We start from the raw sequence: 57,671 nt of genomic DNA, 5'->3' as shown, positions 1-57,671 counted from the left end.
CGCTATCAACATGATATTTAATGAAAGCGCCTCATTTAATAAGTTGAAAAAGTATGTAAGTAAACAACAGGAAGAAGGCCGAAATTTTGGGTTGCAAACCATGAGGCTAGAAAACGATAAAAAAGAAGAAATGCGTATATTTATGCCAAAGCCTAAAGACTGTAATCCAAAACCTCTGGCAATCGATGTATCGGAATACGTGATCCCCCGAAACTTACTACTTAATCAACGGCCAAGGTATCATTAGGAGGTCGGATTGGTGACCCTGATGCTTTTCTTTATGGTGTCGATATCCAATTGATGTTGAGTGCTGCATCGCGGAATCCCGCAGGATTTATCGCGCGTGTTTCACCACCCACCATTTATTTTTTTCGGCAAAGCTTAGTGCATTTCCTTTGTTCAACTCCCCGACGCGGCATTCGATGATGAAAACCGCCCGTCGGGTAATTGATAACAAAGGAATTCACTATCATGAAGCAACGTTTTCACTTGCAGGCATTAAGTTTCGCCCTGCTGACCGGGATCTTTAGCGCGCAGGCAGCGGACACGCCGGTTAAGGGCGGTACGCTGATTTATCTCGAACAACAACCGCATACTAACCTCTATCCCCCCGCTGGTGGATTCTACCCGAACGGCGGCATCCTGAATCAAATCACCGACAAACTTACCTGGCAAAACCCGGAAACCTTGCAGGTGGAGCCGTGGATTGCCGAAAGCTGGAGCAGTAACGCCGACAAAACCGAATACACCTTTAAAATTCGTCCGGGCGTCACCTTCTCCGATGGCACGCCGCTGGATGCCAACGCGGTGGCAAAAAACTTTGATACTTACGGTCTGGGCAATAAGGCACAGCGCCTGCCAGTGTCTGAGGTGATCAACAACTACGATCACAGCGAAGTCATCGATCCACTGACGGTGAAGTTTTACTTCAAAAAACCATCACCGGGCTTTTTACAGGGTACCGCCACCATCGGTTCTGGCCTGGTCTCCCTCAGTACCCTGCAACGCAGTTTTGACCAGTTAGGCGATGCGCGTCATATCATCGGTTCCGGGCCATTTGTAGTCAGCAATGAACAGCTGGGCCGTGAAGTGGATCTGGTGGCGCGCAAAGATTATCACTGGGGACCCAAGAATCTTCAGCAACAAGGCCCGGCCAATCTCGACGGCATCAAAATCATTGTGACGCCAGAAGATAGCGTACGTATCGGCGCGCTGCTGGCCGGTCAGGCCGATTTTATCCGTCAGGTACAGGCCTATGACGAAAAACAGGCCAAAGCGCAAAACTTCCCGATTTATGCCGCACCGACACGTGGCGTTAATGACAGCATCAGTTTTCGCCCGGATAACCCGTTGGTCAGCGATGTGAAAGTCCGCCAGGCCTTGCTGCATGCCACCAACGCGCAGCAGGTGGTACAAACGCTGTTCTCCCCCAATTACCCGCAGGCCACCTCCGTCATTGCGGCCTCTGCGGCGGGCTACGTCAACCTGAGCGACAAGCTCAAGTACGATCCGGCGCTGGCGAAACAACTGCTGGATGAGGCGGGCTGGAAGCCTGGCAGCGATGGCATTCGCGAGAAAGACGGGCAGAAACTGACGCTGACGGTGTATGAATCGCCGCCGCAACCACAGAACAAAGAAGTGCTGCAACTGGTAGCGCAGCAGTGGCGTCAGGTGGGGGCTGCACTGACGGTGAAAGCCGGAGATGCGGGCAGCAAGACGCTGGATAACCTTGACCCACTGAAAACGCCGCTGACAGTATCAGAAGTGGGTCGTGCCGACCCGGATGTGGTGAAAAGCATGTTCTACCCCACCAATCGCGATGCGCTGCTGCAAAAAGACGGCTCCAGCGACAAGGTGAAAAATTTCCGTGACGACAAATTAAATACCCTGCTGGTCGGGATTTCCGCCGAAGTGGACCCGCAAAAACGCCTGCAATTGACCGGCGACGCTCAGCGCTACCTGTTAGACAACGCCTATGTGATCCCGATCTTTGAAGAACCGCAGGTGTTTGCCGGTGCGCCCTGGCTGAAAGGCATCCGTTTCGAAGCGGTGGGCCGTCCGTCGTTCTACGGCGCATGGCTGGAAAAACACTAAGGTGGTCTGACGATGCGACACTCTCTGCTGCACCGGTTGGGACAAGGTTTGCTGGTGTTATGGGCGGCGTTTACCTTGTCATTCTTTCTGCTCCAGGTACTGCCGGGCGATGCGATTCTGATTAAGTTTCAGAATCCGGACCTCGGTCTCAGCCCGACACAAATTGCCGACATGCGGCTGGCGTACGGCGCTGACAGTCCGATCTGGCAGCAGTACGGGCATACCCTGCTGGCGATGTTGCGCGGTGATTTTGGCTATTCGGTGCAGGCCGGTGTGCCGGTCAGCGAATTGATCGCCAGCAACCTACCTGCCACCCTCAGCCTGGCGCTGCCGGCTTTTCTGCTGGCGGCGCTGCTGGCCTTCGCACTGGCGGCGTTATCACGTCTGCCAGGTCTGCGTTTACTGCGCGCTTTCTTGCAGTCGGTCCCGGTGCTGTTTATTTCGCTACCAACCTTCTGGCTCGGTATCGCCCTGATTCAGGTGTTCTCTTTTCAGCTGCGCTGGATTCCGGTGATCAACCCCACCGCTTTTCAGGGCTTGATTCTGCCGGTGATCACCGTGGCGATCCCGATCTCTGCACCACTGGCGCAGATTCTGCTGCGCAGCATTGATGACGTCGCCACCCAACCCTTTGTCGCGGTGGCGCGCGCTAAAGGTGCCAGCGAAAACCGGGTGTTGTGGCGTCACGTGTTGCGCAACGCGCTACTGCCGGTGCTCAACATTGCCGGTTTGCTGCTCGGTGAATTGATTGCCGGTGCGCTGATCACCGAAACCGTGTTTGGTCGGAGTGGGCTGGGCCAACTGACGCAGCAGGCGGTCAACAATCAGGATGTGGCGGTCCTTCAGGCGGTGGTGATGATCTCCGCACTGGGGTTTGTGCTGATTAACTTGCTGGTCGATGCGCTGATGCCATTGCTCGACCCCCGTCTGCAACCGATCACAGGAGGTCACTGATGAGTCTGGTCGATTATGCGGCCACGCGCCGTAGCGAAGTCGTGAAAAGCCGCCGCCCCAGGTTGCTACTGCAACCCGGATTGTGGCTGGCGTGGGGGGTGATGGTGCTGGCATTACTTGCCGCCATCGCGCCAGGGCTGTTCACCCATTTCAGTGCGACCGAAGGTATTGCCGGTGCACAGCGCCTGCCGCCGCAAGCCACCTACTGGCTCGGCACCGACCAACTCGGACGCGATCTGTTTACCCGCATCGTGTATGGCGCGTCTCAGTCGCTGGCGGCGGCCTTTGCTGCGGTGGCGATGGGGCTAATTGGCGGCACCACGCTGGGGGTGATTGCCGGAGCTATCGGACAACGCACCGAGAACGTGCTGATGCGGCTGGTGGATGTGTTGTTGTCCATCCCTTCTCTGCTGCTATCACTCAGTATTCTGATTTTGCTGGGATTTGGCACGGTACATGCAGCGCTGGCGGTAGGGATAGCGTCAATTGCCAGTTTCGCGCGTCTGGCACGTGGCGAAGTGGTGCGCGTCCGGCGCAGTGAATTTGTCGAAGCGGCGTACGGCAGCGGCGGCAGTTTCTGGCGCGTACTATGGCGTCATATTTTACCCAATTCCCTGACGGCGGTAATCGCTTTTGCCGCGTTGCAATTTGGTCAGGCGATTCTGGCGCTCTCCACCCTGAGTTTTCTTGGCTATGGCACCCCGCCGCCCACCCCGGAGTGGGGATTGTTAATCGCAGAGGGCCGTAACTACCTCGCTACTTCCTGGTGGCTGACCATTTTTCCCGGCATTGTGGTGGTCTCCGTGGTGCTGGCGGCCAACCGCATCAGTCAACAATTGGCCGGAGGGGCAAAATGAGCGCGTTACTGACAATAGAAAACCTTACCCTCAGCTATCGCCAGCAAGGTGTATGGCGTCCGGTGGTGCATAACGTCAGCTTTAACTTGCGGGCCGGTGAAATGGTGGCGTTGGTCGGCGAATCCGGTTCCGGTAAAACCACCACGGCACAAGCGATTATTGGTCTGCTGGCAGAGAATGGTCGCCGCGACCACGGGCGCATCCTGTTGAACGGCACCGATATCAGCGACTGGTCAGCCAAAAGGCTGGAAAGCCTGCGCGGCGTACGCCTCAGCCTTGTCCCTCAGGATCCCGGCAACTCCCTCAATCCGGTGAAAACCATCGGTGAACAGGTGGGCGAGATGTTGCAACTGCACCTGCGTATCAGCCGCAAAGAGCGGCAGCAGCGGGTGACTGAGTTGCTGACCCGCGTCGGACTCAGTCATCCCGAGCAGCGCGCAGCCCAGTACCCACATCAACTCTCTGGCGGGATGAAACAACGTGTATTGATCGCCATTGCTCTCGCCCTGCATCCGCAAATCATCATCGCCGATGAACCGACCAGTGCGCTGGATGTGACGGTGCAGAAACGCATTCTTGACCTGCTGGATGTGTTAAGGCGTGAATCCGGCACCGCCGTGCTGTTCGTCACCCACGATCTGGCGCTGGCGGCAGAACGGGCGGATCGCCTGCTGGTGTTTCGTCATGGTGAGATTCAGGAACAGGGCAAGACCGCACGGGTAATCAATGCTCCGCAACATCCCTATACCCGCCAGCTATTGCAGGACGCGGCGTTAGATACCCTGGCACCGGCCCCGCATCCGGACGCGGCGTTTTCCACCCCGGCGATTCAGCTCTCCGCCATTGGTAAACAGTTTCGGCTGGGGCGACAACAGCAACTTCAGGCGTTGCGCGAGGTCAGCGTCAGCGTGCCGCGTGGCAGCACCCACGCGCTGGTGGGTGAATCCGGCTCAGGTAAAACCACCCTGGCGCGCATCCTGTTGGGTTTTGAAACCGCCGATCGTGGTCGCGTGGTGATTGATGGCATAGACGCCAGTGGTCTGAGCAGCGAGGCCCGCCGCCAGCTACGGCGCAAAATTCAGTTCGTTTATCAAAACCCTTACGCCTCACTCGATCCGCGCCAGACGTTGTTTACCATCATCGAAGAACCGCTGCTCAATTTCGAACGCCTGAGTGGTGACGAACGCCGCCAGCGGGTTGAGGCGGTGGCGCAGCGCGTGGCGCTACCACGGGAGCTGCTGACGCGCAAAGCGCGCGAATTGTCCGGCGGACAACGTCAGCGCGTGGCGATCGCCCGTGCGCTGATCCTCGAACCGGCGATTCTGGTGCTGGATGAAGCCACTTCGGCTCTGGATGTCACGGTTCAGGCGCAGATTTTGCAGCTGCTGCAACAGCTGCAACGCGATCTCGGTCTGACCTATCTGTTTATTACCCACGATCTCGCCACGGTACGGCGGCTGGCACATAGCGTCACCGTGCTGCGCGCCGGAGAAGTGGTGGAGCAGAGTGACGTTGTCACGTTATTTACTGCCCCCCAACATCCTTACACCCGGTCATTGATCGAGGCGATTCCCGCTTTCCGTCCGCTGATTAAGGAGTCTGCATGACACGTAAACGCATTGGCTTTTTCACCCGTTTGCTGGATGAAGGCAGCGCCCGCGAGCGCTACCGGCTGGCGACCGAACAGATCCAACACGCCGAACGCTTCGGCTTCGACAGCGCCTGGATCGCGCAACACCATTTTCATGAGCACGAAGGGGGGTTACCTTCGCCGCTGGTATTTCTCGCCCATGTGGCGGCACAGACCCGCACCATCCGCCTTGGCACCGGCATTATCACCCTGGCGCTGGAAAATGCACTGCGCGTGGCGGAAGACGCCGCAGTGCTGGATTTACTCAGTAACGGACGGCTGGAAGTCGGCTTTGGCTCCGGTGGCACACCGACCTCGTTTCTGCCGTTTGGCCTGACGATTGAGCAGCGTGCGCCGTTTTTTGTCGAGCAGTTGCATAGCGTGCTGAGCGCCTGGCGGGGCGACAGTCTGGCCCATCCCGATAACCATCTCTATCCTCCAGCGAACTCGCTGCCGCAGCGGGTGTGGATTGCCACCTTTTCGGTGGAGGGCGCAGCACGTGCCGGTCAGGCAGGCCATGGCCTGATGTTATCGCGTACCCAACCTCGCCCTGCTGAACAAGCCGATTTGCCGCTTGATGCCCTGCAAAACCCGATGATCGATACCTATCTGGCGGCGTTACCGACAGGGGTTGCACCACGTATTCTTGCCTCCCGCACCGCCTTTGTCGCGGATTCCAACAGCTATGCCCGACGGTTGGCGGAAACGGGCTTGCAACGCCAGGCCGATCAATTCCGCGCCGCTGGACATCACCTGCGCGGCGATTCACTGGAAGATCATATCCGCCAGTTTGACGCCCATCTCGGCAATGTCGATGCGGTTCGGGCCTCCCTGGCGCAGGACAGCGTGCTGGCGCGTGCCACCGATATCACCTTCCAGGTGCATTCGATTGATCCACCCCACGCCGATATTTTGCGTTCGATTGAACTGATTGCTGACCACATCGCGCCACAGCTGCGCAATGCATAACAGGAGAAAGGCATGTCTCAAGCTAACGATTTGCTGACCGCGCTGGCCGATATTGATCCGGCCTCGGAACTGGCGCAGGCACGTGCCGTGCGTGATGCCGCCACCCGCCATACCCAGGGCAGCTACGAGGTGCTTTTTGGCCAGAGCGATGACGATTTCCCGTTGCCAGCGCGCTTTGCGCTGGCAGCGCAGGTGGCCGCCTGGCACGGCGAGGTGGGTTTGCAGGCGCATTATCAACAGCAGGCACCGAGTGCGCAGCACAGCGCGCGCGATGATGCGGCCCACGCTTTCGCAGAACGCCTGAGTGTCCACCCTGTCGAGGCGACACCACAACATATTGCCAACCTGCAAAGCGCTGGCTGGACACCACGTGGCATTGTCACGCTGGCGCAGTTGGTTGCCTTTGTCAGCTTCCAGAGTCGGCTACTGGCCGGTTTTCGTTTACTTAACGGGGACAGTTTGGGTTCCGCGCAACACGCGGTGGCCGGTAACTGGCATAACGCCCCGCGTACCCATAGCGGTCAAACCGCCCTCACCGCCTTTACCCAGCGGGAACTGGGTTGGGAACCCTGGCTGGCGGCGAAACCGTTGAATGAATTTACCGCCGAGGAAAAAGCCACGCTGGCGCGCTTTGGTCACAGCGATTCAGACTACTTCCGCCTGTTGGGCCGCAACCTGCCACTACTGGAGCAGCGTACCCTGACCGATAAAGGCATCTTTTATACCTCCGGTGGTTTGGCTCGCGCGGAGCGTGAACTGGCCGCCACGGTGGTGAGTAAAGTCAACGGCTGCATCTACTGCGCCTCGGTACACGCGCGCAAAGCCAGCCAGCTGTCGAAGGATGATACCGCGGTTCAGAAGCTGCTGAACGTGGCACCCGGCGCGGAGTTATCCCACGGCCAGTCATCACGCTGGCAGGCGATTATTGACTTCAGCGCCGCATTGTCCGTTACTCCTGCCAGTGCCAGTCAGGCGCAGTTACAGGCGCTACGAGCCCAGGGTCTGGATACGCTGCAATTGCTGGATTTGGTGCAATCCACCGCCTTCTTCGCCTGGGCTAACCGCCTGATGCTCACCCTTGGCGAACCCTTTCTGCCCACTGACGCCAAAGGATAACCATGACTGTCCTCTCCACTGAACAACTGATCGCCTGGCGACGTGAATTGCACCAGCATCCAGAATTATCCAATCAGGAGCACGCCACCACCGCACGCATCACCCGCTGGCTGCAACAGGCAGATATTCGTCTGCTGCCGCTGGGTCTGACAACCGGGGTGGTGGCAGAGATTGGCGAGGGTGATGCGGTGATTGCGCTGCGTGCGGATATTGATGCCCTGCCGATTGAGGAATTGACCGACCACCCCTGGAAATCACAACAGCCAGGCGTGATGCATGCCTGTGGTCATGATCTGCACAGCAGCGTGATGCTTGGGGTGGCACATCAGCTCAAACGTATTGAAGCGCAGCTACCGGGCCGGGTACGCATCCTGTTTCAACCCGCCGAGGAAACCTTTAACGGCGCACAGCAACTGATTGATGCGGGTGCGCTGGAGGAAGTGCAGGCGATTTTTGGTTTACACAACGCGCCAGATTTGCCAGTCGGGGCGTTTCGTACCCGTGGCGGTGCGATGTATGCCAATGTCGATCGTTTTCAGATCAACATCAGTGGCAAAGGCGCACATGCCGCGCGCCCGCATGAAGGTATCGATGCGATCGTGATCGCCAGCCACATCGTCACGGCCTTGCAACACCTGCCCAGTCGGGCTTTTAGCGCACTGGAAGCGGTGGTGCTCAGCGTGACGCGTTTTACTGCGGGCAACAGCTGGAATGTGTTGCCGCATCAGGTGGAACTGGAGGGCACCGTGCGCACCCATGACGCCGCCATCCGTGCCGAGATCCCGCAAAGAATCCGCAGCCTGATTGCCGGGATTGCCGCGGGTTTTGACGGTGATGCCGAACTGGTGTGGCAGCCAGGACCACCCTCGTTGATCAATACCCCGGCGTGGGCAGACGTGGCGCTGCATCTGGCGCAGCAGCAAGGTTATGACATCCATATCGGCACCCCACAGATGGGTGGCGAGGATTTTGCCTTCTACCTGCATCAGGTGCCGGGGGCGTTTGTCAGCATTGGCAGCGCCAGCACTCAAGGGTTGCATCATCCCGCGTTCGACCCGGATGAAGCGATGCTCGAACCTGCGGTGCAATTCTTCACCACCCTGGCACAGCGGGCGCTGGCTGAGGTGCAGCAAGCTCAGGAACTGGCCTCGTGACGGTGAGAACAAGGAGAAAACCGATGGCAATTACCGTTCCCGCGCCACGTCTCGATCACGTGGTGATCAATGTGGCGGATCAACTCGATGCGGCCAGCACGCTGTTCCAGCGGCTGGGCTTTCAACTGACCGTGCGGGGGCACCACTCGCTCGGTTCCAGCAATCATCTGGCGGTGTTTGGCGAGAATTACCTGGAGCTGCTGGGTTATGAACCGGAACGCGGCAATGTGCGGCAGGATCTCTGGCAATCACCACCGGGATTGAGTGGCCTGGTGTGGAAAAGTGAGGACGCCGATGCCGTCTGGCGTTACCTGGAGAGTCAGGATATTGATGGCGACCTGCCTGCCAGTTTTTATCGTCCGGTGACGCTGCCGGACGGTTCGCAACAGCAGGCGCGCTTTCGTACCGTACGTTTACGCAGCGATCTGGTGCCGAATGGCCGCAGCTTTTTTTGCCAACACGAAACGCCGCAAGCGGTATGGCAACCGGCATGGCAACAACACCCAAATGGAGTCAGCAACATTGTTGAGTTTGTCGTGGTCGCACAGGATCCGGCAGCGTCGGCGCTGGTTTACAGTCGCCTGTTTGGTGCGGGACGCCTGGTAGCCTGTCAGGAGGGCGCTTTTGTGCTGAAAGCCGGTGTCGCGACGGTGCGCTTCGCCGCCGCAGAATATGTGGTGAAGCGGTTTAACAGCCTGCCGGCTGATTATGATGGCAGCGCGCGTATGGCGGCACTAAGTTTACACACCACCGACCTGAGCAAAGTGAAAGCCTGTTTGTTGCTGGGAGACGTCCCTTTTAATGAGACGGAAAATGCGGTGATTGTGGCGGCCGACCAGGCGTTTAGTGTCGCGTTGCGGTTTCAGCAATAAACCCCTTGTGCGATTTATTGCAGCAGTCAAAAATAACGACAGACGATATCTAATATCATAACTATCAATTTCACTTATATGAAAAACAGGCTCATGCTAATCCCATCAAAACGAATGAGAGGTGATTACCATGAAAATGAATGCCATCGTATGGCCGGAAGGCTTTATCCCAGGTTTTACCGATAACTACTGTTCCAATGAAGTGATTGTTGCGGGCCTGACTGCGGCAGAGATTTGGCCGCTGCTGGCAACACCGGCGCTGTGGCCGAGCTATTACAAAAACTCCGCCAATGCCCGCTTCTACGACAATAAAGGACCGGTGCTGGCGCAGGATGATCGTTTCTATTTTGAAACCTTCGGTTTTCCAGTAGAAGCTCGCGTCACGGAATACGTTGCGCCGTCAGCCGGTGAAGCGGGCCGTGTTGCGTGGCACGGCTGGGCAGGCGAAGAAGGTGCGGCAGATCGCCTGGATGTGCTGCACGCCTGGCTGGTGGAAGATTTGTCGGACAACCGGGTGCGCATCCTGACTCAGGAAACGCAGAACGGTAATCCGGCAAAAGAGCTGGCTAAAGCGCAGCCGAACCCGATGATTAATGGTCATCAGGACTGGCTGGATGGTCTGGTGGCGGCTGCCAGAGCGAAAAAAGGTCAGTAATATTCATTCGTAGCGGCGCGATTTATCGCGCGATAAATCGCGCCGCTACAGAATATGCCTTAACTAAACAGCATGACGCCGAAGAGGCGTTCTTTTATCAGAAACGATAGGTCGCGCTAACCGAGAAGTTTCGCGGTTCGCCGTAGACAATGCCGCCGCCGCCGACGTTGGTGTCGTACTCTTTGTCAAACAGGTTATTCAGGTTGGCCTGTAAGGTGACGTTTTTCGTAACGTCATAACGGGCAAACAGATCCACCAGCGTATAGCTACCCTGGCGGGCGCGCCAGGTGCCATTGCCATCCGGCCCCCCCACGTCTCCCCAGGTTTTTGACTGCCAGGTCGCGCCGCCACCCAGCGTTAACGCATCCAGTTGCGGCACGCGATAGCTGGTGAACAGGTTGAATGAGGTACGTGGCAGCTGTGAGTTATAAGCGTCACCATTGCGATCTTCTGCCAGATAGGTGGTGCCGCCGAAGGTCATCTGCCAGTTATCGGTCAACGCACCGTTGACTTCAAACTCGACACCTTTGCTCACTACGCCATTTTTGCCTTCATAAATGGTATTGCCGGTGCTCGGATTCACCTGACCGGTGCTCACGCCAACGTTATCCAGCTCAGAACGGAATACGGAGAAAGTGGTGGTCAGACGGCTGTTGTACCAGTCCGATTTCAGACCCGCTTCGTAGTTTTTGCCGATCACCGGCGAGAGGAACGCACCCGAGGCATCCTGATAATCCTGCGGCTGGAATACCGAGGTGTAGCTGGCATAGGCCGACCAGTTTTCGGAGATATCGTAAATCACGCCACCATAAGGGGTGATGTTATTTTTCTCCATCTCTCCGCTCATGGTCTGGCGGTTCCAGTTGGTATAACGGGCACCAAGGATCACATGCAGCGGATCGGCCAGAGAGATGCGTGTCGCCAGGTAGGTCGATTTCTGACGCACCAGTTGGCTGTCGCTGGACTCGGTACGCGGGTTCCAGTCGGTTTCCGGGTACTGGCCGTTGAAATCGTTGTAGTCACCCAGTTGGGTCGGAGAGATATTGTCCCAGGCGCTGTAGTATTTGTTGTCCTGCCGGCTGTAGCTCACCCCCACCATCAGCTCATGCTGGCGACCAAAGAGTTCATACGGGCCACTGGCGAAAGCATCCACCGCATCAACTTTACGTTTGCCGGTATTGTACCCGGTGCCGCCAATGACCGGATAGTTGGCATACGGCGAGGTGCCGATACCGGTGGTTTTATCGAAGTAGCCATCGATATACAGCATCTTACTGTCGAGGAACATCTCGTTGTGAGTGCCGTTCAGCGTGAAGTTCCAGCCGTTATCAAAGTTTTGTTGCAGATTAACAAAGACCTTTTTGTTCTCTTTGTCGTTGTAGGCCCAGTCCGGCGCGGTGTTGTAGCCACGACGAGTATGAATCTGCGTGCCGTCGGTGTACCAGCGCGGCGCACCACTCCACATCGGTGAATCGGTGTTAACCTGGCTGAACTCATAACCGACAGAGAGTTTGGTGGAATCGGTCAGGTCGGCGTCAACCACAGCATAGACAAACTGTTTCTGGTTATTGTAACGCTCGATAAAGCTATCACGATCCTGATATCCCGCTACCACGCGACCACGTACGCGTCCATCCTCACTCAACGGCGTGGAGAGATCGGCAACATAGCGTTGCTTATTCCAACTGCCATAGCTGGCCTCAAGACTGCCGGTAAATTCTTTACTGTCGGCGTGTTTGCGCACCATATTGATCGAGGCTGACGGGTTACCCGGACCGGTTAGCAGACCCGTCGCGCCACGCACCACTTCAACGCGCTCGTACAGCGCCATATCGGTCTGCACATCACCGAGGTTCCAGCGTGAGGCAAACGCGGTGGGAATTCCGTCGATCATGTAGTTATCAATCAGGAAGCCACGCGAATAGAACAGCGGGCGATCCATATCCTGGCTGACACTTTTGATGCCGGTGGTATTTTTCAGCACATCATTTAGCGTTTGCAGCTGCTGATCTTCCATACGCTGCTTGCTGATAATGCTGACAGATTGCGGAATATCACGCGCGGTCAGGGCCATTTTGGTGCCAGCGCGGGTGACTGGCACGCTGTAATCCTGTGCAGCCTGCTGCTGGGTAGCATTACTGGTGCTGGCATCGACGGTCAGTGTTTGTTCTTTATTGGTGGTCTCTGCCGCATGGGCGATACCGGAGGCAACAAACATCGCCAGCATTGAGAGGCGCAACACGCGCTGCGGAGCCTGGCCATGTTCCCTGACGCGCTTCACTTCGAAAGACATAATATTCCTCAATTTTTTTGTTATTGATGACGACATGCCCGCTGACGTCTGCTGGCGTCCCGCCACAAATACCTGTTGAAGAATAAAGGTCAGGAAAAAAAGCGCCTGACTGTGCCATCCCGGCACGTACAGTGCGACAGTAAAGGTGTCGTTAAGAAAACAAATGAGAAATATACGCATTAAGATTTCTATTGCAAGTAATTGTTACTGATTGCGTAGACTTTTTTCGCGCGGAAATTACTTATTCTTCAATGGCTAATGAAAGATGAGAGTTGCGAGAGGTAATTATCACCAACTGAGTGTAGCGGCGCGATTTATCGCGCTGATCGTTTGCGCATTGGTATTAAAGCGCAATAAATCGCGCCGCTACGTATGATGTGACAATGTCACCAATGCCAGCGTTTTTCCGCCAAATCAACCAGTAAGCGTGAGGCGGGCGAAAGCTCACTTAAGGAACGGAACTGCCAGCCAAAGGTGCGCGGCATGGTGACCAGCGGCAGGGGAATTTCCACCAGCGCGGCCTCATCGCCCTCGCCTTTCAGCAAACGCCGCGAGAGAAAACTCAGCAGTTGGGTACTGGCTATCACCTGACGCAGTGGCGACAAGGTATTACTTTCCATCTGTACGCGCGGTGCTGCATAGCCGCCATTACGTAATCGTTGTTCCAGCCACTGGCGCGTGGCGACCTTGGCGGAAGGCAGTAGCCAGTTGTACTGATCAAGCTGTTCCGGGGTGGGATGGATATTCGCCAGCGGGTGACGTTTGCTGGCGGCAATCACCACCGGATCATCAATCAGCGGGCGAGTAATAAACTCGCTATTACCGTCCGGCAAGAAACCGAGGATCAGATCGATCTTGTTTTCCCGCAGCATTTTTTGCAGCAGGTCATTCATGCCCACCGTCACTTCCAGCCGTGCCGTCGGCGCTTTATGCAGCAAATCGCGGCTCAACATCGGCAGCATAAATTCTGCGGCCGTCGCGGCCACACCGAGGCGGATCACCCCCGCCGTACCTGCACCCAGCGCCTGCAAATCCTGCCGCGTCACCTGCATCATGTGCACGACTTTTTGAGCACGTTCACAAAGTAGCAGTCCCGCTTCCGTCAGTTGCATGCCGCGCCCGACCTTCAAAATCAGCCGGGTGGCGTAGAACTTTTCCAGGCGCTGAAGACATTTGGTCAGTGCGGGCTGAGTGATACCAAGGGATTGGGCCGCTTTACCCAGATGTCCGGTTTCTTTCACCGCCAACAGATAATGCAGATCTTTAAGTTCCATTCATTCCCACCAGGAATTAATTGATAAAAATCAGAGAATATAATTTATCACTTCGGGCTGCCAGGATGGAAAGACATTAACAACAGAGCAACAAATAACCTGCAATGTCTGGAAGGGAGAAAGGATGAAGCATTCGTTGAAAGCGCTGGTCGCCGCACTGACCGTCACTGTCGCCGTACCGGTACTGGCCGAAGATACTCTACCGGTTAAGCTGCCAACCCAGCTAGATAGCCGCCTGCAACAGGTGACCACCTCACCGCGGGTGTGGAACGGCATCACCGTCAGCCATGATGGTCGCATCTTTGCCTCGCTGACCCAATCGGAGGGCAGCGGTTTACAACTGGCGGAAGTGGTGAACGGTCAGCTTAAGGCTTATCCCGATGCCAGCTGGAATCAGTGGCAAAGTACCGACCCGGAACATCATTTCTATCACGTAAATGCCCTGCGTATCGGCCCGGATGGCGATCTCTGGGTGATGGATGCGGGCAATAAAGGGATCGGCACCGGCGATCACTCGGTAGCTGGCGCGGCCAAACTGGTCCGCATCAATCTGCAAAGCGGCAAAGTGGTGGGTAGCTACGTGTTTAAAGCCCCGGTGCTGAAAGCCACCAGCTATCTGGATGATGTGCGTTTTAATGGTGATTACGCCTACCTGACCGATCCTGGGGCGGTGGGGTTGGTGGTATTGAATATGAAAAGCGGTAAAAGCTGGCGCGTGCTGGATGATCATCCGCTCTCTATCGATCACCAACCGATCTATGCCGACGGTAAAAAACTGTTCCTGCGCGATGGCCGGGAAAAACGTGTAGGCCTGGATCAACTGGAAGTCTCACCTGACGGAAAATGGCTCTACTATCAGGCCATTCCCGGCCCGCTGGCACGCATCGAAACCCGTTATCTGAATGATGACAAACTTTCACAGGCTGATGTGGCAAAACACGCCGAGAAAGTGCGTGATACCTGGAGCACCGGCGGCACAGCGATTGATGACGCGGGCAATATCTATGCCTCGGACATCAATACCCGCAGCATCAAACGTATCGCGCCTGATGGGTCTGTCACCACGGTGATTCAGGATCCGCGCCTGGTGTGGATTGACGCGATGTGGATTTCCAAAGGGGCGTTGTGGATGCCTTCCGCGCAAATCAATCGTACTCCAGCGACCACCGGCGGGAAGCCCTCAACCGTGGAATATCCGGTAAAACTTTATCGCCTGCCGTTACCGATTGCGCCATCACCACGCGATCACGGTTAATTTATGCACCCGGCGCAACCGGCCGGGTGTGGTTTATTTCTTATCGAGATGGTTGAGGAGCGTAAATAACACCGCGATTAATCATAACCTGAAGCGATTTTAATTTTATTAAAAATAAGAAGTTGCACGCATTTTTCTCATAAATGTACCTTGCTCTCATCAAAATGATTTCTGGATAATAATGTCCGAATGATGAGGGGAAAAAAGTGTAACTGAACAATAAATAGCCGTTTGTTTTATTTATACCCGAAACCTCTGAACAGGATACTTCACCATGCTGCTCGTTTTCAGTGTGCTTATGATCGGCTGTTTTATCGGCTTATTAATGAGCAAAAAACTCTCTGCCCTAACGGCATTGATTATTATCCCAACACTTTTCGCCCTGTTATCCGGTCACGGTGCGGAAATGGGCAGTATGGTGATTAAAGGATTACGCACCGTCGCACCCACTGGCGTGATGTTGATTTTCGCCATGCTTTATTTTATGAGCGTAACCGATGCCGGAATGTTTGATCCCATTATTAAACGCATTGTTTCTGCCGTCGATGGTGATCCGGTCAAAATTTTTATTGGCACCGCCCTGCTGGGTTTTATTGTGGCGCTGGATGGCGACGGCGCAACGGTATATATGATCGTACTTTCCGCTTTTATGCCGATATATGAACGCGTTGGCTTGTCAAAGCTCAGCGTGGCCTGCCTGTTATTGCAATGTACCGGGTTGGGTAATATGTTCCCCTGGGGCGGCCCTACAGCACGCGCGGCCACGGCGGTACATGCCGACGTCGCCACCCTGTTTGTGCCGATGCTGGTGCCGCTGTTAGCCTGCGTTGTCTGGACTTTTGTGATGGCATGGCTGCTGGGACGCAGCGAACGCAAACGCATTGGTTTCCACAGCGGAAACTCGGCAACGCTGGGCGGATTGCAGTTTGAACAGAAACCCTGTGTGGCCTGGCGTTTTTGGTTTAACTGGGCGCTGACCATTGCATTAATGACCTTGCTGGTGCTGGATGTGGTGCCCATGGCGTATCTGTTTATGTTGGCAACTGCCATCATGTTTGTCGCTAACTATCCGCAGCTCAGCCAGCAGCAGGAACAGATTTCGCGCCATGCCCCGGCGATCCTCGCCGTCGCCGGATTGATTTTCGCCGCTGCGGTGTTTACCGGCATCTTCGCTGAAACCGGGATGGCCGATAGCCTCGCGACCGCCATTGTGAATATGATTCCCCCGGCGCTTGGCCCTTATCTGGCGGTAATTACCGCGATACTGAGCATACCCGTTACCTGGATGGTCTCTAACGATGTCTTTTATTTTGGTATGTTGCCGGTGTTGGTGCAGGCGGCAGGACATTATGGTATCGCACCGATTGAAATGGCACGCGCAGCGCTGGTGGGGCAACCGGTGCATATTCTCAGCCCGTTAGTTGCATCAACCTATTTATTGATTGGCATGCTGAAACTGGATTATGCACAGGCTCAACGCTTTACATTACGCTGGTCATTTATAACCTGCATGGTGTTATTGCTGGTTGCGTTGATTACCGGGTGTTTCCCGTTTTATCGGGATGCTTAAAATATCCTCGTTTTCGTAAACGGGATATCAGGTTATAGTTTACCTTCTTGGTGTCCTGATATTTTTCAGGACTAATCTGGCTGCGACATAATATTTTCTTTTGCTCTCATTTCCCGTAGAATGCCGTTTTTTGATTGAGTCATACCATTACTAAGGGTTTATTTATGAGCGATGCACTGAAGGCATTGAACAATCTTCGTACACTGCGTGCTCAGGCGCGTGATATTGAGGTTGAAGTTTTAAACGAAATGCTGGAAAAGCTTAGCGCGGTGATCGCCGAACGTCGTGAAGAAGCGGCTGCGGAAAATGCCGCCCAGCGCGAGAAAGAAGAAAAACTGGCGTTGTATAAAGAAATGCTGCTTAACGACGGTATTGATATTAATGAACTGGCGCAATTAGCCCAGGGCGAAAGCAAGCCTAAAGCAAAACGCGCCCAGCGTCCGGCAAAATATAAGTTCACAGATGAGAACGGTGAAGAGAAATTCTGGACTGGCCAGGGACGTACCCCCTCCCCGATCAAAAGCGTAATCGACGCTGGCGGTTCGCTGGATGAGTTTCTGATTTAATCTGTCAGAAATAAGTGCCTTGCCCTGCCGTGGGCAAGGCGTTACGTCGTTAACCTGCCCTGGCATACCCTTCCCCGTTATAACCTAGCGTGATAACTGAAATCATCAATGACGATGATGCTGATGTTAGCCGTGCGTCATACTTGCAGGTCAGACGCATCAGCTGCTAAGGAGCAATCATGTCTGTTAAAAAATTACTGTTCGTCCTCACCAGCCACGACAAACTTGGCACCACCGATGGCGCAACCGGCTTCTATCTTCCTGAACTGACTCACCCGCTTGAACAGGTTGAAAAGGCGGGGTTCAGTGTGGATTTTGCCTCGATAACGGGTGGTAAGCCCCCGGTGTATGGTGTGGAGCTGGATGACCAGGTTAACGCCCATTACTGGCACGATGAAGCATTCCAGCACAAACTGGCGCATACGCTGGTGCTGGATCAAGTGGATGCAAGCCAATACGTGGGCATTTTGTATGTCGGCGGTCACGGCACCATGTGGGACTTCCCGGACAGCACCGCCGTGCAGCGCGTGACTCGCGAGATCTGGCAGCACAATGGCGTGGTCGCGGCGGTCTGTCACGGCCCTTCAGCCCTGGTGAATGTGACGTTGCAAGATGGCAGCCTGCTGGTCGCCGGTAAGCGTGTCAGCGCCTTTACCGATGAAGAAGAACATATTGTAGGGCTGGAAGACGTGGTGCCCTTCCTGCTGACCCGTAAATTGCAGCAACAAGGGGCAATCATTGAGGGCGCGGCAGCCTGGCAGGATCAGGTCTCAGTCGATGGTCGTTTAGTGACCGGGCAGAATCCACAATCGGCAGCCAGCGTCGGCAAAGCCATGGTGCAGGTGTTGCAAAACTAACCTCTGTTGCGGCGTGATAAATCGCGCCGCAACAGGAACCATTAAACCAACGCCGCGCAAGCGCGGGCTATACGCTTGCCCGCCTCAGTCACACTCGCGATATCCGTGGCAATCGACAGGCGAAAATACGGCGACAAACCGTAGGCACTGCCAGCCACACCGGACACCCCGCTTTCCAGCAGGTAATTGAGCACGTCGTCCTCACTCGCCAGCCGTTTGCCATCCGGGCGGGTTTTCCCCAGCAAACCGGCGCAGCGGCAGAAAATAAAGAACGCCCCTTCCGGGTTGAGCACATCAATACCCGGCACCTGGCTCAACGTTGCCATGATGGCATCACGCCGTTGCTGATACGCTTCCCTCTGCGGCGGCAGAAAATCGAGTCCACCGTTGAACGCAGCCACCGCAGCGGCCTGGCTGATGGCACCGGCACCGGAGCTGTTTTGTGATTGCACCACCGTCATGGCACCGATCAATTTTTTCGGTCCGGCACCAAAACCAATGCGCCAGCCGGTCATGGCATAGGTTTTCGACACGCCACCCACCAGCAAAATACGCGGCGCTAAATCCGGTGCCACGTGCAGCAGGCTAACGTGCTGACGACCATCAAACAGAATATGTTCATACAACTCATCCAGCATGATCAGCACATCGGGATGATCGCGTAGCACCGCCGCCAGCGCGGTTAACTCTTCCTTGCTGTACACCATACCCGAGGGATTACCCGGATTGTTCAGCACCAGCCAGCGAGTTTTCTGGTTGATAGCCGCAGCCAGTTGCTGCGGTTGTAACTTGTACTGCTGCTCCAGTGGGCATGCCAGCAATACCGGTTCGCCACCATTAAAACGTACGCTATCCGGGAAGGTCGGCCAGTAAGGCACCGGCACAATCACCTCATCACCTTCGTTTAATGTGGCGGCAAAGGCGTTGAAGATGATCTGCTTGGCACCATTGGCAATGGCGATCTGCTCCACCTCGTACTGCAACTGATTCTCCCGCACCAGTTTCTGCTGTACCGCTTTACGCAGTGGCGTAGTGCCGGGCGTGGGTGTATAGCGTGTTTCACCCGCTTCCATTGCCACCACAGCTGCCTGACGGATATGTGGCGGAGTATCAAAATCAGGTTCCCCGGTGGTGAGGTCGAGAATATCCACGCCCTGTTCTTTAAGCTGGCGCGTCAACTGACGCGCCGCAGCATTGGCAGAGAGAGACACGGATTGCACACGCTTTGATAAGGTGACCATGCTGTTCTCCAGTGATTACACCACGGGCAGACCGAGGTTTTCGCGCAGGGTGGCAAATTCGTACTCATCGCGGAACAAGCCGCGACGTCGCAGTTCCGGGATCACCAGTTCGACGAACAGGTCAAGCTGCTCCGGCATAATGGCAGGCATGATGTTGAAACCATCCGCGCCACCGTGCTCCAGCCACAGCTGGAAATCATCGGCGATATCTTCGGCAGTACCGACAATCACCCGATGTCCACGCGATCCGGCAGCGACGGCGGCCAGTTCACGCAGCGTCAGATTTTCGCGTTTCGCCATATCAGTCATCAGCTTCACGCGGCTCTGGTTACCTTCACCCAACGGCACTTCTGGCACCGGCCCATCCAGCGGGTACTGGCTCAGATCCATGCTGAAACGCAGCGACAGCTGACGCAGACCGTTTTCGATATCCACCAGGGTGTTCAGTTCTTTCCACAGCGCTTTGGCTTCTTCACGGGTGTGGCCGACAATCGGCATCACGCCAGGCATAATCACCACATGATCAGGGTTACGACCGGCAGCAATCACCTGGTCTTTCTGCGAACGGTAGAAAGCCTGTGCTTCTTCGAGGCTGGCCGCCGCGGTAAAGATCACTTCGGCAGTTTCCGCCGCCAGTTTCTGACCATCGGCTGAGGAACCGGCTTCGATAATCACCGGACGACCCTGCGGTGAGCGGGTGATGTTCAGCGGGCCTTGCACCTGGAAATGCTCGCCTTCGTGGTTGATCGGCTGGATCTTGTCATCAATAAAATATTGGCCGGTAGCTTTGTTCGGTTGTACCGCATCCTTTTCCCAGCCTTCCCACAATTTATATGTCACTTCCAGGAACTCACGCGCCCGCGCATAGCGCTCGGCATGATTCGGCATATCGTTGCGGCTAAAGTTACGTGCGACATCGGTGGAGAACGAGGTCACCACGTTCCACGCGGCGCGACCACGGCTGATGTGGTCCAGCGAGGAGAAGCTGCGCGCCATGGTGAACGGATCGCTGAAGGTGGTTGACGCCGTGGCTGCCAGGCCAATGCGTTTGGTATTGACCGCGAGGGCCGACAACATGGTCAGCGGTTCAAGGCGTGCCATAGTGGAAGGCAGGCGATACATGCTGGTCGCCAGCGCATCACCGACAAAAAACAGGTCAAATTTGCCCGCTTCAGCTTTTTTCGCGATGGTGATCAGCCAGTCGATATCGGTAGGATCGCCGAGTTGTTGCGTCAAACGCCAGCCACTGACATGTTGTCCAACCGGTTGTACGAAAAGGCCGAGTCGCAGGCGACGTGAAGATGTTGCGCTGTCCATAAAAAATGTCCTGGTCTGTAAAAGTAAAATGTGCGCCGCAGCGCACGCTTAAAATGCGTTATCGGTTGCCAGCAAAGCCTGTTCCAGCGTCTCAGCGGACACGGTAAACGGCAGACGTTCGGCACTGGCGGCCGGGAATTTGATCTGTTGCGCGAGGGTACGTATACGGCCAGCGCGATCGCCACTCAGCGGGGCCAACGTCAGCGGCATATCGTATTGGCGCAGCAAAGCCAGCAGTTCAGCATCCGGTACGCCATCATGCTCAATCAACGACTGGACCAGCAGGCTGTAGCCGACTTTCTCGCCGTGCAGCCAGTGGTGCAGCTCCGGCTGGTGTGTCAGGCGATTATGAATGGCGTGGGCAAAACCTGGCGTGGGCAGCTCGTCGCGTACGCTGTTCGCCAGCCCAGCCAGCACGATATTGGCATCAATCACCTTCACCAACGCGGACGTGACTTGCTGCTGCTGGTTGGCGGCAACCGCCTCAGCACCAAACTGACGATAGGTATCCAGCGCGCGCAACGCGGTCATCACCTTGAGGTCAAGCGCGAGGTCATCGGGATTGTGACGTTGATAAGGACGGAATTCGTAGTATTTTGCCAGCGCATCGACAATACCTGCCTTCAGATAGCGCACGTCACTACGTGCGATGACTTCGCTATCCACCAGCACCAGTTCCGGCATTTTGCCAAGTGCCTGGCTGCGCACATGTCCACCCTCCGGGGTGTAAATAATAGCGACTGGCGACCAGGCAGCACAGGTGGCGGCGAGAGTGGCGAAATTAATCACCTTCAAATCTGCCAACTGGCTACCGACGGCTTTGGCGGCGTCCAATACGCGTCCGCCACCAATGGCAAACAACAGTTCTGCGCCCTGCTGTTCGGTGTTGTGTTTTAAGGTGGCGATGGCGTCATCGGTGCATTCACCGTGCAGATATTCCAGCTGCCAGCGGATGCCATTAACCTCAAGACTGGTGGTCAATTCTGGATTAACCGCCTGCCACGCGTGGGGAGAAGTGAAGATGCGGATATGCGTGGCGTAAGGTTTAATAAACTCACCAGCACGTGCACGCAGGCCCGCCTCATGCGCATAGGCGCGCGGAGATTTAATCGCTAACACGGCGTTACCCTGATAAAAAGAAAGGCTATAACGGATAAAATGGAGTTTTTACAGAGAGTTAATGCGAATTTGTTATAGCGCTGTATGTTTTCTGCATACTACGGTAAATAACGATTTAAGCAATAAAAAAGCGGCGATTTCATTTTCACAAATATGCATTAGCTTAGTTATTTTTTAGATATAGCGCGCATAGCCTTTGCTGTTAATCTCAATACCCTTAAATGCGTAGCTTATTATCCGCCAGCATGGCGGTTTTTTTCGGGGAATACTATGCAACTCGATTTTCGCCAGGTCAGAGAAGACGAAGTTGAAACCTACCAGGCGCTGATGCATGCCGCTTACGCGTCCACCAAAGCGCTGGGGATTAAGTTCGATGCCGCCAGTGCCGATCGGGAAAAAACGTTACGCCATCTGCAAAGCCATGGGGTTTACGGGCTATACGCCGAGGGTGAAATGGTCTCTTCCATCACCATCCGCTATCCGTGGGGACCGTTGCCCGGTCCGTTTGGCTTACCGCATATTGGCTGGTTTGGCGCACACCCGGATTATCCCGGCCAACAGTTTGGTCGTAAAATTCAGGACTGGCTGGAACAGGAGATCATCATGGGTCAGTTGCGCGCACCAGCGGTGTCGCTTGGCACCGCCATCAGCCACCCATGGTTGAAGGAGATGTACCTGAAGCGCGGCTTCCACCCGATGCATACCACCGATCTGGGTAAAGGTCATATCACGCTATATATGAAGAAAGTGCTGGATGAAAGCGCACATGATGCCTGGCTGACGCGTCAGGCAGCACAACAAGGGAACAAGGCATGAGTACCATTGATGAAACCGCGCTGGGAGACTATCTCGTCGCTTTCCGCCATGAATTGCACCGTTTTCCCGAACTCTCAAACCAGGAATTCGAAACGACCGCCCGTCTGCGCCAGCAGCTGGAGCAGCACCACATCCGTATCCTTGATCTGCCGCTGAAAACCGGCCTGGTGGCCGAAGTCGGTCCGCAACAAGGGCCGCTACTGGTGCTGCGATCGGATATCGATGCCCTGCCGATTGAAGAACAATCGGACGTCAGCTTTCGTTCTGAACGCCCTGGCGTGATGCACGCCTGCGGTCACGATTTTCACAGTTCTGCCGCGCTCGGTGCGGCGATTCTGCTCAAGCAGCAGGAAGCCACCCTGCCGGGACGTGTGAGAATTCTGTTCCAGGCAGCTGAAGAGACCGGTCAGGGTGCCCCGGACGTGATTGCCACTGGTGCATTGCAGGATGCGGTAACAATCTTCGGCATCCATAACGATCCCTCACTGCCCGCTGGCGTCATCGGCAGCAAAGCCGGACCGCTCACCGCTGCCGTGGACCGTTTTGATATCACCATTACCGGCATCGGCAGCCATGCCGCCAAACCGCATGAAGGTAATGATCCGATCATCGTCGCCGGGCAGATTATCGCGGCGGCGCAAACGCTGATCAGCCGCAACGCGCCCTCGGCGGATAATGCCGTGGTGTCCATTACCCAGGTGCACAGCGGCAGTACCTGGAACGTAATTCCCGACAGCGCCTGGCTGGAAGGCACGGTGCGTTCGTTCTCACAAAGCACCCGCGAACGTCTGGAGCAACGCTTCAGCGAAATCGTGCAGGGTATCGGTGCCGCCTTTGGTGTGGTGGTTAAATTTAACTGGCATGCCGGGCCACCGTCGGTGGTTAACGATGCATACTGGGCCGATTTCGGCTTACAGCAGGCCAGTGCCAGCGGCTTTGAAGCGCGCGTGGTGGAAGCCAGTCCAATTGGCGAGGATTTTGCCTTCTACCAACAGCAATTGCCTGGCGCATTTATGATGATTGGCACCGGTGAGCCGTATGCGCTGCATCACCCGGCGTTTCGTATTAATGATGAGGTGTTGCTGCCCACTTCACGTTATCTGGCGAACCTCGCGCTAGCCGCATTGCACAGCCTGGAATCGCAGTCATGACCCTGACAACCGCGCTGGCCGAACAGATTGTTCACAGCCAGCCCGATCAACTGGCGCAAAGCAAGGCGCGTGAAGGCATTCGCGATTTCGTCGCGGTAAGTTGGCCGGTGCTACGCGGCCAGGTGCCAGACAGCGGTTTACCGGCGCTACGTTCCGTTTACAGCGATGGCAGCATCCGTTCCCAGGCGTTGCTGCTGGGCTATGCCGGCCATGCGCTGGATTACGATGATTTCCATGCCGATTTTCGTGGTCATCCGAGCGTGGTGATCCTGCCCGCGCTGTTTGCCTGGCAACAGTCCCAGCCGCGAGCGACACTTGAGCAGTTCCTCGATGCCTACGCCATCGGCGTGGAGGTGGCCGGACGACTCGGACTGGCTGCCAGTCAGCAGCATTACGCGTTGGGCTACCACAACACCGCCACCCTCGGCACCCTCGCTGCTGCTGCTGCGCTGGCACGTTTTCTGCGGTTGGATGTTGCCGCCAGCGCGACGTTATTAGGCATCGCCACCACCCAGGCGAGCGGTCTGCGGGCGCAGTTTGGTTCGGCTATTAAGCCATTGCACGCCGGTTTTGCGGCGGAAAAGGCGGTGGCCGCCGCGCAGTTGACCCTGGCAGGCATGGATGGCAAACAAGAGGGGGTGATTGAGGCCTTCCTCGCGGCCAGCAGCAACGGTCAGGCGCAGCCAGGAAAATTGGTGGCAAACTGGGGCGAACCCTGGCGTATCAACTCACCGGGACTGGAGTTCAAACCCTTCCCGACCTGCGCTGGCACCCATAGCGCCGCCGAAGCCACACGCATCTTGCGGCAAGAATGGCTGGCAAGCGGGCAGTCGCTTGAGGCATTACTGGATAATATCGTCGAGATTAGCGTCGCGTTCCCGCCGGGTGGCGACATTGCGGCTTCAGTGCAGGTGCCGGGCAACGGTATTGAAGCACGCTTCAGCCTCGAATATGTTATCGCCGCGATGCTGATCTACGACGACCTGCGTTTGCAGGATTTTGCTGAAGGCGACCTCAACCATGAGGTGATGCCGCTGGCGGCAAAAGTAAGGCGTACACCCGATGATTCCGCGCCACCGGATGCGATCAATCCGGCGCTACGCTTTCATGAGGTGACATTGTCACTTAAAGGCGGTACGCAACTGCGTCAACGTCGTACCCGTCAGGAATCACTGGCCGATGCGGTGGATGTGGCGGGGAAACTGCGGCTGGCGCTGGGGCAGGAAACGCCGGAAAACCAGGCATTGATACTGGGGAGTTGCGCCTTGAGCACGTCGGAAGATTTGCAAACGTTAGCTGAATTGTTGCGAGCATAAATATGTTCAGCGTAGCGGCGCGATTTATCGCGCCGCTACGGATGGCTTAGCAAGGTGGAATAAACGCCTGCACCGGCGTGAGTTCCCCGGCGTACTTCCTCACCTGCACCACAGTAATTTGCCCGCTACAGCCCTGAGCTAATGCCGAGGTGCCAATATCCAGCGTCAACACGTTGGGATTGCCATGACGACACAGCGGCCGTGCGGCGGTGGGATCAACCGGATCGTACCAGGCACCGGTCGGCAGTTGAACCACGCCAGGCATAATGGTATCGGTGACGCGTGCACTGGCCAGCACATGTCCCCGCTGATTGTATAGCTCAATGATGTCACCATCATTGATGGCTAATCGAGCCGCATCCAGCGGATTCAGGCTACATACCTCCCTGCCATCACGTTTACCGCTCAGGCTATAATCACCAAAATCTAACTGGCTATGCAGACGCGTGGCAGGCTGATTGGCGATCAGCCAAAACGGATGTTCATCGTTCGGTTGTTGCTGCGGTTCACGCCATACCGGATGTCCGGGACAGTTTTCGTAGGCAAAACTGGCGATGGTCGCCGAGTAGATCTCGATTTTCCCACTGGGCGTCGGCAACGGTGAGGCATCAGGATCGGCGCGAAAAGCGTTAATCATGCGCCCACCGTCCTTCAACTGCGGTAGCTCCAGCACACCCAGTTGCCAGAACTGGTCAAACTCCGGAAGTGTCACCTGATGCGTGGCAAGTTTTTCCTGCAACTGCTGGTAATGATGCTGCAACCAGCCACGGGTATCGCGACCTTCGGTAAATGCCGCTTCCTTGTCGAGTCTGCGAGCCAGTTCACTGAAAATCACATAATCATCTTTCGCTTCAGCGTAAGGTTGTGCTACTGGCTGCATGGCGAATAAATGGCGATCGGTCGGCGCGCCGCCAATGTCTTCACGTTCCAGCGTCATGGTGGCGGGCAACACAATGTCGGCGTGTCTGGCGCTGGCCGTCCAGGCAATTTCATGCACGATCAGCGTATCCAACTGGCAAAAAGCCTGGCGTAAGCGAGCCAAATCCTGATGATGATGGAACGGATTGCCACCCGCCCAGTAAGCCAGACGGATATGCGGATAGGTCAGACGGCGGCCATTGTAGTCAAACTGCGTCCCGGGGTTGAGCAGCATATCCGCGATGCGCGCCACCGGAATCAGGCGATCGATACCATTTTTGCCCTGCGGCAAAGCCGGGAAACTGACCAGATTATGATGCTTACCGTAATGACCGAGCGCGCCGAGCGCGTAGGTATAACCACCGCCGGGCAAACCGGGTTGCCCCAATGCCGCCGCCAGCACCAGCCCCAACCATACCGGCTGCTCGCCATGTTCGGCACGTTGCAAGGCATGCGCCACCGTCACCAGTACGCGCTTGCCCGGTAGCTTACGGGCAAATTGGCTGATAAACGCCGCATCGACACCACAAATCGCCGCAGCCCAGCGGGCGTCGCGTACCGTACCGTCCTCCTCGCCGCGAATATACGCCACCATCTGCGGCCAGCCGACGGTGTAACGCGCGAGGAAGGCTTCATCGGTCAACCCTTCTTCAATCAGGACTGATAACACGCCAAGAATAAACGCCGCGTCAGTTCCCGGACGCAGCGCCAGCCACTCCCCCTGCGCTTCATCCGGCAGATCACTTTTCAACGGACTGACAGAAATAAAGCGAGTACCGCGCTGTGCGGCCTGCTGCATAAAGCCACGTTCGGTGTGTTCACTCAAGCCGCCACTGGCAACCTGCGAATTTTTCAGCGCCAGACCGCCAAAGGCCAGCACGACGTCGCTGTGTTGGGCGATCTCTTCCCAACTGACGCCGCGCCGGGCAATCTCGGTCATATCGCCAACGATATGCGGCAACAATACAGACGCCGAACCGGAACTGTAGCTGTTAACCGAACGGACATAGCCGCCAAGGGTAGTATTCAGAAAACGGTGCACCTGACTTTGCGCATGGTGGAAACGCCCCGCGCTCGACCAACCGTAAGAGCCACCAAAAATGCCTTCCGGGCCATAGTTGTCGCCAACACGCTTTAATTCGTTTGCCACCAGGGTATAGGCTTCTTCCCAACTGACGGCAACATAATCATCGTTACCACGGCGTTGATCCGGCCCGGGGCCATTTTCCAGCCAACCACGGCGTACCATCGGACGCGCCACGCGGGCCGGGTGATTGAGGGCGCGACGGAAGTTTTGTAACAACGGGCTGGGATCGGGATCGCGGTGGAATGGCTCAATGGTGAGTTGATCGCCCTGCTGTCGGGCATGAAAGGCCCCCCAGTGTGCGCTGTGCATTACCGGTTTCTGCGTCATCATTGTTCCTGGCTAAAAAAAGAAAAACGGTGCTTAAAGCACCGTTGCAATAAAGTTTCTGACACGCCCGTTTTCCGGGTCGTCGAATACTTGCTGAGTTGGACCGGCCGCGACAATCTTGCCGCCTTCCATAAACACGATGTTGTCTGCCACTTCACGGGCAAAGCCAATTTCGTGTGTGACGATCACCATAGTGATACCGGAATGCGCCAACTGTTTAATCACCTGCAATACTTCACCCACCAGTTCGGGATCGAGTGCGGATGTGGGTTCATCAAACAACATCACGCCCGGATCCATTGCCAGCGCACGCGCAATCGCCACACGCTGCTGCTGACCACCGGACAAATTTTGCGGCCATTCCTCTTCACGACCAGACAGGCCTACCTGCTTCAGCAATGCCAACGCTTTGCTGGTGGCCTGCTGGCGACTCTGTTTTTTAACGCGCATCGGGGCATCGATGATGTTCTGCAACACGGTACGATGCGGAAACAGGTTAAACTGCTGAAAGACCATACCAATTTCCGCACGCTGACGTGCAATAGCGCCACTGCTCAGTTCGTGCAGCGCCTGGCCTTTCTGCTTATACCCCACCATTTCGCCGCCGATACGGATGGTACCGCCATCCAACTTTTCCAGATGGTTGATACAACGCAGTAGCGTCGATTTCCCGGAACCGGAGGGGCCCAGGATCACCGTTACTGAACCAGCCGGAATATCGAGATTGACTTCATCCAGGATGGTGACACCGGAGAAACGTTTGGTCACCTTACGCAGCGCGATTGCCTCAGCCATTGCTCACGCTCCTTTCGCTCTTGGTGGCAGAAAAACGTGGCAGCAACTGCCACAGGCTGCGCTTCTCACGACGTGTCACGCCGCGACCAAAATAGCGCTCGACATAATATTGTCCAATCGACAGGACCGAAGTCATCAGCAGATACCATAAGGTTGCGACCAACAGCAGCGGGATCACTTCATAGGTGCGCTGGTAAATAATCTGCGCGGAAAACAACACGTCCTGAAGCGAAATCACTGAAACTACCGCCGTGGTTTTCAACTGCCCGATAATTTCGTTACCGGCAGGCGGCATAATCGCGCGCATCGCCTGAGGCAATACGGTATGACGGAAGATCTGCGCCGGACGATAGCCCAGGGCACGGGCAGCTTCCAACTGACCATTGCCGACACTCTGAATCCCCGCGCGCACGATTTCTGCCGCATAAGCGGATTGATGCATAACCAGCGCGATCACTGCCGCACTGAACGGACTCACCAGCGAGTTGGACTGCGCGCTCCAGATCTCACCCAATCCCGGGATCGATAGCGCAATTTTGGGATAGAGCGCGGCAATGTTGTACCAGAGAAACAGCTGTACCAGCATCGGCACACCACGGAAGAACCAGGTATAAGCCCAGCTCACCGCAACCAGTACCGGGTTGGATGACAAACGCATCAACGCCAGTACCGTGCCGAAGGCAAACCCCAACACCACGGAAATCGCGGTGAGTTGCAGTGTCATCAATACACCCTGCAAAATGGACGGGCCGGTGAAGTTCTCCGCAATCACCCCCCATTCAAAACGCGGGTTGTTGATCATGGAGTGCGCCATCGCCACCACGCACAACAGTACCACCAGCGCACTCAGCCAGCGTCCGTAGTAGCGTTTGCCGACGATCTTCAGATCGTCGGTGTGGTCGTGAAAATCACTCATTTAAAGATCTCTTCGTTGCGTTTAGCTTCGGTCACAGCGCCAAAGCCAATCCCCCAGTTATCAAGGATTTTCTTGTAGCTGCCATCTTTAATTAAGGAGTTCAGGGCGGCCTGAACAGCCGGTTCCAGTGGTGACTCTTTCGGGAAAGCAACTGAAACTGGGGCGTCATTAACCGTGATTTCGCCGCTCATGGTCAGAGGTTTAATCACTTTGACCTGCCACAGCAGACCTTCATACGGGCCGAGGAACATCGGGACACGTCCACTGACGACAGCCTGTACACCTGCCGGACGATCCGGGAACACGGACACTTTAATCGGTGGCTTGCCAGCGGCTTCACAGGCTTTGCTGGCTTCTTCCAGGCGTGTTACCTGAGTGGTACCTGAACCGGCACCGACTTCTTTACCACAGACATCGCTGAGCGATTTGAATGGTGGGATATTGGCGTCTTTCTGCGAAATAATGCCCAACAGGCTGGCGTTATAATAGCCAACAAAATCAATTTGTTTCAGACGGGTCGGCGTGGCGTTGATGTTTGATAACGCAACATCATAACGACCGGTTTTGAGGCCGGGAATGATGTTGTCAAAACCGCCGGTATCTTGCCAGTGCACCGGAATACCGAGGCGCTCGCCCACCGCATTCATAATGTCGATTTCACGACCAGCCAGGGTTTTGTTGTCTTCTTTATAGAAAGTGGTCGGCGGCGTGTTGGGGTTGGTTCCGGCAACAATGTAGCCACGTTTCACGATATCCGCAGGTAACAGGCTTTTCAGCGCCGGATCGGCTTTAACATGGACTGAGCTGTCGGTGGGAACAGATTGTTCAGCGGCAAACGTGGTGTGCGCACTCAGAGCAAGTGCGAAAAGGGTCATTCCTTTTGCGAATTTCACTGGAACCTTTCTCCTGATATTTAAAATGTTTTCCCAGCGGGAAAAGGCATTGGAGGTAGCGATGTATTTTTCACCTCATAAGCCACATTTATTTTGTGCCTTACGGGTTTATTCATCCTCGTAATGTCCCGGCGTCATTTTCAGTGAATATATGCAGGGATCACAAATGCGAAAAACAGATATCTATTGCCGAAAACTGGCAATAGAGCTTTTCAGTGAGTCCCAGAGGGCACGGAGTTGTTGTCAGCAGCGGAATTACAGGGATTTTGGCAGAGAATCAATGGGCTACAAAAGCAGCACTCACCTCTCTTTTTATTCTTAGACATAACCATGTTTTCTAAGCGATCGCAAAACGCGCGAGGACAAACGTCCATCACCAAATAACCCTGGGTACCTGATAAAATTTCTCCGCAGCAAAATTTACTCAGAACAGCGCAACAATTATCAGCAACGTCAGGAATTATTCCAACTTTCTGTATGTTGTAATTAAATCGCTCTTCCCCATGAGAATTGAATGATTATTGACCAATTGAGGAGAAACCAGGGAGATTCCTTACTCAATATGTACAATGATAATTATTCTCATTATCATGCGCATTTACTTACAAACGTTAACATATCAGGGAGAAAACTTAAGTGAATGTAACCAGATGTAGCCAAAAGCGACCTGTCGCGCTGTTTTTGGCCAGCCTGCTGAGTACGTCAGCTTATGCCGCCAATGAGGAGCCAACTGAAAAACTGGCTGACGATGAATCGATGATCGTCACGGCGGAAGAGGAACTGAAGCAACAGCCGGGGGTTTCAACCATCACAGCAGAAGACATTCGGAAAAGTCCTCCAGTTAACGATTTGTCCGACATTATTCGTAAAATGCCAGGCGTAAACCTCACCGGCAACAGCGCCAGCGGCAGCCGGGGGAATAACCGTCAGATCGATATTCGCGGCATGGGTCCAGAAAACACCTTGATCATGATTGATGGTGTCCCTGTTAGCTCGCGCAACTCCGTGCGATATAGCTGGCGCGGTGAACGTGATACGCGCGGCGATACCAATTGGGTGCCTGCCGAAATGGTTGATCGCATCGAAGTCATCCGTGGTCCGGCTGCATCGCGCTACGGGTCGGGAGCCGCTGGCGGCGTGGTGAATATCATTACCAAACGCCCAACCAACGATTGGCACGGTTCATTGTCGCTGTTCACCAATCAGCCGGAAGATGATAAAGAAGGGGCGACCAAGCGCGCAAACTTTAGCCTGAGCGGACCATTGGCAGGCGATGCGCTGACCATGCGTCTGTATGGCAACATCAATAAAACCGATGCGGATGCTTACAACATCAATACCGCAGAAAACGGTTCCTATGCCGCAGGCCGCGAGGGTGTACGAAATAAAGACATCAACACGGTGTTATCCTGGAAAATCACCCCACTGCAAATTGTCGATTTTAGCTATGGCTATAGCCGCCAGGGCAATATCTATGCGGGTGATACGCAATACAGCAACGGCAACATCAGCCCGGATGGCTTGGTTGAATCACTGTATGGTGATGAAACTAACCGGATGTACCGCCAGAGTTATGGGCTGACCTATAACGGCATCTGGGACTGGGGTACCTCAAAACTTAATTTTAACTATGAGAAAACCAACAATACCCGCCTGCAAGAAGGGTCGACAGGCCGCGTTGAAGGAATGATCAACAGCAACGATTACGCAACCAGCCGCCTCGAAAGTTATCGTGCGGGTGGTGAGGTTAATTTCCCGGTGGAGTTATTGGTTGATCAAACCGTTACCCTGGGTGCGGAGTGGAATCGTGATGAGTTGAATGATCCCGCGTCCATGACGGCAACCGATGCGTCCGGCGTGATTATTGATGGGGTTTCCGGTAATCCGGCCTCGCGCAATAGTAAAAATAGTGCCACCATCAGTTCCCTTTATTTTGAAGATAATATCGCTGCCACCGACAGCACCGAGATCATTCCTGGTCTGCGCTTCGATTATCACGATAAATTCGGTGCTAACTGGAGTCCGAGCCTGAATATTTCTCAGGGACTCGGCGAATATTTCACCCTGAAAGCCGGTATCGCTCGCGCCTTTAAAGCACCGAACCTGTATCAATCCACTGAAGGTTATTTACTCTCTACCCGTGGCAATGGTTGCCCGGTGGGTATTTCTACCGGTAGCTGCTATCTGTTGGGTAATGAGAACCTGGATCCGGAAATTAGCGTCAATAAAGAAGTGGGTATTGAGTTCCATAATGAGGGTTACACCGCCGGTATTACCTGGTTCCGCAATGATTATAAAAATAAAATCGTCGCGGGTGACGAGGCCGTAGGTTACACCTCAAATGGATACAACGTGTTGCGTTGGGAGAATGGCGGCAAAGCGATTGTCGAAGGTCTGGAAGGCAACATGACTATCCCGGTGATCCGCGATACGCTGGAGTGGCGCACCAACGCGACCTATATGTTCCGTTCGGAAAGTAAGAAGACCGGTAACCCCTTGTCGGTGATCCCTGAATTCACCATCAACTCACAGCTGGACTGGCAGGTCACCGAGAAGCTGGATGCCAATATCAACTGGACACAGTATGGCCGTCAGAAACCGCGCCAGTACGCCGAGATCCGTAACGAGTCGGGTGCCATTTCTAATCGAGAAATCAGCCCCTACTCCATTTTTGGCCTGAACGTAAATTACGATATCACCAAAAATCTGCGTGCCAACGCGGGTATCAACAACCTGTTTGATAAGCGGGTTTATCGTGAAAACGATGGTGCATCAACCTATAACGAGCCGGGACGTGCTTATTATGCTGGGGTGACGGTGTCGTTTTGATGTTCAAACCTTCCTGCCGGTATCACACTGGCAGGAAGGGATTTATCTGTTGAGGAATTACCTTCCCGATGGGTGGGAGATAATATTAAGTTCAATCGCCAGGCTGATGGCATGTTTCGCGTTATTTACACCGAGTTTTTTGACGATTTTGCCCATATGGAACTTGACGGTACTTACCGTGATATCCAGCATGCGGGCGATTTCAGGGTAGGTTTTACCGGTGCTGCTCCAGTAGAGGATTTCGTTTTCGCGGATGGAGAGTGTGTCATCGTGACGATGAATTCTGTTGTTTTCTTCATGATAAAGATGAAGCAACATTTCATGAGTATCAATCAAAATACCCTGAAAATCATTTCTATGTTTCTTTACCTTTTCATCAACTTCAGGCATGAGGAATTTATTAACATATAAAGACAACACTGCCAGATTATTATTTTGATCATGCAATACAAATGTATGACCACTTACAATATTATAATCAGGCCTTAGTGAGTCAGTAATCTTCCTGATGGTCCATTGCGAATTAACAATTAGAGTCTCATCCCATACGACAGGAGAGACGCGATTCAATGCATTAATGATAATAGGGTCGATACTTTGATATCTATTCTTCAGATAAACACTTTCAAAATAATCAGGGATATCACTGATGACAACAATATCATCCATATTTCTTTTATTCATTACAGCATATGCATAGTTTACATCGGCATATTTTTTAATGTTTCTTTCAATACTAGCCTTGACCTGTTCATTTTTTTCGGAATCTGAATAAAAATTCTTACTCATTACTGCATTCCTCAAGAACCTTCATTATTCTAACTTCCTAAGCATTGTAGATGCTATTAATTTTTCATAAATCCTCTAGCTTGAAGGTTACGCGAGCATGCACCAACTTGTAAAGCACCTTTATCAGAATCAACTCATAAAATAACATTAAATATCAATAAAATCAAATATATAGAAAATACAATCAACTGATTAGCAAGATGAAAAATGCTAAGGACGTCATAAAGAGCTTGGCAGCCGAGCTACCTCGCTTCTCAATACATTGTTTGGAGTAAAAACTCATACCTTTAGTCCTAATATAAAAACATTACAATCCAGTCGGATGGGATATTATATTTAATTCAATTGCAAGGCTTATAGCATGCTTGGCATTATTAACACCCATTTTCCTAACAATTTTCCCCATGTGAAATTTAACTGTACTAACAGTAATATTCAACATGCGTGCTATTTCCGGATAAGTTTTTCCGGTGCTACTCCAGTAGAGAATTTCATTCTCTCGAGAAGAAAGCATGTTTTCTTCACTTTTATGTTTTTCACTTTCATCACGGTAAAGATGAAGCATTATTTCATGAGTATCAATCAGTAGACCCTGAAGATCATTTCTGTCTTTTATTGCTTTTTCGTTTATATCAGCCATCAAATACTTGTTAATATATAATGATAGTAGCACCAGATTATTATTATAGTCATGCAAAACAAAAGTTTGCCCGCTGACAATGTTATAAAACGGCTTCACGGCATTAAAAATCTTATTGATTGTCCATTGAGAATTAATCATTAAATTCTCATCCCAAATAATTGGAGCCACTCTGTTCAGCGCATTGATAATTATAGGGTCTATGCTTTGGTGTTTGTTTGCCAAATAGACCTCGTCAAAATACTTTGAAATGCTACTAATAATAACTATTTCATCTATATTTTTTTTGTTCATTAAAAAATACGCATAATCAATCCCTGGGTACTTTACAAGGTTCTTTTCTAAATGCTGCTGTATATGATTATTTTTTTCAATATTTGAGAAGAAACCCATAAACTACTCCTTAAAGTTGTGACAGGCTATCTAAGTTAAGTTGAAATCTTAATCCAAACCATGCTCTGGCTCAAATTATAGTATTTCATTGGCAGTTATGGCATATCTCATGAAGACTATTCAAAGAATAAGTTGGGACAACCATAAAAAAGCTGGCCCAACGATGACGACATTTCTTCGTCAAATTCGCAAAGTCATATCACGACCTGCGCTCTTGAGTGCCAAAACAGCAGGTTCTCGCCAAACAGGAAACAAACGGGGAAACCCTTCGATAATTAGTGGAGGAGTAATGTTGCTGTAACCGAGCTGTTCAAAGAGATGTTGAGTCGTTAATGCCGTACATTCTGCGTAACAAGCCATCGTCTCACGATCAAGCATGGCATTAAGTGTTGCAAGTAACCCTGTAGCGACACCTTTACGACGGTATGATCCTCTGACAGCAATAACAAATACATAAAAATGAGGGTATTTATGAGGATGATAGTGGTTAAGTCCATTCATCAATGCAATAACTTGTTCATAGTCGGAACCACATTCCTGTCGCAGCAGACAATCGATCCTCTTATTTTCTTCATCCCCTATAGCCATCAGTTCAGGGCGAAAATAGACCAGTACGCCTACATCGTTTTCAGCAAGAAGAATACCACCGAATTTTATTGCCAGATTAATATAAATTCTAAAAAAAAACCTCAACTTTGCTAAACGTTGTTCTCTATTTACATGGGTAAAAGCGAATCTAAGCACAGGATCGTTATAAAACTCATCCGCTAAAAGATTACAGACATGTTTTAAATCCGAATTTTTAGCATGCCTACATTTCATCTTTCTCTCCTTAATTTTGTTATCATTATTTTTAACAATCAGAAAACACATCTGATTTCTTCAAGGCATCAATCAGGCAATCAATTGCAGAATATGTAACATGAGGCATTACTACGACATGAGCTAACTCACCTCTGCCACTTAGTTGAAATCTGTTGAATATTTCATTACACGGTCTGGAAAACAAAACAACCAGCGACTGTGGTCCCCGAGTGACACGAAAGTCTGGATGAATTCTCTTGATGTCTTGCATCCGCTCATAGGCATACGCCGCAAGCTGTTCACATCTCACGGCGATAGCTGCTTGTTTTTCCGGGGTAATCGAGGATATTGCATACCACAGTAGTAGCGCTGACAGCCCGTTTCGACTACCACATAAAGTTGTGTCAGGAGAGTCGATATATTCTGGCAGAGTGGCAGGGTGCATACGGTATTTTTCTTTGCTCATATAAATACCTGAAACGAATGGAGCACCAAACCATTTATGCGTACTCATCACAATGGAACTCACCCAAGGAAGGCGAAAGTCAAAAACCCCACCCTTTATCTGACTCAAGTTCTTCTCATACGCTAATTCTAAGTAAGGCAAATACGCAGCACCGAGTGCACCGTCAATATGTATCCAGAGATCCGGACGACTAAGACCATCGGTTTGAGTACAGAATCCATTCCGTTTTAGGCTGGGTGATATTCGTTCCCAGACTAACTTCACATCATCGAAGGCCCCTTGAAATGTTGACCCCACATTGAGCACAATAATAGGAGGATGGCCGTGACTTGCAAAGAAACCCACAAGTATTTCAAGTTGGTTTGGATCAACCCCGCCATGCTCATCCACAGGCACACCATGTGGCCAGTGACCATCTTCTGTTATAGGGCACTCCCCCGGATAATACGCATTACCCGCCTGCTGAAAAGTATCTATACCTAAAATATTCGCACTTTTTTCTAATGAGTAATGCGATTCCTGAGAAAAATAAAGAACAGGGCTGCACGACGTTTCAATATTTAATTCACCAGAAACAAACTTCTCTTGAAAGTACTCACGAGCACTCCACATAGCATATAAATTACCTTCAGTGGAACCCATGGCCAACATATACCCCCAAAACGATTCAAGCGTTAATGGACTACGAGGTTCGGCATGCCAAAGATTGGCAAAATACTCCAGAACTTCCCGTTCCAGCTCCCGTGAATGTAGTAATGTTGAGCTGGCAGCATAAGGGTCCCCAGCATTATTAATATGAAGATTTAAAAAAGGAGCAATTGCTGAGTAATCCAGTTGTTGATTAACAGGATACCCCAATGAAAAAGCCTGTCGACTCAATGCATTCTTATAGATTTCCTGGAGTCGCTCCTGGGCTCTTTTGGATAAATCAGCATCCGTGGATTCAAAAGAATGATAGTCATTTCGAGGTATGTCGTGACGAATTTTTTTTGCTATGGATGTGACTATCTTTTCATTTTTATCGTCTATAATTTTTTCCATAAGCATTCTCCATGAAGGTGTGGACGTTTAGCATCAATAACCACAAGCAACAACGCTTTATAGGATATTCTCATGGAATTCAAATCTTGAAATTCCATATAACAGAATATTTTCGGCGTGCATAACGCAATAATTTACATCAGTGAATGAGCTAAGATCATCAATAATATAAATTCAATAACGAAATTATATTCCATTTATTAGACTGAAAGCTCCCCCTACCCCGCCTCTACCAGTAAACGTCCCAATTCCCCCGCTAGCTCAGCATTCACCTGCCCAGCCCGCTGTACCAGCCCTACCTCACGATAAAAGGTCTCCGCCCCCATCTCCACCACCCTCACCGTCTTCGGCCAGCGTGGTGTCGCCTGGGTTTGTGGCACCAGCGCTACCCCCAACCCATTTGCCACCAGCTTGACAATCGCTTCCAACTCATCCACTTCACACAATTCCTGCACGCTGATGCCGCGTTCGCGCAGATAACGGTCCACCTGACGTCCTCCAAAAGAGGTGCGGTCATAACGGATAAACGGCTGCGTCGCCAGCAGTTGTGTCGGTTCATCTCCGGTCAAGTGCCGTGGCACAATCAATCGATAGGGCTCACGACGCAAGGTTGTCCAGTGTAAATCGGCCTGCAACGCAAACGGCGGGCGGATCACCGCCGCCAGATCCAGCTCCCCTGCATCCACCAGATTGACAAGTTCCAGCGACAATCCCGGCACAATGCGCGTCTGACAACCGGGAAACTGCTTATGAAAGCGCGTGAGCGCCGAGGGCAACAGCGAACGCTGGATAGAGGCAATCGCGCCCAGGGTGACGCGAGTTGCCGGGCGAGGTAATTCGGCCTTATCGCCGAGATGGCGGTACAGCGTCAGCAGTTCATCCACCTGCGGCAGTAGCTGTTGCCCGCGCAGGTTAAGTCTGGCGCTACGCCCGCTTCGGTCAAACAGATCAAAACCCAATTCAGCTTCCAGCCTGAGCATCTGGGCACTCACCGCCGCCTGGGTGAGACCAATTTTGTCACCCGCAGCAGCAAAGTTACCCTCCTGCACCACCACCATGAAGGTTTTCAGTTCACGAATCATCGCTGATACTCAAAAATTATTTGTATTAATCCCAACTATATATTGTTTTTATTCAAACAAAACCATTCGTATGATTTTCACCAGACGCCGCAGCCAGCGGCGCATCGCCCCTTCCTTTTGCTGCTGGAGACATTATGAGCCTTTCCCCGTTTCACCTTGCTATCCCGGTTTACGATCTTGATGCGGCACGCACCTTCTATGGCACCATTTTTGGTCTGGCGGAAGGTCGTTCCAGCGCCCAATGGGTCGATTTTGATTTTTACGGGCATCAGTTGGTGATCCACGAACACCCCAAAACCGCATCGCAGGAGAATGTGCATTCCAACCCGGTCGACGGCCATGATGTGCCCGTGCCGCACTTCGGCATCATTCTGCATTGGGATGAGTGGGAAGCGTTGGCGGATCGCCTGCGTGGGTTCAACACCAAATTCGTTATCGAACCCTATATTCGCTTTAAAGGCCAGGTTGGCGAACAGGCCACCATGTTCCTGTTCGATCCCTGCGGCAACGCGCTGGAATTCAAAGCGTTTAAAGATATGAGCCAGCTGTTTGCCAAATAAGATTTTGTAGCGGCACGATTTATCGCGTGGATTTTAAAAGCCCCAAAAGAGCGCGATAAATCGCACCGCTACGTCTCAGTCCCTGCCGGGCAGTTCTCACGAATAAATAAACTAAACGGCGTGATGTTGATGCCTGCCGCGCGTCCCATTTGCCCGTTATCGGGGCACCGGATGTTTCCCGGATTTCCGCTTCGGCCTGGAAAATCAGCAAATCATCGAAGCGATGGTGCGCTCCTCTGCCAGCGGCACACGCGTTGACGTTGCCAGTTTGCGGGTTTAACGGAAAAAGCGCGCCAGTGCCGCAGCCAGCGCCAGCGGTTGTTCATCCGGGATGAAATGGCCGCTATGGGCGATGGTGATCCCGGTGACGTCATCGGCAAACTGACGCAACGGCGTCGCCATATCGGGGATGGACCCCTGATCGGCGCTGATTGCCAGCAACGGCAGCGTCAGTTTGCCCTGCTCACGCAGCGCTCGGTTCTGTGCCGCCGACTGTGTCACCACCCGGTACGGCGCCAGCCCGGCGCGCAACGCGCCATTCTGGCGTAACAGACGCACATATTCCGCCATATCAGCGTCGCTGAACACCATTGGACTGGCGGTTTTCCGCCGTAAAAACCATTCCAGGTAGATCTCCTCACGCCCGCTGATCAAAGCCTCCGGCAGATCCGGCAATAAATGGAAGGCAAAATGCCAGGTTTTCCAGGCTTTATCTGGCGTGGCAGGAAGCGCCTCAGGCAAGGTGATCCCCGGAATGCCCGCATCCAGCAGCGCCAGTTTGATCACCTGCCGGCTATAGCGCATGGCATACGGCCAGGCAACCCAGGCTCCCACATCATGTGCAGCGAGGTAATAACGCGGGTGCTCAAGTCGCTGCATCAGACCATGAACCTTCTCCGCCAGCGCCTCAGTATCGTAACCGGCTTGCGGTTTGTCGGAATCACCCTGGCCAGGCAAATCTGGCGCGATGATAAAATAGCGATCGGCCAACTGCGCCATTACCTGATGCCAGGCGTACCAACTTTGCGGAAAACCGGCCAGCAGCAACAATATCTCACCCTGCGGATTGCCACCGCTGACGTAGTGCAGCCGAACCCCCTCCACTGTGGCATAGTGATGAGCAAAGCCAGGCAAATGTACCACCGGTTGTGACCAGGGTTGGGCGTTCACAGTATCAGACATTCAAACCTCCAGTTATTTAGGAAATAATCATTTCCTTATTAGGTAAAAAATTTTAATCGAGCAACATCAGTGCGGTTGCAATCAGTCGATCACGCGCCGGTAAGTCCTGCATTTTGCCTGCCACACGCATTCCCAACACCATGCAGAGCAACACGCCACCCAGCGCCTCAGCGTCATGCTGCGGGTTAACCGAACCGTCCTGTTGTCCCTGTTCCAGCAATTGCAGGATCGCTTGTTGGTTACGTAGGAGTGCCGCGCGCACCAGTTCAGCCAATTCAGCATCCAGCACCTGGAGTTCGATTGCGCTCCCCACCACCAGGCAACCCCGCCGTCCTTCAATATCGCTGGCGGATTCGAGGTAAAAATGCAGCAGTTCAGCGATGCGCGCGCGACCATCCGGCTGCTGCGCCAGCCGCTGGCGCAGCGCCTGATTGCGTAGCGAGGTATAACGCGCAAACACCTGCAAAAACAGGCCACGTTTGTCGCTGAAGGCTTTGTAGATACTACCCGCGGTCAGTTGCATCGCTTCACTGAGATCGCTGATCGATGCGCTGTGGTAGCCCTTTTCACGGAATACCAGCATGGCGCGGTCCAGCGCGGCATCGGTGTCAAACTGGCGCGGGCGACCGCGTGGCTGTACAGACATGTCTCACCCATTTAGGAAATGATTGATTCCTAAATGGTGCCACAGTTTTGTTTTGAGGGGAAGCGTCGTTCCTTCAAACGATTGCAGCAATATGTATTAAATCACTCCGTTCAGTAGTATTTCAAATCACGTTATCTCACGGTTTCACGCTGCCCATGAAAAAACACCACTGCATTTTTTAGAGCTAAAGGAGATACTAAATATTTAGCAAACTAATTATCAGCTTCAAACTTATTCTTTAATTAGTTATTTCCACGACACACTAAAAGATATAATCAGCATGCACAAAAAATCTTTCCATAAAAACAGACAAATAGTTCCAATTAGAATCTGAATTTATATTTATTTTCCGTGATTTGAATCACACTAAAAATCGCCACGCGCAATAGATTTTAAATTTCATATAACGTAAGGTAAACAACGAAAAAACATGGAGGATCACATGGAAGATATATCGTCTTTGAATGCATCTATTTTTAGTGCAACGTCAGAAGTAGAACTCAAGAAAACTCATCTCGACATTTACAATCTAATCGATTCGGAGAATGAATATGAAGACAATTCGATCGTGTCGTTCTTACCGCTTCACAGACTCAATTCAATTTCTGAACGCAAGCAATGTCTTGAAATCATTTCTGAAGTGATAGAAACAGGGTTATTTACCAGCGGGAATTTTATCGATCATATAGAAAATAACCTGCGCGAGTTTTACGATGCACAGACCTGTGTCGCCACAAGCAGTGGCACTGATGCATTAAAAATTGCGCTGAAGGCCGTCGGAGTAGGTGTCGGTGATGAAGTTATTTTGCCGGTTAATTCATTTGCTGCAACTGAAAATGCGGTAATGGCAATAGGCGCGACTCCAGTCTTTGCGAATATCGATGCGTCCTATAACATGACTCCGGGTGAAGTTGAACGTCTCAGAAACGCACGCACCAAGGCTGTCATCCCCGTTTGCCTTTATGGTTCTACCCGGAATATCAGTGCAGTTTTCCGAAAGGCCCGACAGGCTGAAATTCCAGTGGTAGTGGATGCAGCACAATGTTTCGGTATCAAAGCAGTTATGAATTTTTGCGATATATTAGCTCTAAGTTTCAATCCCTTCAAAAACATTGGCACGTTCGGAAAGTCCGGCGGTTTGCTTACCCGCTCTCCTGAACTGGCGCGAATTTCGAGACAATACTCCTATCATGGTTTTGCTGAAGGTAAAAAAAACATAAAGGTACAAAGTTGGGGATTAAATAGTCGCATGGATAACATTCAGGCAGCAACACTCAGTGTGAAGCTCAAACATTTTGGCGTCAATTCGGCGAAGAGATGCCTGTTAGCCGCCCGTTATCATATGCTTCTTAAAGATCTTTCCAATGAGTTTCATCTCCCAATCGAACAGACAGAAAATACCTGGCATCTTTACCCTCTTTCTTTGAAAAACATAAGTCGTAATGACCTCATCTCTTATGCAAAAAAAAGAAAGGTGGAATTAGATATTTACTACCCAGTACTTTCGCACCGGGGCGATCATAAATTTGCAACATTCTATCCAGCCAAAATACAATTCCGCCCTTCTGAAGAGATCCACTCCTCCTTGGTTCATATACCTCTACATAATCATATGTCCTTTGAAGAACAGAATAAAGTAGTGGAGGTCCTTCATGATTTTTTCCGGTAAAAAACTGCCCCCAGAATTCATTAAGCCACAAGTAATAAAGTCTATCGTGTGCTGTGATCTGGATGAAACCTACATCCCATTCTTAGACGAGAACAAAAAACTTGGTGGTATTTCAGAGCTTGAGGCATTTATGGACTCTTCGGGTAGAGACCAAGGCATTTTGCTTGGATGGATAACAGGTACAAATCTGCCCTCTGCTGTCCGTAAGGCCAATGGGTATATATCGCGCAGTCCCCATTTTATTTGTTGCAGCCTTGGAACCGAGTTTTATTGGATAAAAAATGGGGAAATCCTGCCATCTGCAACTTGGGAAAACCGTATCCGTCAGTCCGGCTATAGTTCCGATAGCGTTGACCACCTCGTTCATGTCATAAAGAGTAAGGGGATTCCACTGGTCAAACAGCCGGATGATTATCAAGGGAGATTTAAAATCAGCTTTTACTATCCAATCCGGCAGCAGATGCAGCAGGATTTTGATTGGATAGAGAGTATGGCTGCTGAAAATTGCATCCGTGTGATTTTTACAAAATGCAACCCGGCTGCCGGTGACCCAGAGGAATGTTATGACGTCGAATTTATCCCGCTTTGCTGTGGCAAAGACCAGGCGGTCATTTTCCTGAGGGAAGAAACCTTGCTTTCGAAAGAAGCAGTCATAGCTTTTGGCGACAGTGCAAACGATTTTGCCATGTTTGCCGAGTCTGGAAAGGGATATCTGGTCGCTAACGCCGACAGGTTCGCAGTTGAAAAATATGGCAGTTGTCTTGACAAGGCATACTGTCACGGCATTCTCAGTGTCTTGCAGGGAGAGCATATATGATTATAGGGATTGTAGGTTGTGGCGGGATCGCTCGAGCGCATGTTCGCGCCCTCTCGTTAAATAAACATGTACGTGGACTGGCATTTTACGATGTGAATGATGAACGCATGCATCAACTCCGCGCATCATCAGCACTTCCTGTGACACTCTGTCAGGAGCTACGGCAACTTGCGGAAATGAGTGATGGTTTCATTATTTGTACACCGAATCATCTTCATCTTCCTCTGGCAGAAGAAGTGATGAGTTACAGGAAAATTCCTTTTGTCTGTGAGAAACCGCTTTCAACAGATGTTGAGTCGGCGGAGAGGATGATTTCTATCTCTCCATCATCGAGTGTAGTGTCATTTAATTACCGCTATAACAGGATAATTGAAATGATTATTCGATTGAGAAAGGAACGTTTGCTCGGAAAACTTATGTTTTTCTCTGCTGCGTTTAACAAGAACTCGGCACTGACCCGCAATCATATAACCTGGCGCGATTCTGCCAGCCAAGGTAAAAGCAGTGGCGCTTTGGGGGACCTCTCCTGCCACTTGCTCGATATTTTCTGCCTGCTTGACGAATCGAAAATTGATATCAGCGGGCTCAGAACAGTAAGGGGGACGCGGATTAGAACGAAACAAGATGGTCCTGTCGACGTAGATGATAATGGTTATGTTTTCGGTCGCTCAGAGCGTGGGGCATTTTATCAGATTCATGCCAGCAAAGCAGATGAGCCAGAAGCACTCGGGTTGCATATCCATGTTGTGTTTGAGAAAGGAGAAATACGTTATTCAACCCAAAATGAAAATACTCTTTTTTTGACTTTGTTCGATCGCGTAGGAAACGAAAACATAGCAATCGAAAATGAAAAACTACTGTCAGACCCGCCGGGTGAACTACCTTTCTGGTCTGATTCATTTATATTTTTTCATCAGGACTGGTGTGAGCATCTTAAAACGGGCAAGAAAAAGCACTTACTTGCTGATTTGCCACAAGGATTACATATTCAGGAAGTCATTGAGGAATTTTAGTTGACTATGGACATCACACTTTTAATTGGCCTGTTCGCAGCGTTTTTTACGACCTTTGCATTTGCACCTCAAAGCATTAAAACACTCAAAACACGTAATACTGAAGGCATCTCAGTGACCATGTATATTATGTTTCTGATTGGTGTTTTTTCATGGGTTATATACGGTTTCCATAAATCAGACATTGCAGTTCTTGCTGCGAATATCATCACATTTTTCCTGGCAGCACCAATACTGGTAATGACCCTCCTTTCGCGCCGGAGAAAACGCATATGAAAATTGCTATGATTCGCGCGGGTCCCACAGGGCTGACTGCGCCCATAACGCAATCACAGGTGTATCTCTGATAACCGATGGGTCTTTATGGCCCATATTGACTCAAAGTTCGCGAATCAACCTCGCCGGATTCCCGGCATAGATACCTTTAACTTCCACAGGTTTTATCACCACACTTCCCGCACCGATAACTGCACCACTGCAAACGAAGGGGGTCAGGATGGTTGCCCCACTGCCCACGGTAACAGAATTCCCCAAAGTGATTGCAATCCAGCTTTCTCCAGAGGGATCAGGGCTACCAGAGCGGAAAAGGTCATTAGCAAAAGTGACGTTATGGCCAATAAAACAATGCGTTCCAATAGTCACATTTTCACAAATAAAGGTATGTGACTGTACACGAGTACCACAACCAATCACGCACCCTTTTTGTATTTCAACAAACGGTCCGAAGAAGACATCATCCTGAAGTTCGCACTCATAAAGATTGGCAGGTTTAACAATAGTGACATTCTTTCCTGATATGACTTCTCGTATACCACTTTCAATCAAGCGCATAGTTTGATACCCGGAGTTTGAGGCTGGTAACGTTCCCAGCATGATATTAATAAATAAACCCTGTTGAAAATTAACGTGAATTATATGTTGCTATCACCTTGCCACCCGACCTGTTTATATTTACAGTACTCACCTTGCCCACCATTGATCTAAGAAAACTTTATGCGAACAACGGACACGTTACGCCTGCTGCTGCTGGCAGCTATCTGGGGAGCCAGCTTTTTGTTTATGCGCATTGCCGTTCCGGCGCTGGGTGCCGTTAACACCGCGTTTCTGCGCGTGGTTTGCGGCAGCATCGGCCTGCTGGTGATTATGGCGGTGCTGAGAATGCCGCTGCGTTTTGACGGCAAACTGCGCTGGGCGATGCTGCTCGGGGTGATCAACTCCGGGTTGCCGTTCCTGATGTATTGCCTTGCCGCACGGGTGTTGCCCGCAGGCTATTCCGCCATCCTCAATGCCACGGCACCGCTGATGGGCGTGATCATGGGTGCGGCCTTCTTTGCCGAAAAACTGACGCTGAAGAAAGTGCTGGGTATGGTGGTGGGTTTCGCCGGTATCCTGTTGATCAGCACCACCGGTGAAGCGCACCTTACCCATGCGTTGCTCCTGGGTATTCTCGCCTGTATGGTGGCGACCACCTGCTACGGCATGGCCGGATTTCTCGCTAAGCGCTGGATCGGCGCACGCGGCGGGCTGGATGCCACCAAAGTGGCGTTTGGCAGCCAGTTGGGAGCCTCCTGCTTTCTGCTGCCGTTCTTCGCCGTGACCGCCCCGCAGACGTCCGCCAGCCAGTGGCAGATCCCGGAAGTCTGGGCCTGCATTCTGGCGGTGGGTTTTATCTGTACCGCACTGGCTTATATTCTGTATTTCCGACTGCTGGCGGATATCGGCCCACTGCGCACCCTGACCGTCACCTTCCTGATCCCACCCTTCGGCATTTTCTGGGGTTGGCTGGTACTGGGTGAGGAGTTAAATCAAGGCTTTGCCGCTGGGGCGTTGCTCATCGTCTGTGCGGTATGGCTGGTGGTGAGTGCAGACCGGCCAGCTACGCTGACCGCCAGCGCAAAATAACCCGGCTATTTTTTACTGGCCGGTTTCATGCTGCGATTCAGATCCTGAATTCGCTTCATGGTCTTGACGGTGCGCGTCGCATTGGCCGACGCCACCGACAAAATCAGCATTTCCAGACACACCAGCACCGTGCCATGCAGTGGCATGCGTCCATCCTCGCCGCCACGCGGTACATTGATCACCACATCCGCTTCTTTGGCGAAAAAAGAATCCGGTGCATTGGTCAACAAAATAATCGGGATCCCGAGTCGTTTGGCTTCCTTGATAGTGGTACTCCCTTCACGGTGCGCCGACTTTTGCGCCATCATAATCAACACGTCGCCGCGCTGTAAGGCAATAAGTTGTTCTGCCAATGCGATACCGGAGCGATTTAACGCGACCGCCGGAATACCAATACGCACCAATAAGCGACGGCTGTAATCTGCCAGCACACCTGACGCATTAAGTCCAAATAAGCCTACCTGGCGTGCTTCAATTAATAATGCGACAGCTGCGGCAATCGCCTGGCGATTATGCGGTTCGGCTAATGCATCACAGGCGCGTTTATGTCCGCCTAAGACAAAATCGATGCCGGAATTAATATCGCAGGAAAGCTCACTGACGGTAGTCACCATTTTTTCTTCGGAATTCATTGCCGGACCAAACCACGCTTCCAGCGTTTTTTTTAAATCGCGTAATCCGGCAAAACCTAATGCCTGGACTGCGCGAACAACCGTTGCATCCGAGCTGTTGGTTGCCGTCGCAATCTCCATGGCGGTGGCTTCCACCACCGCCTCACGATTTTCATGGATATAACGCACCACGGTTTGTAGCTGCGGTGAGAGCGCAGCAGCCCGCGCGCGATAGCGTTCACCCAGAACATCGACCCGGTTTTTTATTTTATTTACTGAAGCCATTTTATGTCCGATCTGTTTGTTTTAAATAAGATTGTTGCTGACTGTCGCGTATCTGACCACCGCACTCTGTAGTGACAAAAACGTCTTTCTTCGACTTAAACTACATCTAAATCAGGTGAAAAACCATTGCTTAACTCCCTTGCAACCTAATTTATTCAACAAGTTACATCGATAATAACAGGGTGAAAGTCAGGGGTATTGTTGCTGTAGTAGCTCGGCTGTTTTTTACGTTTACTACTACATTTTTTCATGTTTGAATGATTCTCAATTACATCAAGGCGTGCCAACATCGCTGATAAAAAAATGAAATAATTATTCTCAGACCCTTTGCAATGTTTATCAGAGCACGACACCTGACCTGCCTATTGACCAGGTCGGCAATTTCTTCATGGACGAAAATAACCAGAAAATTAATACCAGGCTTGCACTTAATGACTAACAATCGGTCTCTTAAATTTAAAACAAAATCGCATCCGGCAATTATTGCAGCCATTTATGGGGTGACCATTTTTACACCTGCAATTAGCGTTGCCGCCGAGGAAAATAATACCCTCACCGTTACGGCACAGGAAAATAACGACCAGGGCTATAATGCCACCAGTAGTTCGGTTGCCAGCAAAACGCCAACGCCTCGTGTCAATGAAGCCCAATCGGTCAGTGTGGTAACACAACAGCAGCTGGAAGATTATCAGGTCAGTAATCTGTCCGAAGCGATGCGTTTTGTCAGCGGCGTCACCGAAGGCAACACCCTTGCCGGAACTGAAGATGGTTTTGTGCGCCGAGGCTTCGGTAGCAACTCCGATGGTTCGATCTATCGTGACGGCGTGCGCAGTAGTCAGGGGCTGAACTTCGATGCCACCACCGAGCGCGTCGAAGTGTTGAAAGGTTCTGCATCACTGCTGTATGGCATTCAGAACCCTGGCGGTGTGATCAATGTGGTGAGTAAAAAGCCGCAATATGCATGGCATACCAAAGTCAGCGGACGCCTTGCCAGTGAAGGAGGCGGCGCGGGGACGGTGGATGTCACCGGGCCGCTTGGCAACGGTTTTGCCTTCCGCCTGATCGCCGAAAAGCAAAACCAGGACTACTGGCGCAACTTCGGTAGCGAAAAGCACACCTTAATTGCCCCGTCACTGCAATGGTATGGTGAGAAAGCCAGCTTCCTGATCAGCTACGAAGATTATCAGTACGATATCCCTTACGATCGTGGCACTGCGTTTATTAACGGTAAACCGGTGGATATTGGCTACAAAAATCGTCTGGACGACAAAGCTAACCACGCCTGGGGACACAACAAAACCCTCAACGCCCATTATGACTGGCAGTTTAATGACGACTGGAGCACGCGCCTGACCTTCGGCATGAATCAACGCCAGTATGACAACAACGAAGTCAGGGTGACGGCGATCAACGCCACCACTGGCGCCGTGACCCGTCGTGCCGATGCCAACCGAGGTTTCAACCATAAGACCAAATATGTTTCCTGGGATCTAATGGGTACGCCGGAAATCTTCGGCATGACGCATAACCTCGTGGTCGGCACCGATTATGAGATGAACCAGACTTACCGCGCCCATCAATATCAGGGGAAATCCAACAGTGATTTCAACCTGAATGATCCACAGTACGATCTGATGTCGCCGGTTACCGATAGCAGCACGGAAAAAACCGCCAACGCTAATCTGCTGAACCGGATTCACAGCCGTTCGGTGTACGTTAAGGACAGCATTTCCCTGACCTCCAACTGGATCGCCGTGGTCGGTGGTCGTTACCAGCATTATGAGCAACGTGCCTCGCAGGGCTGGGATCCGGTGGTTGAGACGATGAACGATAAAGGCAACAAATTCCTGCCGCAGACTGGTTTGATCTACAAATTGACGCCGGATGTTTCGTTATATGGCAGCGTGAGCAAATCCTTCACCCCCTCTACCGACGTGGATGATGATGGTAACGTCGGCAAACCGGAACAGGGCACCACCTGGGAAGTGGGTAGCAAATGGCAGATTTCGCCACGTCTGTTCGCCAGCGTCGCGCTGTACCGAATTGATGAACGTGATATGTCGTTGAGCATCAACGGTGAAACCCGTGCTATCGACAAGGCCCGTTCCAGCGGTGCCGAGTTTGAGCTGAATGGTGAGATTCTGCCAGGCTGGGATCTGAGTGCCAACTACAGCTATGACCAGGCAGAAATCGTTAGCGATGGTGTGAATTCCGCCAATAATGGCAACCGTCTGCAAAATGCGCCGCGCCATTCCGGTGCGCTGTACCTGAGCCATAACCTGACGTTTAATGCTATTCCGGGCGATTTCCGCGTCGGTGGCGGTGCACGTTACGTCGGTTCACGTGCCGGTGACCCGGACAACAGCTTCACCTTGCCGGATTACGTGGTGGCCGACAGCTTTATTGCCTGGAACAACCCCCTGTTGGGTAACAAAACCCAGCTGAAACTGAACCTGAATAACCTGTTCAATAAACATTACTACACCTCCAGCGGCGGCAACCTGCGCGTACGTGAAGGTGAAAACCGTAACTTTATGTTAGAGGCAAGCGTTGAATTCTAAGGCGTTAATCACCAGGCCATTACAAGGAGTAATGGCCCTGTTTCTGCTGATGCTGAGTGGCACTGCGCTGGCAAAAACTATCACCGATATTGATGGTAATCAGGTCACCATCCCTGACCACCCGCAACGTATTGTACTGGGCGAGAGCCGTATGCTGTATACGCTGGCGATGCTGGAACCGGGCGACCCGTTCCAGCATATTGTCGGTTGGCCGCAGGATCTCAAGAAGTATGACAGCCAGACATGGGACATCTTTGCACGTCAGTTTCCGCAGATGCTAAAGATCCCCAGGCTGGGTTCCGGTGGCATCAATGATATGAACCCGGAGCAGGTGCTGGCGCTAAAACCGGATGTGGTGATCCTGCCGAGCCTGGCACGTTATGACGATGGCGATTTACGGCTGGCGGCGATGCTGAAAGCCGCGCACATCCCGGTGGTCAAAATCGACTTGCGCGTACATTTGCTGAAAAACACCACGCGCAGCGTCGAGATTTTTGGTGAGGTGCTGAACCAGCAGGCGCGGGCCAAATCCTTCAATGATTTCTACCATGCGCATTTGCAGGTGATTCAGCAACGTCTGGCAAGCTATCAGGGGACAAAACCGACGGTTCTGCTGCAACTGCATCTCGGCAGGCGCAACGAATGCTGCGTCACCGCCGTGAAAGGCAGCCTGGGTGAACTGCTGCACGCCGCGGGGGGTGACAATATCGCCAGCAAAACCGTGCAGGGCGTGTTTGGCCGTTTGAGTGAAGAGACGGTGATCGCTACGCAGCCGGAATATTATATCGCCACTGGTGCGGGTGATAACGACGCGCAAAGCGCGCTGAAATTAGGCCCGGCGGTTGCGCCCGAGGCGGTGCAAAGCAGCTTCCGCGCCATGACGGCGAAACAGAACGGTTTGCGCGAACTGAAAGCCTTACATAACGGTCATACGGCGGTAATCTGGATGAATTTCTACCTGAGTCCGTGGCATATTGCCGCCACCGAGTTTATGGCGAAGACGCTCTACCCGGAGTTGTTTAAGGATGTCGACCCCGAGCAAACGTTGAAGCAAATCTTCCACGACTATCTGCCGATCCCGTACAGCGGCACCTATTTCCTCCAGCCACATTCCTAAAAAGCACGCCTCTCGTAGCGGTGCGATTTATCGCGCGCCTTTGACCTTATTGGCACGACAAACAACGCGCGATAAATCGCGCCGCTACGGAAAACACGCCACCATAGTCTATGCTTGTTTCTCACAGGTTTATCCCTGACCACCCCGGAATTTATAGCTCGCATTACCGTATTAGAAACTGCGCGACGTCGTTGACAGCTCACTTCTGGAACCAGCGAGGCGATAAAATGGAGTCCAATACCTTTAAAAAAAGTTGGGGCGCTGAGTATGCGCCTGACGGCAGCGTGCGTTTTCGTCTCTGGGCCTCTGGCCAGCGTAGTGTCACATTGCGTCTGGCAGGCGATGAGCATGTGATGCAAACCTGCGGCGATGGCTGGTTTGTATGGCAGGCAAGCCATGTCGCACCTGGCACGCCGTATCAATATCTGTTGGCCGACGGCACACCGGTGCCCGACCCCGCTTCACGTGCACAACAATCCGATGTAAATGGCCCCTCACTGGTGATTGATCCCAACGCCTGGCGCTGGCAGCAGCGTGACTGGACAGGACGCCGCTGGGAAGAGAGCGTGATCTACGAGCTGCATATCGGCACCTTCACGCCGCAGGGCACCTTTCAGGCAGCCATTGCAAAGTTACCGCAGCTGGCTGAGGTGGGCATCACCATGATTGAACTGCTGCCGGTTGCACAATTTGGCGGCAAGCGTGGCTGGGGTTATGACGGTGTGCTGCTCTACGCCCCTCACTCGGCCTACGGCACACCCGATGATCTGCGGGCGCTGGTTGATGCGGCGCACGGGCTGGGTATCTCGGTGGTGCTGGATATCGTGCTGAACCACTTTGGCCCGGAAGGTAATTATCTGCCGCTGCTGTCGCCCGATTTTTTCGACCAGGAGCGGATGACGCCCTGGGGAGCAGCGATTGCCTATGATGTCGCGGCGGCGCGGCAATATATCGTGGAAGCACCGCTGTACTGGCTGACAGAATTCAGGTTTGATGGCCTGCGCTTTGACGCCATTGATCAGATCAAAGATCCGTCCGGACAACATGTGTTGCCTGAAATCGCTGAACGTATTCGTGAGACGATCACCGACCGGCAGATTCATCTCACCACGGAAGACAGCCGCAACGTTATTTTTCTGCATCCGCGCACCCCGGACGGCAGCGCGCCGCTGTTTACCGGCGAGTGGAATGATGATTTCCACAACGCGATTCATGTCCTCGCCACCGGTGAAACTCACGCGTATTACGCAGACTTTGCTGATCAGCCGGAGAAACTGCTCGCCCGCATCCTGACACAAGGCTTTGCTTATCAGGGAGAAGTCTCGCCCCACAGTGGCAAGCCGCGCGGGGTGGATAGCTCCGCTCAGCCGCCTGTAACCTTTGTCGATTTTATTCAGAACCATGACCAGGTCGGCAACCGCGCGCAGGGCGACAGACTGCTTACCCTTGCCGGTAAGGATCGTACTCAGGCGCTGTTCGCCACCCTGCTGCTCTCACCGCATATCCCGTTATTGTTTATGGGGGAGGAGTATGGCGAAACGCACCCTTTCCTGTTCTTCACCGATTTTCACGGCGAGCTGGCGAAAGCCGTACGTGAGGGACGTGCCAGGGAGTTTACCGGTCATGCCGGACATGAGGCTGATAGCGTGCCCGATCCCAATGCCCTGAAGACCTTCGAGATGTCGAAACTGGATTGGGCCAAAGCCAGCCACAGCGAGGGCCAGGAATGGCTGGCTCTGACCCGGCAATTGCTGACGTTGCGTCGACAACATATCGTACCGTTGCTGCGTGACACGCCAGCAGGGCATATCATCGCCACCGCACCAGGTTTGGTGGCTGTCAGCTGGCATTTCCCACGCAGCACCTTATCGCTGGCACTGAATGTCGGCGAGCACGCGCAGTCGCTGCCAATGCTGCCCGGCACCACGCTGTTTGCCTCTTCAGCGGAGACAGCAACGTTGCCGCCCAATACGGTGATGGTGCGTCTGGCGCAGGAGGAACAACCATGACCCTGCCAACCTCGACTTATCGCCTTCAGTTTCGTGACGGCATGACTTTTGCGCGTGCCGCCAGCCTGGTGCCTTATCTGAAAAAATTAGGCGTGAGCCATTTGTATGCCTCGCCGATCTTCACCGCCACTACCGATTCCACTCACGGCTATGATGTCACCCACGCCACGCAGATCGATCCCGCGCTGGGCGGCCGCGCGGGTTTTAATCGCCTGGTACAGACGCTGAAAAATGCCGGGCTGGCTCTGATCCTCGATATCGTCCCTAATCATATGGCAGCCTCGCTGGAAAACCTGTGGTGGCGCGATGTGATCGCGCATGGCGAACACAGCCGTTACGCGCATTTTTTTGATATCGACTGGTCGCGCCCGTTGACTCTACCGTTCCTTGGCGCACCTTTTTCTGAGGTGCTGGAAAAAGGTGAAATCAGCGTCAAAGCCGATCCGCACAGCGGTTTACCTGCTATCGCGTATTACGACAATTTTTACCCTTTGGCGCTGGACAGCTGGCAGGGACTGAATCTACAGGACAAGGCAGACATTGCTACGTTGCATGAACGTCAGCCTTATCGGTTGATGAGCTGGACCGATGCGCCGCGTGAGCTATCTTATCGTCGTTTCTTCGAAATCACCGGGCTGGTGGGGGTTCGGGTCGAAGATCCAGAGGTGTTTGACGCCACCCATCAGTTGATTCTGGAACTGGTGCACAGTGGTGCCGTTGATGGGTTGCGCATCGATCATATTGATGGTCTGGCCGACCCCAAAGGATATCTGACCCGGTTGCGCCAGCAGACCGGGCCAGCGTGTTATATCACGGTGGAAAAAATTCTCGCGGGTGATGAAGCGCTGGCGGCAGACTGGCCGGTATCCGGCACCACCGGTTATGAATTTATCGCTGCGCTGGCCGATGCGCTGGTCGCCAGCAACGGTATCCAGGCGTTACGCCACGCCTGGGATGAAGCAACCGGCGCGTCGCTGGATATGGCAGCGGAATTGCGTGCGGCGAAAGCCTTGATGGTTGATCGGAATTTTGAGGGCGAATTTACCCGGCTGCTGGCACTGGCGCAGCAACGACTCAGCCATGACTCACTGGAGAACGACCTGCGTGAGTTGCTGCTTGCCTTCCCGGTGTATCGTACCTATGCCACCGCCGAGGGCTTACCGGCGAGCGATGAACAACTGCTGCAAAAGATTGTCGCGCAAATCGGCGCGGACAACGCCCTCACCCGGCTATTTCGCGGCGCGGCCCCGGATGACACAACCGCGCTATTTCGCACCCGTTTTCAGCAACTCAGCGGCCCGTTAATGGCGAAATCGGTGGAGGACACCTTGTTCTTCCGTCAGAGCGTGGCGCTGGCGTTGAATGAGGTCGGGGCTGAGCCGCTGGCATCCGAGTTCTCTCCGGCCCGTTTCCACGCGGCTATGCAGGAACGACGCCAACAGCAACCCGCCGGACTCTCCAGCACCTCCACCCATGACACCAAGCGCGGTGAGGACGCTCGCGCCCGATTGTATGTCCTCAGTGAAGCGCCGGAACGCTGGGCTACCGCTGTGGCGCGCTGGCGGCAGATGCATCGGCCATATATCCAACAACTGCGCGATGGACTGGCCCCGGAACCCGGTGTGGAGTGGCTGCTGTATCAGGCACTGGCGGGGGCGTGGCCGGTCACGTTGCAGCCCGATGACCGGGTGGGATTACAGGCGTTGGAGACACGCTTTATCGCCTTCGTCGAAAAAGCGCTGCGTGAAGCGAAACTGCGTACCGACTGGGCGGAGGACAATCAACGCTATGAACAGACGGTGCTGACCTACGCCCGTCAACTGCTGTCCCCTGACAACCCGGATTTTTTGCAGGATTTCACCGCCACGCTCCAACCCTTTATTCATGCCGGACTGGCAAATAGTCTGAGCCAGACGCTGATCAAGCTGGTGGCTCCTGGCGTGCCGGATATCTATCAGGGTAGCGAAGCGCTGAATTTCAGTCTGGTCGATCCCGACAACCGTGAACCACCCGATTTTACCCAGCTGCAACAGATGCTGGCCGAACCGGCGCCGTACAGCTGGCTGAATGGGCAGATGAAACAGCAGGCAATCGCCACGATGCTGCATCTGCGTCAGCAGCACGCTCAGCTGTTTCACGTCGGTGATTATCTGCCGCTGGCAACCACACACGATGAGGTGATCGCCTTTGCGCGCACCGACGGCGAAACGGCGTTGATTCTGGTGGTGCCGCGCCTGCCGTTCACGGCATTTCAGGGGCTGTTGCCGCATCCGCAGACGCGTGAGCCGATTGAATTGCCCGCAGCACTTGCCGATCGTCGTTATCGCAACTTGCTGGATGGTAGCGAGCTTGCCGTGAGTGACACATTGATAAGCAATGAGCCTTACCTGGTATTATTCAGCGACTCAGCAATAACCGCGCGATAAATCGCGGCGCTACGTGGAAGTACGTCATTACGTTTCGATGCCAAAAGCCGCGAGGTTTGTAGCGGCGCGATTTATCGCGCGGTGTCGAAATCGGGTGTTTATTTACAGGAGAGGGAACCATGTCACACGCCAGACCTACCGTGATTACCGCTGGTTACAGCTATCCGCTGGGAGCCAATTTTGATGGCGATGGGGTGAACTTCGCCCTGTTCTCTGCGCACGCCGATCGCGTCGAACTTTGCCTGTACGATGCCAGTGGACAGCATGAAATCGCCAGATTTGATCTGCCGGAGTACACCCATGAAGTCTGGCATGGCTATATCCCCGGACTGCAACCGGGCGCGCTGTACGGTTATCGCGTGCACGGTCCGTTTGAGCCGGAAAATGGTCACCGTTTTAACCCGCATAAGCTGCTGCTGGACCCCTACGCCCGCGATCTCTACGGGGATATCGCCTGGAACGAGGCACATTTCGCCTACGATTTACATCACGACGGCGAAGACAAGGACCTGACGTTTGATACTCACGACAGCGCCGCTTTTACGCCAAAATGCCGGGTTATCGATACCAACGAATTCGACTGGCACGACCAAAACCGCCCGAGCATCCCCTGGTCGCAGGCCATCATTTATGAAACCCATGTGAAAGGCTTTACTCAGTTGAACTCCGCCATTCCCATAGCCCTGCGCGGCACCTACGACGGCATGTCGCATAAAGCCTCGGTGGATTATCTCAAAAGCCTTGGGGTCACTTCGGTCGAGTTGTTGCCGGTGCACTGGTTTCCCGATGATCAACATTTACTGGATAAGGGACTGAAAAACTTCTGGGGTTACAACACGCTGAACTTCTTCTCCCCGGCGGCACGCTATTTTGGCCCACGCGGTATTCAGGGATTTCGCGATATGGTGCGCGCGCTGCACGATGCCGGGATCGAGGTGATTCTTGATGTGGTTTACAACCACACCGCAGAAGGCAACGAACTGGGACCCACGTTATCGTTTAAAGGCATCGACAACTATTCCTACTACCGCACCCTGGCGGATCAACATCGCTATTACGTCAATGACACCGGCACCGGTAACACCGTCAACACCTCGCATCCACGGGTGTTACAGATGATTATGGATTCCCTGCGATATTGGGCAGAATCGATGCATATCGATGGTTTTCGCTTTGATCTTGGCACCATTCTCGGTCGTGAACCAGGAGGGTTTGATCCGCGCGGCGGCTTTTTTGATGCCATGACCCAGGACCCGTTGTTAGGGAAACTGAAACTGATCGGTGAACCCTGGGATATCGGACCGGGTGGTTATCAGGTTGGCGCGTTTCCGCCTGGCTGGGCCGAGTGGAACGACAAATATCGCGACACGGTACGTGAATACTGGAAAGGCGACAGTGTCTCCAGCGATTTTGCTGCCCGCTTGCTCGGTTCCGGCGATCTGTACGATCAGCGCGGTCGCCGCCCGTGGGCCAGCATCAACTTTATCACCGCCCATGACGGCTTTACCCTGAATGATCTGGTCTCCTGGAACGAAAAACACAACGAAGCCAACGGCGAAGAGAACAACGACGGTCACAACGACAATCGTTCGTATAATTACGGCGCGGAAGGCCCGACTGATGACGAACAGATCAATGCGGTGCGTGAACGCCAAAAACGCAATTTTCTCGCCACCCTGCTGTTTTCTCACGGCACCCCAATGCTGCTGGCCGGTGACGAGTTTGGTCGCAGCCAGATGGGCAATAATAACGGCTACTGCCAGGACAGCGAAATCTCGTGGGTTCACTGGGATAACCTACCCGCCAGTGCCGATGCGCTGCGCGAATTTACCCGCCAGCTTATCTTACTACGCGCCAGCCAGCCGCTGCTGCACCGCGAGAACTGGCGCGATGGGATGGTGATTGAATGGTTCAATGCGGGTGGCGGCCTGCAACAGTCAGAACACTGGGAGGAAGGCACCACGCTCGGCATGTATATCGGTCGCCCCGATCTGCAAACCACCGAGGGCATCTGGCACGATGTGTTGATGTTGTTTAATCCGTTTGAAGGCAACGTACCCTTCCGCATCCCGCAGTTCGGTGAAGGCGGCTGGGTGCTGGAACTGAGTACCAGCGAGAACTATCAACCTGGATTAGTGATCACCAAAGAGAAGGATTTTGAGCTGGAAGGGCGCAGTCTCGCGCTGTTCAGACGCCCCTAAGTCGCTGCGGAAACACCGTAATCAGCCAGTCAATAAACACCCGCAGCCGCTGCGTTACATGGCGGTTTTGCGGGTAAACCACATGAAACGGATAAGCTGCCGGACGCCAGGGTTTGAGGATCTCCACCAGAACCCCGCGCTGCTGGGCCTCGGCAGTGGCATAGGTGAAGGTCTGGATAATCCCTAGCCCGGCCAACGCCGCCGCCAGATGCGCATTGCTCTCGTTAACACCGATACGATGTTCAGTCTTGATCTCGGTTTTTTCCCCATCACGCATAAATCGAAACGGAAACGGACGCCCGCTTTGCGGTGACAGATAACTAATCAACCGATGGCCGTTTTTTAACTCATCCGGGTAGGCAGGCACACCAAAGGCTTTCAGATAACCGGGTGTGGCGCAGGTAATCATGGTGGCGTCGCCGATATGGCGGGCGATCAACGATGAATCGCTCAGCGGCCCGCCACGAATCACACAATCGACGTTGTCGCTAATCAAATCCACCGCGCGATCCGACACCCCCAGATCAATACGGATATCGGGATAGCGCGCGAGAAAATCGGGCAGCGCGGGGAGCAGCACATCGCGAGCGGTGGAGCCACCCACATCAATGCGCAG

48 protein-coding genes (2 of these 48 only partly in view) are annotated in these 57,671 nt (G+C 53.1%); 29 read left to right on the top strand and 19 right to left on the bottom strand.

Features of this window, described 5'->3' with window-relative positions; genetic code table 11:
* From AC6I8W_RS21525 to AC6I8W_RS21480, 10 genes are all read left to right on the top strand, one after another.
* Positions 1 to 247 carry the end of an RHS repeat-associated core domain-containing protein gene (locus tag AC6I8W_RS21525; protein ID WP_497838692.1) on the top strand. Its footprint begins 1,076 nt before the window's first position, so only the last 247 of its 1,323 coding nucleotides appear in the window; the start codon falls outside the window, past its left edge; its stop codon occupies positions 245 to 247.
* A 224-nt stretch (positions 248 to 471) separates the two neighbouring features.
* Positions 472 to 2,094: a TIGR04028 family ABC transporter substrate-binding protein gene (locus AC6I8W_RS21520; RefSeq protein ID WP_497838691.1), complete on the top strand. Its 1,623-nt coding sequence runs from the start codon at positions 472 to 474 to the stop codon at positions 2,092 to 2,094.
* A gap of 12 nt (positions 2,095 to 2,106) precedes the next feature.
* Positions 2,107 to 3,048 carry an ABC transporter permease gene (locus AC6I8W_RS21515; protein WP_497838690.1) on the top strand — a complete coding sequence of 314 codons (942 nt, stop codon included), beginning with the start codon at positions 2,107 to 2,109 and terminating at the stop codon, positions 3,046 to 3,048.
* Positions 3,048 to 3,905: an ABC transporter permease gene (locus tag AC6I8W_RS21510; RefSeq protein WP_497838689.1), complete on the top strand. Its 858-nt coding sequence runs from the start codon at positions 3,048 to 3,050 to the stop codon at positions 3,903 to 3,905. The genes AC6I8W_RS21515 and AC6I8W_RS21510 overlap by 1 nt, the downstream gene beginning before the upstream one ends.
* Positions 3,902 to 5,512, top strand: coding sequence for a dipeptide ABC transporter ATP-binding protein (locus tag AC6I8W_RS21505; protein WP_497838688.1), 1,611 nt, complete (start codon positions 3,902 to 3,904; stop codon positions 5,510 to 5,512). The genes AC6I8W_RS21510 and AC6I8W_RS21505 overlap by 4 nt, the downstream gene beginning before the upstream one ends.
* On the top strand, positions 5,509 to 6,504 hold the full coding sequence (locus AC6I8W_RS21500; protein ID WP_497838687.1) for a putative FMN-dependent luciferase-like monooxygenase: 996 nt from the start codon (positions 5,509 to 5,511) through the stop codon (positions 6,502 to 6,504). Before AC6I8W_RS21505 ends, AC6I8W_RS21500 begins: the two co-directional genes overlap by 4 nt.
* Before the next feature lie 12 nt (positions 6,505 to 6,516).
* Positions 6,517 to 7,620, top strand: coding sequence for an alkylhydroperoxidase domain protein (locus tag AC6I8W_RS21495; protein WP_497838686.1), 1,104 nt, complete (start codon positions 6,517 to 6,519; stop codon positions 7,618 to 7,620).
* Between the two features lie 2 nt (positions 7,621 to 7,622).
* On the top strand, positions 7,623 to 8,774 hold the full coding sequence (locus AC6I8W_RS21490; RefSeq protein ID WP_497838685.1) for an amidohydrolase: 1,152 nt from the start codon (positions 7,623 to 7,625) through the stop codon (positions 8,772 to 8,774).
* Between the two features lie 23 nt (positions 8,775 to 8,797).
* A complete protein-coding gene (locus tag AC6I8W_RS21485; RefSeq protein ID WP_497838684.1) occupies positions 8,798 to 9,646 on the top strand; it encodes a VOC family protein in 849 nt (282 codons plus the stop codon).
* Between the two features lie 136 nt (positions 9,647 to 9,782).
* The gene (locus tag AC6I8W_RS21480; protein WP_480372791.1) at positions 9,783 to 10,301 is read left to right on the top strand and encodes an SRPBCC family protein; all 519 of its coding nucleotides are present in this window, start codon (positions 9,783 to 9,785) and stop codon (positions 10,299 to 10,301) included.
* 97 nt (positions 10,302 to 10,398) lie between these two features.
* Here the strand turns inward: AC6I8W_RS21480 and fhuE are convergent, their stop codons facing one another.
* Together fhuE and AC6I8W_RS21470 are read right to left on the bottom strand one after the other, a co-directional pair.
* Positions 10,399 to 12,597 carry a ferric-rhodotorulic acid/ferric-coprogen receptor FhuE gene (gene fhuE / locus AC6I8W_RS21475; RefSeq protein WP_497838787.1) on the bottom strand — a complete coding sequence of 733 codons (2,199 nt, stop codon included), beginning with the start codon at positions 12,595 to 12,597 and terminating at the stop codon, positions 10,399 to 10,401.
* Positions 12,598 to 12,980: 383 nt separating this feature from the next.
* On the bottom strand, positions 12,981 to 13,868 hold the full coding sequence (locus tag AC6I8W_RS21470; RefSeq protein ID WP_497838683.1) for a LysR family transcriptional regulator: 888 nt from the start codon (positions 13,866 to 13,868) through the stop codon (positions 12,981 to 12,983).
* Positions 13,869 to 13,992: 124 nt separating this feature from the next.
* Between AC6I8W_RS21470 and AC6I8W_RS21465 the strand changes: the two genes are divergently transcribed.
* The 4 genes from AC6I8W_RS21465 (at position 13,993) to AC6I8W_RS21450 (ending at position 18,116) form a co-directional block, all read left to right on the top strand.
* Positions 13,993 to 15,123: an L-dopachrome tautomerase-related protein gene (locus tag AC6I8W_RS21465; RefSeq protein WP_497838682.1), complete on the top strand. Its 1,131-nt coding sequence runs from the start codon at positions 13,993 to 13,995 to the stop codon at positions 15,121 to 15,123.
* Positions 15,124 to 15,397: 274 nt separating this feature from the next.
* Positions 15,398 to 16,693: a CitMHS family transporter gene (locus AC6I8W_RS21460; protein ID WP_497838681.1), complete on the top strand. Its 1,296-nt coding sequence runs from the start codon at positions 15,398 to 15,400 to the stop codon at positions 16,691 to 16,693.
* Between the two features lie 164 nt (positions 16,694 to 16,857).
* Entirely contained in the window at positions 16,858 to 17,259 is a 402-nt protein-coding gene (locus AC6I8W_RS21455; protein WP_497838680.1) for an H-NS family histone-like protein, read from the top strand.
* Positions 17,260 to 17,438: 179 nt separating this feature from the next.
* Positions 17,439 to 18,116 carry a type 1 glutamine amidotransferase domain-containing protein gene (locus tag AC6I8W_RS21450; protein WP_497838679.1) on the top strand — a complete coding sequence of 226 codons (678 nt, stop codon included), beginning with the start codon at positions 17,439 to 17,441 and terminating at the stop codon, positions 18,114 to 18,116.
* Positions 18,117 to 18,157: 41 nt separating this feature from the next.
* Here the strand turns inward: AC6I8W_RS21450 and AC6I8W_RS21445 are convergent, their stop codons facing one another.
* The 3 genes from AC6I8W_RS21445 to AC6I8W_RS21435 are packed head-to-tail and all read right to left on the bottom strand — an operon-like array spanning position 18,158 to position 21,793.
* Positions 18,158 to 19,357 carry an aminotransferase class I/II-fold pyridoxal phosphate-dependent enzyme gene (locus tag AC6I8W_RS21445; protein WP_497838678.1) on the bottom strand — a complete coding sequence of 400 codons (1,200 nt, stop codon included), beginning with the start codon at positions 19,355 to 19,357 and terminating at the stop codon, positions 18,158 to 18,160.
* 15 nt (positions 19,358 to 19,372) lie between these two features.
* Positions 19,373 to 20,674: an LLM class flavin-dependent oxidoreductase gene (locus AC6I8W_RS21440; protein ID WP_497838677.1), complete on the bottom strand. Its 1,302-nt coding sequence runs from the start codon at positions 20,672 to 20,674 to the stop codon at positions 19,373 to 19,375.
* A gap of 48 nt (positions 20,675 to 20,722) precedes the next feature.
* Positions 20,723 to 21,793: an iron-containing alcohol dehydrogenase family protein gene (locus AC6I8W_RS21435; RefSeq protein WP_497838676.1), complete on the bottom strand. Its 1,071-nt coding sequence runs from the start codon at positions 21,791 to 21,793 to the stop codon at positions 20,723 to 20,725.
* 270 nt (positions 21,794 to 22,063) lie between these two features.
* Here AC6I8W_RS21435 and AC6I8W_RS21430 point away from each other — a divergent pair, with 270 nt between their 5' ends.
* From AC6I8W_RS21430 to AC6I8W_RS21420, 3 genes are read left to right on the top strand one after another with little or no spacing between them, the layout of a single operon-like run.
* Positions 22,064 to 22,609, top strand: a complete 546-nt coding sequence (locus AC6I8W_RS21430; protein WP_497838675.1) for a GNAT family N-acetyltransferase — start codon at positions 22,064 to 22,066, stop codon at positions 22,607 to 22,609.
* Positions 22,606 to 23,760 carry an amidohydrolase gene (locus AC6I8W_RS21425; protein WP_497838674.1) on the top strand — a complete coding sequence of 385 codons (1,155 nt, stop codon included), beginning with the start codon at positions 22,606 to 22,608 and terminating at the stop codon, positions 23,758 to 23,760. Before AC6I8W_RS21430 ends, AC6I8W_RS21425 begins: the two co-directional genes overlap by 4 nt.
* Positions 23,757 to 25,076 carry an MmgE/PrpD family protein gene (locus tag AC6I8W_RS21420; RefSeq protein WP_497838673.1) on the top strand — a complete coding sequence of 440 codons (1,320 nt, stop codon included), beginning with the start codon at positions 23,757 to 23,759 and terminating at the stop codon, positions 25,074 to 25,076. Before AC6I8W_RS21425 ends, AC6I8W_RS21420 begins: the two co-directional genes overlap by 4 nt.
* 46 nt (positions 25,077 to 25,122) lie before the next feature.
* Here AC6I8W_RS21420 and AC6I8W_RS21415 read toward each other — a convergent pair whose 3' ends face one another.
* Genes AC6I8W_RS21415 through AC6I8W_RS21400 form a run of 4 tightly spaced genes read right to left on the bottom strand, consistent with a single transcriptional unit; the run spans position 25,123 to position 30,012 of the window.
* On the bottom strand, positions 25,123 to 27,408 hold the full coding sequence (locus AC6I8W_RS21415) for a molybdopterin-dependent oxidoreductase (protein ID WP_497838786.1): 2,286 nt from the start codon (positions 27,406 to 27,408) through the stop codon (positions 25,123 to 25,125).
* A 33-nt stretch (positions 27,409 to 27,441) separates the two neighbouring features.
* Positions 27,442 to 28,203 (bottom strand): amino acid ABC transporter ATP-binding protein, encoded by a 762-nt coding sequence (locus AC6I8W_RS21410; protein WP_497838672.1) that lies wholly within the window; start codon positions 28,201 to 28,203, stop codon positions 27,442 to 27,444.
* Entirely contained in the window at positions 28,196 to 29,119 is a 924-nt protein-coding gene (locus AC6I8W_RS21405) for an amino acid ABC transporter permease (RefSeq protein ID WP_497838671.1), read from the bottom strand. The genes AC6I8W_RS21410 and AC6I8W_RS21405 overlap by 8 nt, the downstream gene beginning before the upstream one ends.
* A complete protein-coding gene (locus AC6I8W_RS21400) occupies positions 29,116 to 30,012 on the bottom strand; it encodes an ABC transporter substrate-binding protein (RefSeq protein ID WP_497838670.1) in 897 nt (298 codons plus the stop codon). The genes AC6I8W_RS21405 and AC6I8W_RS21400 overlap by 4 nt, the downstream gene beginning before the upstream one ends.
* A gap of 636 nt (positions 30,013 to 30,648) precedes the next feature.
* Between AC6I8W_RS21400 and AC6I8W_RS21395 the strand changes: the two genes are divergently transcribed.
* Entirely contained in the window at positions 30,649 to 32,841 is a 2,193-nt protein-coding gene (locus AC6I8W_RS21395) for a TonB-dependent siderophore receptor (RefSeq protein WP_497838669.1), read from the top strand.
* 57 nt (positions 32,842 to 32,898) lie between these two features.
* On the opposite strand, the gene AC6I8W_RS21390 is transcribed toward AC6I8W_RS21395, so the two are convergent.
* The 5 genes from AC6I8W_RS21390 to AC6I8W_RS21370 form a co-directional block, all read right to left on the bottom strand.
* Complete coding sequence (locus AC6I8W_RS21390; RefSeq protein WP_497838668.1) at positions 32,899 to 33,630, bottom strand: helix-turn-helix transcriptional regulator; 732 nt, start codon at positions 33,628 to 33,630, stop codon at positions 32,899 to 32,901.
* Positions 33,631 to 33,937: 307 nt separating this feature from the next.
* Positions 33,938 to 34,663 (bottom strand): helix-turn-helix transcriptional regulator, encoded by a 726-nt coding sequence (locus AC6I8W_RS21385; protein ID WP_497838667.1) that lies wholly within the window; start codon positions 34,661 to 34,663, stop codon positions 33,938 to 33,940.
* 180 nt (positions 34,664 to 34,843) lie between these two features.
* A complete protein-coding gene (locus AC6I8W_RS21380) occupies positions 34,844 to 35,485 on the bottom strand; it encodes a GNAT family N-acetyltransferase (RefSeq protein WP_497838666.1) in 642 nt (213 codons plus the stop codon).
* Between the two features lie 31 nt (positions 35,486 to 35,516).
* Positions 35,517 to 36,974: a pyridoxal-dependent decarboxylase gene (locus AC6I8W_RS21375; protein WP_497838665.1), complete on the bottom strand. Its 1,458-nt coding sequence runs from the start codon at positions 36,972 to 36,974 to the stop codon at positions 35,517 to 35,519.
* Positions 36,975 to 37,192: 218 nt separating this feature from the next.
* Complete coding sequence (locus AC6I8W_RS21370; protein WP_497838664.1) at positions 37,193 to 38,056, bottom strand: LysR family transcriptional regulator; 864 nt, start codon at positions 38,054 to 38,056, stop codon at positions 37,193 to 37,195.
* A 134-nt stretch (positions 38,057 to 38,190) separates the two neighbouring features.
* Between AC6I8W_RS21370 and AC6I8W_RS21365 the strand changes: the two genes are divergently transcribed.
* Positions 38,191 to 38,616, top strand: coding sequence for a VOC family protein (locus AC6I8W_RS21365; RefSeq protein ID WP_480372247.1), 426 nt, complete (start codon positions 38,191 to 38,193; stop codon positions 38,614 to 38,616).
* Positions 38,617 to 38,892: 276 nt separating this feature from the next.
* Here the strand turns inward: AC6I8W_RS21365 and AC6I8W_RS21360 are convergent, their stop codons facing one another.
* Both AC6I8W_RS21360 and AC6I8W_RS21355 read right to left on the bottom strand, forming a co-directional pair.
* Positions 38,893 to 39,798, bottom strand: a complete 906-nt coding sequence (locus AC6I8W_RS21360; protein ID WP_497838663.1) for an alpha/beta fold hydrolase — start codon at positions 39,796 to 39,798, stop codon at positions 38,893 to 38,895.
* A 52-nt stretch (positions 39,799 to 39,850) separates the two neighbouring features.
* Complete coding sequence (locus AC6I8W_RS21355) at positions 39,851 to 40,444, bottom strand: TetR/AcrR family transcriptional regulator (RefSeq protein ID WP_497838662.1); 594 nt, start codon at positions 40,442 to 40,444, stop codon at positions 39,851 to 39,853.
* 442 nt (positions 40,445 to 40,886) lie between these two features.
* Here AC6I8W_RS21355 and AC6I8W_RS21350 point away from each other — a divergent pair, with 442 nt between their 5' ends.
* The 4 genes from AC6I8W_RS21350 to AC6I8W_RS21335 are packed head-to-tail and all read left to right on the top strand — an operon-like array spanning position 40,887 to position 44,219.
* Positions 40,887 to 42,113: a DegT/DnrJ/EryC1/StrS family aminotransferase gene (locus tag AC6I8W_RS21350; protein WP_497838661.1), complete on the top strand. Its 1,227-nt coding sequence runs from the start codon at positions 40,887 to 40,889 to the stop codon at positions 42,111 to 42,113.
* Complete coding sequence (locus tag AC6I8W_RS21345) at positions 42,097 to 42,930, top strand: HAD-IIB family hydrolase (protein WP_497838660.1); 834 nt, start codon at positions 42,097 to 42,099, stop codon at positions 42,928 to 42,930. The genes AC6I8W_RS21350 and AC6I8W_RS21345 overlap by 17 nt, the downstream gene beginning before the upstream one ends.
* Positions 42,927 to 43,943 (top strand): Gfo/Idh/MocA family protein, encoded by a 1,017-nt coding sequence (locus AC6I8W_RS21340; RefSeq protein ID WP_497838659.1) that lies wholly within the window; start codon positions 42,927 to 42,929, stop codon positions 43,941 to 43,943. The genes AC6I8W_RS21345 and AC6I8W_RS21340 overlap by 4 nt, the downstream gene beginning before the upstream one ends.
* A gap of 6 nt (positions 43,944 to 43,949) precedes the next feature.
* Positions 43,950 to 44,219 (top strand): SemiSWEET family sugar transporter, encoded by a 270-nt coding sequence (locus AC6I8W_RS21335; RefSeq protein ID WP_497838658.1) that lies wholly within the window; start codon positions 43,950 to 43,952, stop codon positions 44,217 to 44,219.
* Positions 44,220 to 44,321: 102 nt separating this feature from the next.
* Here AC6I8W_RS21335 and AC6I8W_RS21330 read toward each other — a convergent pair whose 3' ends face one another.
* Complete coding sequence (locus tag AC6I8W_RS21330; protein WP_497838657.1) at positions 44,322 to 44,774, bottom strand: acyltransferase; 453 nt, start codon at positions 44,772 to 44,774, stop codon at positions 44,322 to 44,324.
* Positions 44,775 to 44,936: 162 nt separating this feature from the next.
* On the opposite strand from AC6I8W_RS21330, the gene AC6I8W_RS21325 reads away from it, so the two are divergent.
* Positions 44,937 to 45,845 (top strand): DMT family transporter, encoded by a 909-nt coding sequence (locus tag AC6I8W_RS21325; RefSeq protein ID WP_497838656.1) that lies wholly within the window; start codon positions 44,937 to 44,939, stop codon positions 45,843 to 45,845.
* Positions 45,846 to 45,850: 5 nt separating this feature from the next.
* Here the strand turns inward: AC6I8W_RS21325 and AC6I8W_RS21320 are convergent, their stop codons facing one another.
* Positions 45,851 to 46,741 (bottom strand): MurR/RpiR family transcriptional regulator, encoded by an 891-nt coding sequence (locus AC6I8W_RS21320; RefSeq protein ID WP_497838655.1) that lies wholly within the window; start codon positions 46,739 to 46,741, stop codon positions 45,851 to 45,853.
* 431 nt (positions 46,742 to 47,172) lie between these two features.
* On the opposite strand from AC6I8W_RS21320, the gene AC6I8W_RS21315 reads away from it, so the two are divergent.
* The 5 genes from AC6I8W_RS21315 to glgX all read left to right on the top strand — a co-directional run bounded on the left by AC6I8W_RS21315 (position 47,173) and on the right by glgX (position 57,055).
* Positions 47,173 to 49,302 (top strand): TonB-dependent siderophore receptor, encoded by a 2,130-nt coding sequence (locus tag AC6I8W_RS21315; RefSeq protein WP_497838654.1) that lies wholly within the window; start codon positions 47,173 to 47,175, stop codon positions 49,300 to 49,302.
* 31 nt (positions 49,303 to 49,333) lie between these two features.
* Positions 49,334 to 50,419 (top strand): ABC transporter substrate-binding protein, encoded by a 1,086-nt coding sequence (locus AC6I8W_RS21310; protein WP_497838653.1) that lies wholly within the window; start codon positions 49,334 to 49,336, stop codon positions 50,417 to 50,419.
* A 227-nt stretch (positions 50,420 to 50,646) separates the two neighbouring features.
* Entirely contained in the window at positions 50,647 to 52,428 is a 1,782-nt protein-coding gene (gene treZ, locus AC6I8W_RS21305) for a malto-oligosyltrehalose trehalohydrolase (protein ID WP_497838652.1), read from the top strand.
* The gene (treY, locus tag AC6I8W_RS21300; RefSeq protein WP_497838651.1) at positions 52,425 to 54,854 is read left to right on the top strand and encodes a malto-oligosyltrehalose synthase; all 2,430 of its coding nucleotides are present in this window, start codon (positions 52,425 to 52,427) and stop codon (positions 54,852 to 54,854) included. Before treZ ends, treY begins: the two co-directional genes overlap by 4 nt.
* A 119-nt stretch (positions 54,855 to 54,973) precedes the next feature.
* Positions 54,974 to 57,055 carry a glycogen debranching protein GlgX gene (glgX, locus tag AC6I8W_RS21295; RefSeq protein WP_497838650.1) on the top strand — a complete coding sequence of 694 codons (2,082 nt, stop codon included), beginning with the start codon at positions 54,974 to 54,976 and terminating at the stop codon, positions 57,053 to 57,055.
* Here the strand turns inward: glgX and AC6I8W_RS21290 are convergent.
* Positions 57,042 to 57,671, bottom strand: partial view of a LysR family transcriptional regulator gene (locus tag AC6I8W_RS21290; RefSeq protein ID WP_497838649.1) — the 3' portion only. It continues 279 nt past the right edge of the window; the window shows 630 of its 909 coding nt (coding positions 280-909); its start codon lies beyond the right edge, outside the window; it ends in the stop codon at positions 57,042 to 57,044. The genes glgX and AC6I8W_RS21290 overlap by 14 nt on opposite strands.

The sequence above is a fragment of the Pantoea sp. X-Soil-TKNS-1211 genome (assembly GCF_059730495.1).
Note: the sequence above shows the minus strand (reverse complement) of the source record. Positions and strands in the feature narration are given on the sequence as shown.

Excerpts from the sequence above, each read along its gene's own strand:
- AC6I8W_RS21520 (WP_497838691.1), top strand. The coding sequence starts at position 472 with ATGAAGCAACGTTTTCACTTGCAGGCATTAAGTTTCGCCCTGCTGACC.
- AC6I8W_RS21515 (WP_497838690.1), top strand. The coding sequence starts at position 2,107 with ATGCGACACTCTCTGCTGCACCGGTTGGGACAAGGTTTGCTGGTGTTA.
- AC6I8W_RS21510 (WP_497838689.1), top strand. The coding sequence starts at position 3,048 with ATGAGTCTGGTCGATTATGCGGCCACGCGCCGTAGCGAAGTCGTGAAA.
- AC6I8W_RS21505 (WP_497838688.1), top strand. The coding sequence starts at position 3,902 with ATGAGCGCGTTACTGACAATAGAAAACCTTACCCTCAGCTATCGCCAG.
- AC6I8W_RS21500 (WP_497838687.1), top strand. The coding sequence starts at position 5,509 with ATGACACGTAAACGCATTGGCTTTTTCACCCGTTTGCTGGATGAAGGC.
- AC6I8W_RS21495 (WP_497838686.1), top strand. The coding sequence starts at position 6,517 with ATGTCTCAAGCTAACGATTTGCTGACCGCGCTGGCCGATATTGATCCG.
- AC6I8W_RS21490 (WP_497838685.1), top strand. The coding sequence starts at position 7,623 with ATGACTGTCCTCTCCACTGAACAACTGATCGCCTGGCGACGTGAATTG.
- AC6I8W_RS21485 (WP_497838684.1), top strand. The coding sequence starts at position 8,798 with ATGGCAATTACCGTTCCCGCGCCACGTCTCGATCACGTGGTGATCAAT.
- AC6I8W_RS21480 (WP_480372791.1), top strand. The coding sequence starts at position 9,783 with ATGAATGCCATCGTATGGCCGGAAGGCTTTATCCCAGGTTTTACCGAT.
- AC6I8W_RS21470 (WP_497838683.1), bottom strand. The coding sequence starts at position 13,868 with ATGGAACTTAAAGATCTGCATTATCTGTTGGCGGTGAAAGAAACCGGA.
- AC6I8W_RS21465 (WP_497838682.1), top strand. The coding sequence starts at position 13,993 with ATGAAGCATTCGTTGAAAGCGCTGGTCGCCGCACTGACCGTCACTGTC.
- AC6I8W_RS21460 (WP_497838681.1), top strand. The coding sequence starts at position 15,398 with ATGCTGCTCGTTTTCAGTGTGCTTATGATCGGCTGTTTTATCGGCTTA.
- AC6I8W_RS21455 (WP_497838680.1), top strand. The coding sequence starts at position 16,858 with ATGAGCGATGCACTGAAGGCATTGAACAATCTTCGTACACTGCGTGCT.
- AC6I8W_RS21450 (WP_497838679.1), top strand. The coding sequence starts at position 17,439 with ATGTCTGTTAAAAAATTACTGTTCGTCCTCACCAGCCACGACAAACTT.
- AC6I8W_RS21445 (WP_497838678.1), bottom strand. The coding sequence starts at position 19,357 with ATGGTCACCTTATCAAAGCGTGTGCAATCCGTGTCTCTCTCTGCCAAT.
- AC6I8W_RS21440 (WP_497838677.1), bottom strand. The coding sequence starts at position 20,674 with ATGGACAGCGCAACATCTTCACGTCGCCTGCGACTCGGCCTTTTCGTA.
- AC6I8W_RS21430 (WP_497838675.1), top strand. The coding sequence starts at position 22,064 with ATGCAACTCGATTTTCGCCAGGTCAGAGAAGACGAAGTTGAAACCTAC.
- AC6I8W_RS21425 (WP_497838674.1), top strand. The coding sequence starts at position 22,606 with ATGAGTACCATTGATGAAACCGCGCTGGGAGACTATCTCGTCGCTTTC.
- AC6I8W_RS21420 (WP_497838673.1), top strand. The coding sequence starts at position 23,757 with ATGACCCTGACAACCGCGCTGGCCGAACAGATTGTTCACAGCCAGCCC.
- AC6I8W_RS21415 (WP_497838786.1), bottom strand. The coding sequence starts at position 27,408 with ATGACGCAGAAACCGGTAATGCACAGCGCACACTGGGGGGCCTTTCAT.
- AC6I8W_RS21410 (WP_497838672.1), bottom strand. The coding sequence starts at position 28,203 with ATGGCTGAGGCAATCGCGCTGCGTAAGGTGACCAAACGTTTCTCCGGT.
- AC6I8W_RS21405 (WP_497838671.1), bottom strand. The coding sequence starts at position 29,119 with ATGAGTGATTTTCACGACCACACCGACGATCTGAAGATCGTCGGCAAA.
- AC6I8W_RS21390 (WP_497838668.1), bottom strand. The coding sequence starts at position 33,630 with ATGAGTAAGAATTTTTATTCAGATTCCGAAAAAAATGAACAGGTCAAG.
- AC6I8W_RS21385 (WP_497838667.1), bottom strand. The coding sequence starts at position 34,663 with ATGGGTTTCTTCTCAAATATTGAAAAAAATAATCATATACAGCAGCAT.
- AC6I8W_RS21380 (WP_497838666.1), bottom strand. The coding sequence starts at position 35,485 with ATGAAATGTAGGCATGCTAAAAATTCGGATTTAAAACATGTCTGTAAT.
- AC6I8W_RS21375 (WP_497838665.1), bottom strand. The coding sequence starts at position 36,974 with ATGGAAAAAATTATAGACGATAAAAATGAAAAGATAGTCACATCCATA.
- AC6I8W_RS21370 (WP_497838664.1), bottom strand. The coding sequence starts at position 38,056 with ATGATTCGTGAACTGAAAACCTTCATGGTGGTGGTGCAGGAGGGTAAC.
- AC6I8W_RS21365 (WP_480372247.1), top strand. The coding sequence starts at position 38,191 with ATGAGCCTTTCCCCGTTTCACCTTGCTATCCCGGTTTACGATCTTGAT.
- AC6I8W_RS21360 (WP_497838663.1), bottom strand. The coding sequence starts at position 39,798 with ATGTCTGATACTGTGAACGCCCAACCCTGGTCACAACCGGTGGTACAT.
- AC6I8W_RS21355 (WP_497838662.1), bottom strand. The coding sequence starts at position 40,444 with ATGTCTGTACAGCCACGCGGTCGCCCGCGCCAGTTTGACACCGATGCC.
- AC6I8W_RS21350 (WP_497838661.1), top strand. The coding sequence starts at position 40,887 with ATGGAAGATATATCGTCTTTGAATGCATCTATTTTTAGTGCAACGTCA.
- AC6I8W_RS21345 (WP_497838660.1), top strand. The coding sequence starts at position 42,097 with ATGATTTTTTCCGGTAAAAAACTGCCCCCAGAATTCATTAAGCCACAA.
- AC6I8W_RS21340 (WP_497838659.1), top strand. The coding sequence starts at position 42,927 with ATGATTATAGGGATTGTAGGTTGTGGCGGGATCGCTCGAGCGCATGTT.
- AC6I8W_RS21335 (WP_497838658.1), top strand. The coding sequence starts at position 43,950 with ATGGACATCACACTTTTAATTGGCCTGTTCGCAGCGTTTTTTACGACC.
- AC6I8W_RS21330 (WP_497838657.1), bottom strand. The coding sequence starts at position 44,774 with ATGCGCTTGATTGAAAGTGGTATACGAGAAGTCATATCAGGAAAGAAT.
- AC6I8W_RS21325 (WP_497838656.1), top strand. The coding sequence starts at position 44,937 with ATGCGAACAACGGACACGTTACGCCTGCTGCTGCTGGCAGCTATCTGG.
- AC6I8W_RS21320 (WP_497838655.1), bottom strand. The coding sequence starts at position 46,741 with ATGGCTTCAGTAAATAAAATAAAAAACCGGGTCGATGTTCTGGGTGAA.
- AC6I8W_RS21315 (WP_497838654.1), top strand. The coding sequence starts at position 47,173 with ATGACTAACAATCGGTCTCTTAAATTTAAAACAAAATCGCATCCGGCA.
- AC6I8W_RS21310 (WP_497838653.1), top strand. The coding sequence starts at position 49,334 with ATGGCCCTGTTTCTGCTGATGCTGAGTGGCACTGCGCTGGCAAAAACT.
- treZ (WP_497838652.1), top strand. The coding sequence starts at position 50,647 with ATGGAGTCCAATACCTTTAAAAAAAGTTGGGGCGCTGAGTATGCGCCT.
- treY (WP_497838651.1), top strand. The coding sequence starts at position 52,425 with ATGACCCTGCCAACCTCGACTTATCGCCTTCAGTTTCGTGACGGCATG.
- glgX (WP_497838650.1), top strand. The coding sequence starts at position 54,974 with ATGTCACACGCCAGACCTACCGTGATTACCGCTGGTTACAGCTATCCG.